At 70.3% G+C, this 56,341-nt stretch carries 56 protein-coding genes, 1 pseudogene and 1 riboswitch (1 of these 58 only partly in view); of the genes and pseudogenes, 41 read left to right on the forward strand and 16 right to left on the reverse strand.

Features of this window, described 5'->3' with window-relative positions; genetic code table 11:
• The 14 genes from rimM to ACFWPQ_RS17185 all read left to right on the forward strand — a co-directional run.
• Positions 1–163, forward strand: partial view of a ribosome maturation factor RimM gene (gene rimM / locus ACFWPQ_RS17120; protein WP_384034623.1) — the 3' portion only. 383 nt of this gene lie to the left of the window's left edge; the window shows 163 of its 546 coding nt (coding positions 384–546); its start codon lies off the left edge, out of view; the stop codon is at positions 161–163.
• Positions 160–993 carry a tRNA (guanosine(37)-N1)-methyltransferase TrmD gene (trmD, locus tag ACFWPQ_RS17125; protein WP_350780345.1) on the forward strand — a complete coding sequence of 278 codons (834 nt, stop codon included), beginning with the start codon at positions 160–162 and terminating at the stop codon, positions 991–993. The genes rimM and trmD overlap by 4 nt, the downstream gene beginning before the upstream one ends.
• 136 nt (positions 994–1,129) lie before the next feature.
• Entirely contained in the window at positions 1,130–1,480 is a 351-nt protein-coding gene (gene rplS, locus ACFWPQ_RS17130; RefSeq protein ID WP_351932042.1) for a 50S ribosomal protein L19, read from the forward strand.
• 83 nt (positions 1,481–1,563) lie between these two features.
• Positions 1,564–2,259 (forward strand): signal peptidase I, encoded by a 696-nt coding sequence (lepB, locus tag ACFWPQ_RS17135; protein WP_361289609.1) that lies wholly within the window; start codon positions 1,564–1,566, stop codon positions 2,257–2,259.
• On the forward strand, positions 2,252–3,394 hold the full coding sequence (gene lepB, locus ACFWPQ_RS17140) for a signal peptidase I (RefSeq protein ID WP_384034628.1): 1,143 nt from the start codon (positions 2,252–2,254) through the stop codon (positions 3,392–3,394). Before lepB (ACFWPQ_RS17135) ends, lepB (ACFWPQ_RS17140) begins: the two co-directional genes overlap by 8 nt.
• Positions 3,369–4,256 carry a signal peptidase I gene (gene lepB, locus ACFWPQ_RS17145; protein ID WP_384034631.1) on the forward strand — a complete coding sequence of 296 codons (888 nt, stop codon included), beginning with the start codon at positions 3,369–3,371 and terminating at the stop codon, positions 4,254–4,256. Before lepB (ACFWPQ_RS17140) ends, lepB (ACFWPQ_RS17145) begins: the two co-directional genes overlap by 26 nt.
• Positions 4,257–4,371: 115 nt before the next feature.
• A complete protein-coding gene (lepB, locus tag ACFWPQ_RS17150) occupies positions 4,372–5,157 on the forward strand; it encodes a signal peptidase I (protein WP_384034634.1) in 786 nt (261 codons plus the stop codon).
• Entirely contained in the window at positions 5,147–5,662 is a 516-nt protein-coding gene (locus ACFWPQ_RS17155; RefSeq protein ID WP_384034637.1) for an NUDIX hydrolase, read from the forward strand. Before lepB (ACFWPQ_RS17150) ends, ACFWPQ_RS17155 begins: the two co-directional genes overlap by 11 nt.
• A 56-nt stretch (positions 5,663–5,718) precedes the next feature.
• Complete coding sequence (locus ACFWPQ_RS17160; RefSeq protein ID WP_008745401.1) at positions 5,719–6,027, forward strand: DUF2469 domain-containing protein; 309 nt, start codon at positions 5,719–5,721, stop codon at positions 6,025–6,027.
• Between the two features lie 106 nt (positions 6,028–6,133).
• Complete coding sequence (locus ACFWPQ_RS17165; protein WP_384034640.1) at positions 6,134–6,580, forward strand: YraN family protein; 447 nt, start codon at positions 6,134–6,136, stop codon at positions 6,578–6,580.
• 1 nt (position 6,581) lies between these two features.
• Positions 6,582–8,192 (forward strand): YifB family Mg chelatase-like AAA ATPase, encoded by a 1,611-nt coding sequence (locus ACFWPQ_RS17170; RefSeq protein ID WP_384034643.1) that lies wholly within the window; start codon positions 6,582–6,584, stop codon positions 8,190–8,192.
• Positions 8,189–9,334 (forward strand): DNA-processing protein DprA, encoded by a 1,146-nt coding sequence (gene dprA, locus ACFWPQ_RS17175; RefSeq protein ID WP_384034645.1) that lies wholly within the window; start codon positions 8,189–8,191, stop codon positions 9,332–9,334. The genes ACFWPQ_RS17170 and dprA overlap by 4 nt, the downstream gene beginning before the upstream one ends.
• A gap of 322 nt (positions 9,335–9,656) precedes the next feature.
• Positions 9,657–10,499 carry an RNA polymerase sigma factor WhiG gene (gene whiG, locus ACFWPQ_RS17180; protein WP_384034647.1) on the forward strand — a complete coding sequence of 281 codons (843 nt, stop codon included), beginning with the start codon at positions 9,657–9,659 and terminating at the stop codon, positions 10,497–10,499.
• Positions 10,500–10,627: 128 nt separating this feature from the next.
• Positions 10,628–11,185 (forward strand): TetR/AcrR family transcriptional regulator, encoded by a 558-nt coding sequence (locus ACFWPQ_RS17185; RefSeq protein WP_384034949.1) that lies wholly within the window; start codon positions 10,628–10,630, stop codon positions 11,183–11,185.
• 197 nt (positions 11,186–11,382) lie between these two features.
• Here ACFWPQ_RS17185 and ACFWPQ_RS17190 read toward each other — a convergent pair whose 3' ends face one another.
• Positions 11,383–11,970 carry a murein hydrolase activator EnvC family protein gene (locus ACFWPQ_RS17190; protein ID WP_384034650.1) on the reverse strand — a complete coding sequence of 196 codons (588 nt, stop codon included), beginning with the start codon at positions 11,968–11,970 and terminating at the stop codon, positions 11,383–11,385.
• Positions 11,971–12,250: 280 nt separating this feature from the next.
• Here ACFWPQ_RS17190 and rpsB point away from each other — a divergent pair, with 280 nt between their 5' ends.
• The 11 genes from rpsB to ACFWPQ_RS17245 all read left to right on the forward strand — a co-directional run bounded on the left by rpsB (position 12,251) and on the right by ACFWPQ_RS17245 (position 24,890).
• On the forward strand, positions 12,251–13,213 hold the full coding sequence (gene rpsB / locus ACFWPQ_RS17195; RefSeq protein ID WP_089098489.1) for a 30S ribosomal protein S2: 963 nt from the start codon (positions 12,251–12,253) through the stop codon (positions 13,211–13,213).
• 190 nt (positions 13,214–13,403) lie between these two features.
• Positions 13,404–14,240 carry a translation elongation factor Ts gene (tsf, locus tag ACFWPQ_RS17200; RefSeq protein WP_361289578.1) on the forward strand — a complete coding sequence of 279 codons (837 nt, stop codon included), beginning with the start codon at positions 13,404–13,406 and terminating at the stop codon, positions 14,238–14,240.
• A 214-nt stretch (positions 14,241–14,454) separates the two neighbouring features.
• On the forward strand, positions 14,455–15,213 hold the full coding sequence (gene pyrH / locus ACFWPQ_RS17205) for a UMP kinase (protein ID WP_384034654.1): 759 nt from the start codon (positions 14,455–14,457) through the stop codon (positions 15,211–15,213).
• Between the two features lie 146 nt (positions 15,214–15,359).
• The gene (frr, locus tag ACFWPQ_RS17210; RefSeq protein WP_089098486.1) at positions 15,360–15,917 is read left to right on the forward strand and encodes a ribosome recycling factor; all 558 of its coding nucleotides are present in this window, start codon (positions 15,360–15,362) and stop codon (positions 15,915–15,917) included.
• Between the two features lie 320 nt (positions 15,918–16,237).
• On the forward strand, positions 16,238–17,257 hold the full coding sequence (locus ACFWPQ_RS17215; RefSeq protein WP_384034657.1) for a phosphatidate cytidylyltransferase: 1,020 nt from the start codon (positions 16,238–16,240) through the stop codon (positions 17,255–17,257).
• A 377-nt stretch (positions 17,258–17,634) separates the two neighbouring features.
• The gene (locus tag ACFWPQ_RS17220) at positions 17,635–18,879 is read left to right on the forward strand and encodes a cytochrome P450 (protein ID WP_361289572.1); all 1,245 of its coding nucleotides are present in this window, start codon (positions 17,635–17,637) and stop codon (positions 18,877–18,879) included.
• A 37-nt stretch (positions 18,880–18,916) separates the two neighbouring features.
• Positions 18,917–19,705, forward strand: a complete 789-nt coding sequence (locus ACFWPQ_RS17225) for a VOC family protein (RefSeq protein ID WP_384034661.1) — start codon at positions 18,917–18,919, stop codon at positions 19,703–19,705.
• A 68-nt stretch (positions 19,706–19,773) separates the two neighbouring features.
• Positions 19,774–20,880 carry a 23S rRNA (adenine(2503)-C(2))-methyltransferase RlmN gene (rlmN, locus tag ACFWPQ_RS17230; RefSeq protein ID WP_361289566.1) on the forward strand — a complete coding sequence of 369 codons (1,107 nt, stop codon included), beginning with the start codon at positions 19,774–19,776 and terminating at the stop codon, positions 20,878–20,880.
• A 43-nt stretch (positions 20,881–20,923) separates the two neighbouring features.
• A riboswitch (TPP riboswitch) is annotated at positions 20,924–21,031 on the forward strand.
• Positions 21,032–21,103: 72 nt separating this feature from the next.
• Complete coding sequence (locus ACFWPQ_RS17235) at positions 21,104–22,222, forward strand: thiamine ABC transporter substrate binding subunit (RefSeq protein WP_384034664.1); 1,119 nt, start codon at positions 21,104–21,106, stop codon at positions 22,220–22,222.
• A 44-nt stretch (positions 22,223–22,266) separates the two neighbouring features.
• Positions 22,267–23,865 (forward strand): ABC transporter permease, encoded by a 1,599-nt coding sequence (locus ACFWPQ_RS17240; RefSeq protein WP_384034952.1) that lies wholly within the window; start codon positions 22,267–22,269, stop codon positions 23,863–23,865.
• Complete coding sequence (locus ACFWPQ_RS17245) at positions 23,865–24,890, forward strand: ABC transporter ATP-binding protein (RefSeq protein WP_384034667.1); 1,026 nt, start codon at positions 23,865–23,867, stop codon at positions 24,888–24,890. Before ACFWPQ_RS17240 ends, ACFWPQ_RS17245 begins: the two co-directional genes overlap by 1 nt.
• 77 nt (positions 24,891–24,967) lie before the next feature.
• On the opposite strand, the gene ACFWPQ_RS17250 is transcribed toward ACFWPQ_RS17245, so the two are convergent.
• From ACFWPQ_RS17250 to ACFWPQ_RS17280, 7 genes are all read right to left on the reverse strand, one after another.
• The gene (locus tag ACFWPQ_RS17250) at positions 24,968–25,678 is read right to left on the reverse strand and encodes an LAETG motif-containing sortase-dependent surface protein (RefSeq protein ID WP_384034671.1); all 711 of its coding nucleotides are present in this window, start codon (positions 25,676–25,678) and stop codon (positions 24,968–24,970) included.
• A 160-nt stretch (positions 25,679–25,838) separates the two neighbouring features.
• Entirely contained in the window at positions 25,839–27,005 is a 1,167-nt protein-coding gene (locus ACFWPQ_RS17255) for an LOG family protein (protein ID WP_384034674.1), read from the reverse strand.
• Positions 27,006–27,021: 16 nt separating this feature from the next.
• Positions 27,022–27,429, reverse strand: coding sequence for a VOC family protein (locus ACFWPQ_RS17260; protein WP_384034677.1), 408 nt, complete (start codon positions 27,427–27,429; stop codon positions 27,022–27,024).
• A 96-nt stretch (positions 27,430–27,525) separates the two neighbouring features.
• The gene (locus tag ACFWPQ_RS17265) at positions 27,526–28,986 is read right to left on the reverse strand and encodes a hypothetical protein (RefSeq protein WP_384034679.1); all 1,461 of its coding nucleotides are present in this window, start codon (positions 28,984–28,986) and stop codon (positions 27,526–27,528) included.
• The gene (locus ACFWPQ_RS17270) at positions 28,968–29,708 is read right to left on the reverse strand and encodes an ABC transporter ATP-binding protein (protein ID WP_384034682.1); all 741 of its coding nucleotides are present in this window, start codon (positions 29,706–29,708) and stop codon (positions 28,968–28,970) included. Before ACFWPQ_RS17270 ends, ACFWPQ_RS17265 begins: the two co-directional genes overlap by 19 nt.
• 209 nt (positions 29,709–29,917) lie before the next feature.
• On the reverse strand, positions 29,918–31,300 hold the full coding sequence (locus ACFWPQ_RS17275; RefSeq protein WP_384034685.1) for an aspartate aminotransferase family protein: 1,383 nt from the start codon (positions 31,298–31,300) through the stop codon (positions 29,918–29,920).
• Complete coding sequence (locus tag ACFWPQ_RS17280) at positions 31,285–31,803, reverse strand: Lrp/AsnC family transcriptional regulator (RefSeq protein WP_089098474.1); 519 nt, start codon at positions 31,801–31,803, stop codon at positions 31,285–31,287. Before ACFWPQ_RS17280 ends, ACFWPQ_RS17275 begins: the two co-directional genes overlap by 16 nt.
• 165 nt (positions 31,804–31,968) lie before the next feature.
• Here ACFWPQ_RS17280 and ACFWPQ_RS17285 point away from each other — a divergent pair, with 165 nt between their 5' ends.
• Complete coding sequence (locus ACFWPQ_RS17285) at positions 31,969–33,417, forward strand: gamma-aminobutyraldehyde dehydrogenase (RefSeq protein WP_384034688.1); 1,449 nt, start codon at positions 31,969–31,971, stop codon at positions 33,415–33,417.
• 81 nt (positions 33,418–33,498) lie between these two features.
• Here ACFWPQ_RS17285 and ACFWPQ_RS17290 read toward each other — a convergent pair whose 3' ends face one another.
• Positions 33,499–33,939, reverse strand: coding sequence for a hypothetical protein (locus ACFWPQ_RS17290; protein ID WP_384034691.1), 441 nt, complete (start codon positions 33,937–33,939; stop codon positions 33,499–33,501).
• A 130-nt stretch (positions 33,940–34,069) separates the two neighbouring features.
• On the opposite strand from ACFWPQ_RS17290, the gene ACFWPQ_RS17295 reads away from it, so the two are divergent.
• The 4 genes from ACFWPQ_RS17295 (at position 34,070) to ACFWPQ_RS17310 (ending at position 38,065) form a co-directional block, all read left to right on the forward strand.
• Positions 34,070–34,726 carry a response regulator transcription factor gene (locus ACFWPQ_RS17295; protein WP_384034694.1) on the forward strand — a complete coding sequence of 219 codons (657 nt, stop codon included), beginning with the start codon at positions 34,070–34,072 and terminating at the stop codon, positions 34,724–34,726.
• The gene (locus ACFWPQ_RS17300; RefSeq protein WP_384034696.1) at positions 34,723–35,940 is read left to right on the forward strand and encodes a sensor histidine kinase; all 1,218 of its coding nucleotides are present in this window, start codon (positions 34,723–34,725) and stop codon (positions 35,938–35,940) included. Before ACFWPQ_RS17295 ends, ACFWPQ_RS17300 begins: the two co-directional genes overlap by 4 nt.
• Positions 35,941–36,031: 91 nt before the next feature.
• Positions 36,032–37,225 carry a PotD/PotF family extracellular solute-binding protein gene (locus tag ACFWPQ_RS17305; RefSeq protein WP_384034699.1) on the forward strand — a complete coding sequence of 398 codons (1,194 nt, stop codon included), beginning with the start codon at positions 36,032–36,034 and terminating at the stop codon, positions 37,223–37,225.
• 291 nt (positions 37,226–37,516) lie between these two features.
• The gene (locus ACFWPQ_RS17310) at positions 37,517–38,065 is read left to right on the forward strand and encodes a DUF4262 domain-containing protein (RefSeq protein ID WP_384034702.1); all 549 of its coding nucleotides are present in this window, start codon (positions 37,517–37,519) and stop codon (positions 38,063–38,065) included.
• Here the strand turns inward: ACFWPQ_RS17310 and ACFWPQ_RS17315 are convergent.
• The 7 genes and pseudogenes from ACFWPQ_RS17315 to ACFWPQ_RS17345 all read right to left on the reverse strand — a co-directional run bounded on the left by ACFWPQ_RS17315 (position 38,008) and on the right by ACFWPQ_RS17345 (position 44,707).
• Entirely contained in the window at positions 38,008–39,717 is a 1,710-nt protein-coding gene (locus tag ACFWPQ_RS17315; RefSeq protein WP_384034704.1) for an ISL3 family transposase, read from the reverse strand. The genes ACFWPQ_RS17310 and ACFWPQ_RS17315 overlap by 58 nt on opposite strands.
• Complete coding sequence (locus ACFWPQ_RS17320; protein ID WP_384034955.1) at positions 39,642–40,121, reverse strand: efflux RND transporter permease subunit; 480 nt, start codon at positions 40,119–40,121, stop codon at positions 39,642–39,644. The genes ACFWPQ_RS17315 and ACFWPQ_RS17320 overlap by 76 nt, the downstream gene beginning before the upstream one ends.
• Before the next feature lie 105 nt (positions 40,122–40,226).
• Positions 40,227–41,159 (reverse strand): MFS transporter, encoded by a 933-nt coding sequence (locus tag ACFWPQ_RS17325; protein WP_384034708.1) that lies wholly within the window; start codon positions 41,157–41,159, stop codon positions 40,227–40,229.
• 42 nt (positions 41,160–41,201) lie between these two features.
• Positions 41,202–41,432, reverse strand: a complete 231-nt coding sequence (locus ACFWPQ_RS17330; RefSeq protein ID WP_384034711.1) for a hypothetical protein — start codon at positions 41,430–41,432, stop codon at positions 41,202–41,204.
• Between the two features lie 253 nt (positions 41,433–41,685).
• Positions 41,686–41,808: pseudogene (locus ACFWPQ_RS17335) on the reverse strand (TetR/AcrR family transcriptional regulator); the annotation flags it as partial.
• A gap of 299 nt (positions 41,809–42,107) precedes the next feature.
• A complete protein-coding gene (locus ACFWPQ_RS17340; protein ID WP_384034714.1) occupies positions 42,108–43,598 on the reverse strand; it encodes an MFS transporter in 1,491 nt (496 codons plus the stop codon).
• A 122-nt stretch (positions 43,599–43,720) separates the two neighbouring features.
• Complete coding sequence (locus ACFWPQ_RS17345; RefSeq protein WP_384034716.1) at positions 43,721–44,707, reverse strand: AraC family transcriptional regulator; 987 nt, start codon at positions 44,705–44,707, stop codon at positions 43,721–43,723.
• 208 nt (positions 44,708–44,915) lie between these two features.
• Here ACFWPQ_RS17345 and ACFWPQ_RS17350 point away from each other — a divergent pair, with 208 nt between their 5' ends.
• The 11 genes from ACFWPQ_RS17350 (at position 44,916) to ACFWPQ_RS17400 (ending at position 56,339) form a co-directional block, all read left to right on the forward strand.
• Complete coding sequence (locus tag ACFWPQ_RS17350) at positions 44,916–45,647, forward strand: FadR/GntR family transcriptional regulator (protein ID WP_384034719.1); 732 nt, start codon at positions 44,916–44,918, stop codon at positions 45,645–45,647.
• Between the two features lie 51 nt (positions 45,648–45,698).
• Positions 45,699–46,292, forward strand: coding sequence for a flavin reductase family protein (locus ACFWPQ_RS17355; protein ID WP_384034722.1), 594 nt, complete (start codon positions 45,699–45,701; stop codon positions 46,290–46,292).
• A gap of 88 nt (positions 46,293–46,380) precedes the next feature.
• On the forward strand, positions 46,381–47,631 hold the full coding sequence (locus ACFWPQ_RS17360; protein ID WP_384034725.1) for an acyl-CoA dehydrogenase family protein: 1,251 nt from the start codon (positions 46,381–46,383) through the stop codon (positions 47,629–47,631).
• A gap of 197 nt (positions 47,632–47,828) precedes the next feature.
• Positions 47,829–48,317 (forward strand): SRPBCC domain-containing protein, encoded by a 489-nt coding sequence (locus ACFWPQ_RS17365; RefSeq protein WP_384034728.1) that lies wholly within the window; start codon positions 47,829–47,831, stop codon positions 48,315–48,317.
• Positions 48,318–48,619: 302 nt separating this feature from the next.
• Entirely contained in the window at positions 48,620–50,098 is a 1,479-nt protein-coding gene (locus tag ACFWPQ_RS17370; protein WP_384034730.1) for a serine/threonine-protein kinase, read from the forward strand.
• Positions 50,099–50,377: 279 nt separating this feature from the next.
• The gene (locus tag ACFWPQ_RS17375) at positions 50,378–51,460 is read left to right on the forward strand and encodes a maleylacetate reductase (RefSeq protein ID WP_384034733.1); all 1,083 of its coding nucleotides are present in this window, start codon (positions 50,378–50,380) and stop codon (positions 51,458–51,460) included.
• 225 nt (positions 51,461–51,685) lie between these two features.
• A complete protein-coding gene (locus ACFWPQ_RS17380; RefSeq protein WP_384034736.1) occupies positions 51,686–52,570 on the forward strand; it encodes an AAA family ATPase in 885 nt (294 codons plus the stop codon).
• A 10-nt stretch (positions 52,571–52,580) separates the two neighbouring features.
• A complete protein-coding gene (locus ACFWPQ_RS17385; RefSeq protein ID WP_384034739.1) occupies positions 52,581–53,978 on the forward strand; it encodes a VWA domain-containing protein in 1,398 nt (465 codons plus the stop codon).
• Between the two features lie 25 nt (positions 53,979–54,003).
• On the forward strand, positions 54,004–54,621 hold the full coding sequence (locus ACFWPQ_RS17390) for a hypothetical protein (RefSeq protein ID WP_384034742.1): 618 nt from the start codon (positions 54,004–54,006) through the stop codon (positions 54,619–54,621).
• Positions 54,622–54,763: 142 nt separating this feature from the next.
• Entirely contained in the window at positions 54,764–55,312 is a 549-nt protein-coding gene (locus tag ACFWPQ_RS17395; RefSeq protein ID WP_384034745.1) for a hypothetical protein, read from the forward strand.
• A gap of 43 nt (positions 55,313–55,355) precedes the next feature.
• Positions 55,356–56,339 (forward strand): hypothetical protein, encoded by a 984-nt coding sequence (locus tag ACFWPQ_RS17400; protein ID WP_384034748.1) that lies wholly within the window; start codon positions 55,356–55,358, stop codon positions 56,337–56,339.
• The last annotated feature ends 2 nt before the right edge of the window (positions 56,340–56,341 follow it).

Here is a 56,341-nt window from a genome sequence, read left to right on the forward strand (position 1 = left end):
CTTCATCGTGGAGCGGCCCGACGGCAGCGAGGTCATGATCCCCTTCGTCGAGGAGATCGTCGTCGAGATCGACCTGGAGGAGCAGCGGGCCGTCGTCGCGCCGCCGCCCGGCCTGATCGACGACCGCGCGGAGATCGACTCGTCCGGGGACGACGACGCATGAGGCTCGACGTCGTCACGATCTTCCCCGAGTACCTCGAACCCCTGAACGTCTCGCTCGTCGGCAAGGCACGCGCGCGTGGGCAGCTCGGCGTCCACGTCCACGATCTGCGCGCCTGGACGTACGACCGGCACAACACGGTCGACGACACGCCGTACGGCGGCGGGCCCGGCATGGTCATGAAGACCGAGCCCTGGGGCGACGCACTCGACTCCGCGCTCGCCGACGGCTACGAGACCGGCTCGCACGCCCCCGCGCTGATCGTGCCCACCCCGAGCGGCCGCCCCTTCACCCAGGAACTCGCCGTCGAACTCTCCGAGCGGCCCTGGCTGATCTTCACGCCGGCCCGCTACGAGGGCATCGACCGGCGCGTCATGGACGAGTACGCCACCCGGATGCCGGTCTACGAGGTCTCCATCGGCGACTACGTCCTCGCCGGCGGCGAGGCGGCCGTACTGGTCATCACGGAGGCCGTGGCCAGGCTCCTGCCCGGCGTCCTCGGCAACGCCGAGTCGCACCGGGACGACTCCTTCGCACCCGGCGCGATGGCGAACCTCCTGGAGGGCCCCGTCTACACCAAGCCGCCGGTGTGGCGCGGCCGGGACATCCCGGACGTGCTGCTCAGCGGCCACCACGGCAAGATCGCCCGCTGGCGCCGCGACGAGGCCCTGAAACGGACCACCGCGCACCGGCCCGACCTGATCGAGCGCTGCGACCCCAAGGCCTTCGACAAGAAGGACCGCGAGATGCTGTCCATCCTGGGCTGGGCCCCGGACCCGGAGGGCGAACCCCACGGCCGATTTTGGCGCAGGCCAGAGGGCGTGGAAGAATAGACCGCTGTTGTGCGTCCGTCCGGCGTGCGCCCCTGCCGCAGGGGGACACGACGCCCGCCCCGACCCGCACGGCAGTCCTCATGGCACACCTAGTTTCCGCTGATGACCTGTGGCATCCGCGAGGAAAGCAGACGAAATGTCTCACCTGCTCGACACCGTCGACTCCGCGTCGCTGCGCAGCGACGTCCCGGCCTTCCGCCCGGGTGACACCGTCAACGTCCACGTCCGCGTCATCGAGGGCAACCGCTCCCGTGTGCAGCAGTTCAAGGGCGTTGTGATCCGCCGCCAGGGCAGCGGTGTCCGCGAGACCTTCACGGTCCGCAAGGTCTCCTTCTCCGTCGGCGTCGAGCGCACCTTCCCGGTGCACACCCCGATCGTCGAGAAGATCGAGCTCGTCACCCGCGGTGACGTGCGTCGCGCCAAGCTGTACTACCTGCGTGAGCTGCGTGGTAAGGCCGCGAAGATCAAGGAGAAGCGCGACAACTGATGTCGCGTGCCGGCACCCGGAAGCCGTAGGCGGACGAGCCGGTAAGAAGGAGTCACATCAGGGCCGGATAGCATCTGGCCCCGATGGACACCGAAGCACAGCAGACGGAGCGCGACCGCTCCTCCCGCCCCGAACCAGAGGCCGCGGAGGACCGGTCGCGTTTCGCGTTGGTGGCGCGGGTCACCGACTGGCTGCCGGGTGGCTGGATCACCCTCACCCTCTTCGCCTGCCTGGCGTTTTTGCTCGTCCTCAACACTTTCGTGGCGCAACCATTCCAGATTCCCAGCGGATCCATGGAACAGGGATTGAGGATCGGGGACCGCGTTCTCGTAAATAAGTTGGCGTACCGTTTCGGTGCCGGGCCGCGCCGGGGAGATGTCGTGGTGTTCGACGGCTCCGGATACTTCGGGGACGCCGACTACATCAAACGCGTCGTCGGTGTGGGAGGAGACCATGTGGTCTGCTGCGACAAGAAGGGGAGGATCGAAGTGAACGGCCGGTCGGTCGACGAGACCGCGATCCTCTATCCCGGGGACACCCCCTCCACCGTGCCCTTCAACGTCGACGTCCCCGACGGCACGCTCTTCGTGCTCGGCGACCACCGCGGCGACTCCAGCGACTCCCGCGACCACCTCGGCTCGCCCGGCGGCGGCATGATCCCCGTCGGCAGGGTCATCGGCCGGGCCGACTGGATCGTCTGGCCGTACGCCCACTGGACCCGCCTCACCCGTCCCGCCGCCTACGCGCGCGTGCCGTCGGCCGGAGCGTCCCATGGGTAACCGGGGCAAGCCGCGCGGCGTCCCGGTCGACGCGGCCGCCAACCTGCTGCCCACCGGGGCCCGGCGCACCTCCGGCTCGTCCGGCGGCCGTTCCCGCGCGGAGCGGCGCAAGCTGCAGCGCAAGGTCAAGCGCAAGCGCCGGCGCGGAGCGGTACGGGAGATACCGCTGCTGGTCGGCGTGGCCGTCCTGATAGCGCTCGTGCTGAAGACGTTCCTCGTCCAGGCCTTCGTGATCCCGTCGGGCTCCATGGAGCAGACGATCCGGATCGGGGACCGCGTCCTGGTCGACAAGTTCACCCCGTGGTTCGGGTGGAAGCCGCACCGCGGGGACGTCGTCGTCTTCCACGACCCGGGCGGCTGGCTGGCGGACGAGCAGACCACCCAGGCGAACGACCCGATCGTGGTCAAGCAGGTCAAGGAAGGGCTCACCTTCATCGGCCTGCTGCCCTCCGCCAACGAGAAGGACCTCATCAAACGGGTCATCGGCGTCGGCGGCGACCGCGTCAAGTGCTGTGACGCACAGGGCCGCGTGACCGTCAACGGCGTACCGCTGACCGAGGGCGACTACCTGTACCCAGGGAACGCCCCCTCCACCCAGGAGTTCGACATCACCGTGCCGGAGGGACGGCTGTGGGTGATGGGCGACCACCGGGGCAACTCGGCCGACTCCAGGGCGCACCAGGACACCGACTACGGCGGCACGGTCGCCGTCACCTCGGTGGTGGGCCGGGCCATGATGATCGGCTGGCCCGTCGGCCACTGGACCAAGCTCGACGAACCTAAAACCTTCGCAAGCGTTTCTGACTCCGGGTCGGGGTCGACCGCGGCCCCCCAGCTGTCGCATAGGGTTGCCTCCGACGATCCGAACGGATACATCCAACTCCCGAGCCCTGCGGAACTCCCGCTCGTTATGGGAGTGGTGGGCCTGCGCCGGGGATGGCGCGGGCGGCGGCACGGAGTAAGGAGTTGGCGTGGGGGATGTGGCGGTTGGCGCGCGGTCGGGCCACGACGGCGAGGAGCACAGCGGGCGCCCTGTGGAGAATGTCCCCCCCGCAGACGGAGCCTCGACCTCCGGGAACGGTACCGGGCCCGGCGGGGACGGCACCCCGATGGACGGTCCGCACTCCGGCGGTGACGGCGGGGGTACCGACGGGGACCCGGGCGAATCGGCGGCGCCCGCACCGAAGAAGCCACGCTCCTTCTGGAAGGAGCTGCCGATCCTGGTCGTCATCGCGCTGGTACTGGCGCTGCTGATCAAGACGTTCCTGGTGCAGGCGTTCTCGATCCCGTCGGACTCGATGCAGAACACCCTCCAGCAGGGTGACCGCGTCCTGGTCGACAAGCTCACCCCGTGGTTCGGCTCCGAGCCGGAGCGCGGCGAGGTCGTCGTGTTCCACGACCCGGACGACTGGCTGGCGGGCGAGCCCACCGCCCAGCCGAACGCGATCCAGACCTTCCTCAGCTGGATCGGTCTGATGCCGTCCGCCGAGGAGCGGGACCTGATCAAGCGGGTCGTCGGTGTCGGCGGCGACACCGTGTCCTGCAAGGGCAGCGGCCCGCTCATGGTCAACGGCCACCCGCTGAACGAGCCTTATGTGTACCCGGGCAACACCCCGTGCAGCGTCGACGACCAGGGCGGCCAGTTCACGGTGAAGGTGCCCAAGGGCTACATCTGGGTGATGGGCGACCACCGCCAGAACTCCCGCGACTCGCGCTACAACCAGTCCGACAAGCACCACGGCATGGTCCCGGTGAAGGACGTCGTCGGCCGCGCCATCGTCAAGGCCTGGCCGATCAACCGCTGGGGCACGCTGCCGGTCCCGAGCACCTTCGACCAGAGCGGCATCAACACGCAGTCGTCCGCCGCTGCCTCCCTCGCGGTGGCACCGCAGGGCGTGGCCGTCGCCGCCGTCCTGCCCGTCGTGGTGTGGCGCCGCCGCCGGGGCGACCGCATCGAGCGGAAGTTCGACCAGCGAGCGGCCGCCGGCAAGCGCTGACCGCCTCCCGCACGCCTCTCCTGACCGACCCATGTGAAGCCCTTGGGGAGCTTGTGACCAGGGCCGCCGAAGAAGGGCTGCCCCTGCCCGGTACCGCCGGGTAGGGTGCGGCCTCATGGGCGACAGCACGATACGTACGGCCCCGCGCAGCGGCGGAGCCACCAGCACGAGTGCGGCACAGGCCGGCAGCAGGCTCGGACAGCGGTTGTCCGGGATCGCCGTCGCGCTGGGCATCGTGCTGTTCCTCGGAGGATTCGGCTGGGGAGCGGTGGTCTACCGGCCGTACACCGTGCCCACCACCTCGATGACGCCGACGATCGACGCCGGGGACCGGGTCCTCGGCCAGCGCATCGACGGCAGTGAGGTGCGCCGGGGCGACGTCGTCGTCTTCAAGGACAAGAGCTGGGTCACCAACGCGGACGTCGTCAAGCGCGTGGTCGCGGTCGGCGGGGACACGGTCGCCTGCTGCACCGACGGCAAGCTGACCGTCAACGGCAAGCAGATCGACGAGCCGTATCTGCCGTCGGGCAGTGCGGCCGAGCTCCAGGGCTTCCCGACCGTCACCGTCCCGAAGGGCCGGCTCTTCCTTCTCGGCGACGAGCGACAGGGCTCCCTGGACTCCACCGCCCACCTCACGGACGCGGCGCAGGGCACGGTCGCGCGCAGCGCCGTCACCGCCCGGGTGGACTCCGTGATCTGGCCGATGAAGGGCCTGCTCAAGCGCCCGACCGGCTTCGAGACCCTGGGCGCCCTCTCCCAGCCGGGTCCGCTGCGCGTCATCGAGTTCATGATCGTGGCAGGTGGTGTGCTGGTCCTCGCGGGCGGCGCCTACGGCCCGGTCGCGAGCCTGCTGGGCCGCTTCCGCACCCGTGCCCGTACGGAGCCCGCCGGTGCCCGCTGAGGCGCTGGAGGAGGTGTCGGAGGACGGCCTGCGCAAGGTGGCCCGGGTGGTCCTGCTCGACCCCGAGGACCGCATCCTGCTCCTGCACGGCCACGAGCCCGACGATCCGGCCGACGACTGGTGGTTCACACCCGGCGGCGGACTGGAGGGCGAGGAGACCCGTGAGCAGGCCGCGCTGCGGGAACTCGCGGAGGAGACCGGCATCACGGACGTCGAGCTCGGCCCGGTGCTGTGGCGGCGGACGTGCTCCTTCCCGTTCGCCGGCCGCCGCTGGGACCAGGACGAGTGGTACTACCTGGCCCGTACGACGCAGACGGCCATCGATGTCACGGGCCTGACGGAGCTGGAGCGGCGCAGTGTGGCCGGAGCACGTTGGTGGACGTGCCGGGAACTGACCCGGTCACATGAGACGGTGTATCCGACCAGACTCGCCGAGCTGTTCCGTAGGCTGCTCGACGAAGGTCCCCCCGCCGGGCCCGTCACCCTTGACACGGAAATCGTCTAGGGGCGCGCGGGACTGGCGCACAATGGTGGGATCGCACGGCTGAAGGGGAACATGCCATGAGCGCCGAGGACCTCGAAAAGTACGAGACCGAGATGGAGCTGAAGCTCTACCGGGAGTACCGCGATGTCGTCGGTCTGTTCAAATACGTGATCGAGACCGAGCGGCGCTTCTACCTCACCAACGACTACGAGATGCAGGTGCACTCGGTCCAGGGTGAGGTGTTCTTCGAGGTGTCCATGGCGGACGCCTGGGTCTGGGACATGTACCGGCCGGCCCGTTTCGTGAAGCAGGTCCGTGTCCTCACGTTCAAGGACGTGAATATCGAGGAGCTGAACAAGACCGACCTGGAGCTTCCGGGCGGCTGAGGTGTCTCATGTGGGTGACGAAGTTGTCCACAACCGCTGAGTAACTCACCAAGATCAACTTCTTGGCGGGGGATGCGTGACCGTTGGCGCCGGAGGTGGTGCCGACATGAACACGAATCAGGCACGCACGGATCAGGCACGCACGAATCAGACGCGCACGAATCAGACGCGTACGCATCGGGCACGCACGAATCAGGCACGCAGTGCACTCGGCAGGTACGGCGAGACGCTGGCCGCACGACGGCTGACCGAGGCCGGTCTGACGGTCCTGGAGCGCAACTGGCGCTGCGGCAGGACGGGCGAGATCGACATCGTGGCGCGGGACGGGGACGTCCTGGTCGTCTGCGAGGTCAAGACCCGGCGGGCGGGTGTCTTCGAGCACCCCATGGCCGCGGTCTCCCCGGAGAAGGCGCAGCGCCTGCGGGGCCTCGCCGAGCACTGGATCCACGCACACGGAGGGGCACCGCCGGGCGGCGTCCGCATCGACGTGGTCGGCGTGCTCCTGCCGCAGCGCGGGGCGCCCGTGGTCGAGCACGCCCGGGGGGTGGCGTGAGATGGGGTTCGCGCGTACCTGCTCGGTGGCGCTGGTGGGCGTCGAGGGAGTGGTGGTCGAGGTCCAGGCCGACCTGGAGCCCGGGGTGGCGGCCTTCACCCTGGTGGGGCTGCCGGACAAGAGCCTGACGGAGAGCCGGGACCGGGTCCGGGCCGCGGTGGTGAACTCGGGCGCCTCCTGGCCCTCGAAGAAGCTCACCGTCGGGCTGAGCCCGGCGTCCGTGCCGAAGAGCGGCAGCGGCTTCGACCTGGCGGTCGCCGCCGCCGTGCTCGGGGCGGCCGAGCGGATCGATCCCCGGGTGCTCGCCGAGATCGTGATGATCGGGGAACTGGGGCTGGACGGCCGGGTCCGGCCGGTCCGGGGCATCCTGCCCGCCGTGCTGGCCGCCGCCGACGCCGGGTACGAGCAGGTGGTGGTGCCGGAGAGCGCGGTGCCGGAGGCCTCGCTGGTGCCGGGGGTGTCCGTGCTGGGCGTCCGCAGTCTGCGCCAGCTGATCGCGGTCCTCACCGACGAACCGGTGCCCGACGAGGAGCCCGTCCCCGGCGAGATCCGCCCGGACCCGTTCCTGGCCGGGCTCGCCCTCCCCGGCATGGGACTCGGCACCGGCCTCGCCACCGGCGACCACGCACCCGACCTCGCGGACGTCGCCGGCCAGCACGTGGCCCGGGCCGCCCTGGAGGTGGCCGCGGCCGGACGCCATCACGTCTTCTTCAAGGGCCCGCCCGGCGCCGGCAAGACCATGCTCGCCGAGCGGCTGCCGGGGCTGCTGCCCGAGCTGGGCCGGCAGGAGTCCCTGGAGGTCACCGCCGTCCACTCGGTCGCCGGGATGCTGCCACCGGGCCACCCCCTGGTCGACCGGCCGCCCTACTGCTCCCCGCACCACTCGGCCACCATGGCCTCCCTGGTCGGCGGCGGAACCGGCCTGCCGCGCCCCGGGGCCGTGTCCCTGGCCCATAACGGCGTACTTTTCCTGGACGAGGCCGCCGAGTTCCACGCCAGCGTCCTGGACGCCCTGCGCCAGCCCCTGGAGTCGGGCCACGTCGTCATCGCCCGGGCCGCCGGGATACTGCGGATGCCCGCCAGGTTCCTCATGGTCCTGGCCGCCAACCCCTGCCCCTGCGGACGGCACGGCACCCCCGGCGACGTCTGCGAGTGCCGGCCCTCCTCGATCAAGCGGTACCGGGCCCGGCTCTCCGGCCCCCTGATGGACCGTGTGGACCTCCGGGTGACCGTCGAACCGGTCGCGCGGGAGGAGCTGCTGCGGCTGCACACCGGCGCCGAGCCCTCCGCCGCCGTGGCCGACCGGGTGCGCACGGCCCGGGAGCGGGCCGCCCACCGCTACGAAGGGCTGCCCTGGCGGACCAACAGCGAGGTCCCCGGCCACGAGCTCCGGACCCGCTGGCACGTCCGGCCGGGCGCGCTGCTGAAGGCCGAGCTGGACCTCGACCGGGGCCTGCTCACCGCCCGCGGCCTGGACCGGGTGCTCCGGGTCGCCTGGACCCTCGCCGACCTGGCGGGCCGCGACCGGCCCTCGGTCAACGACGTCAACCTGGCCCTGGAGCTGCGCACCGGCGTCCGGCGCGGCGCGGTCCTGGAAGGGATCGCCCCATGAGCGACGCCGAGCTGCTCGCCCGGGTCTTTCTGGCCCGGGTCGTCGAGCCCGGCGACGAGGCCGCCGGACGCTGGGTGCGGGAGCGGGGCGTGCACGAGGTGGCGGACCGGCTGCGCGGCGGCGGGCAGGCCCTGCCGGGCGTCGGCGCCAAGCGGTGGGCGGGGCTGCTGGCCCGGGCGGCGCAGGCCGATCCCCGGGCGGACCTCGCCGTGGCCCGGGCGGCGGGTGCGCGGTTCGTGTGTCCCGGCGACGCCGAGTGGCCCAGCCAGCTCGACGACCTCGGCGACGGCCGCCCGCTCGGCCTGTGGGTGCGCGGCCGGCCCAGTCTGCGGATGTGGGCGCTCCGGGCCGTCGCCGTCGTCGGGGCCCGCGCCTGCACCGAGTACGGCGCCCACATGGCGGCCGTCCTCGCCGCGGGGCTCGCCGAGCGCGGCTGGGTGGTGGTGTCCGGCGGCGCCTACGGAGTCGACGGCGCCGCCCACCGCGGAGCCCTCGGCGCCGGCGGGGCCACCGTCGCCGTGCTGGCCTGCGGGGTCGACCGGCCCTACCCCAGGGGCCACACCGAGTTGATCAACAGGATCGCCGAACAGGGGCTGGTGGTGGGGGAGTTGCCGCCCGGCGAGCACCCGACGCCGAGCAGGTTCGTGCTCCGCAACCGCGTCATCGCGGCCCTCACCACCGGCACCGTCGTCGTGGAGGCCGCCCACCGCAGCGGCTCGCTGGTCACCGCGCGGGCGGCACAGCGGCTCGGCCGGTTCACCATGGGCGTGCCCGGACCGGCCACCAGCGGCCTCTCGGCCGGGGTGCACGAGCTGCTCCGCGGAGAGGCCGTGCTGGTCACCGACGCCGCGGAGGTCGTCGAACTCGTGGGCGACATGGGCGAGCTGGCCCCGGCCAGACGCGGCCCCGTCCTCCCGCGTGACCTGCTGGAACCCGCGGCCCGGCAGATCCTGGCCGCCCTGCCCGGGAACCGGCCGGCCTCACCCGAAGAGGTGGCACGCGGCGCGCAGACGTCCGAGGACGAGGCCGTCGCCAGGCTGTACGAACTCCGAGCACTTGGTTACGTCGAACGACACGGCGACGGCTGGAAGTTGACACGCCAGGCGATGATCTCGGTCCGGGCCGGTCGGAGCCGGTGCTGACCGAGCGTGTTCGGCCGTCCGGGGGAACCCCCGACGCCCTTGGGAATTCCCGGAGTTGACGCTTCCGGCCGATCACACAGAGCGACGCGCCGAGCGCGGTGGGGCGCGCCGTGCAGGGGGTTCGCGCAGGGGTGGAGCCTCGCTGTTCGCGCACCGCGACTCCTCAGTCACGCTACGCTCACGAAAGGCCTGGCGCAGAACGCGCCAACCGGCATGAGAACGACACCCCGCCCAACCATCGCTTTCACTCCACGCTCACCGCAGTTCACGGCACATCACGGCACTTCCTGGCACTTCACGGCAGAACGGCACAAGGCGACGAATGCCCCAGCACACCTCCGGGTCCGACCGGGCGGCGATCCCCCCAGCCGCCCGTGACGGTGGCAGCGTGCGGCCGCCCGCTCCCTCGACGCTCGACGAGCTGTGGCGGTCGTACAAGGCGACGGGGGACGACCGGCTGCGGGAACAGCTGATCCTGCACTACTCGCCGCTGGTCAAGTACGTGGCCGGGCGGGTGAGCGTGGGTCTGCCGCCCAACGTGGAGCAGGCCGACTTCGTCTCCTCCGGGGTGTTCGGGCTCATCGACGCGATCGAGAAGTTCGACGTCGACCGCGAGATCAAGTTCGAGACGTACGCGATCACCCGGATCCGGGGCGCGATGATCGACGAGCTGCGGGCGCTGGACTGGATCCCGCGCTCGGTCCGGCAGAAGGCACGGAACGTGGAGCGGGCCTACGCCACGCTGGAGGCGCGGTTGCGGCGCACTCCCTCGGAGGGCGAGGTGGCCGCCGAGCTCGGTATCGAGGTGGAGGAACTCCACGCCGTCTTCAGTCAGCTGTCGCTGGCCAACGTGGTGGCGCTGGAGGAGCTGCTGCACGTCGGGGGTGAGGGCGGCGACGGGCTGACCATGATGGACACGCTGGAGGACACCGCCGCGGACAACCCCGTGGAGGTGGCCGAGGACCGGGAGCTGCGGCGGTTCCTGGCGCGGGCGATCAACACGCTGCCGGAGCGCGAGAAGACCGTGGTGACCCTCTACTACTACGAGGGGCTCACGCTCGCCGAGATCGGGAACGTGCTCGGGGTCACCGAGAGCCGGGTGAGTCAGATCCACACCAAGTCGGTGCTGCAGCTGCGGGCGAAGCTGGCGAGTTTCGGCCGTTGAGGGCGGTTCCGGCGGAGGTTTTCGGCCGTCGGCCGCGGCCGGGCGGGCCGTGTCCTGGTCGTGCTGCCTCCCGTCGGGCCCGGCGCGTCCGTAGAGTGGTCGACGTGCCAAGGATTCGAGCGGCCTCCGTGGCCGAGCACCGGTCGATGCAGCGAGCCGCCCTGCTGGACGCGGCGCGGTCCCTCCTGTCCGAGGGAGGGACGGAGGCACTGACGTTCCCCGCGCTCGCCGAGCGCACGGGGCTCGCGCGGTCGTCCGTCTACGAGTACTTCCGTTCCCGGGCCGCCGTGGTCGAGGAGCTGTGCGAGGCCGACTTCCCCGTGTGGGCCGCGGAGGTCGAGGCGGCGATGGAGCGGGCGGCTTCCGCCGAGGGCAAGGTCGAGGCGTATGTGCGGCAGCAGCTGGCCCTGGTCGGGGACCGGCGGCACCGCGCGGTGGTCGCGATCTCGGCGAGCGAACTGGACGCGGGGGCGCGGGAGAAGATCCGGGCCGCGCACGGCGGGCTGGTCGCGATGATCGTGGAGGCGCTGGGGGAGCTGGGGCACGGGCAGCCGCGGCTCGCGGCGATGCTGGTGCAGGGGGTTGTGGATGCCGCGGTCCGGCGGATCGAGCTGGGGGCGGCGGAGGACCCGGTGGTGATCACGGACGCGGCCGTGGCGATGGCGCTGCGGGGTGTGCGGGGCTGAGCGGGGGCTGAGGCCGGGGGGTGGGGACGCTTACCGGCGCTGGCAGGGTGCCTCCCCCAGCCTTCGGCCGGGGGGACCCCAGCGCCCACCCGTGCCGCCCTGCGGCTATGCAGCTGACGTGACTGCAGCGCCCCATAGGGGCGCGGGGAACTGCGCGAGCAACCCCCACGTACCCGCAGTCGCGCAACCTTCCGCAGTCACCCCCTTGGCAGCGGAACCCCCAGCACCGGCAACAGTCTCGACGGCCCCCGCTCCAGCAGCCACGGCGGCAACAGCAGCAACGGGTCCAGGTACACGTCCCCCCTGAGCAGCCCCCAGTGCACACACGAGCGAGCAGCGCAGTGCGCGCCCCCCGCTTCCACCGTGCCCACCACCTCCCCGGCCGCCACCACCTGCCCCTTCTGCACCGTCGCCGTCACCGGCTCGTACGTCGTGCGGAGATCCGTGCCCGTCAGCAGCACCGACACCACACCCCTCCCCGCCACCCGCCCCGCGTAGGAGACCCGGCCCGCCGCCACCGCCCGTACCGGCTCCCCGGCGGACGCCCCCACGTCGACCCCCCGGTGCCCGGGGCCGTACACCGTCGCCGGTGGTTCCCAGCCGCGCAGGACCGGGGGTCGTACCCCCACCGGCCAGGCACGGGCGATCGCCGGCACGGGCGGTTCGGCAGGGGGCGGCGGACCCTCCGCCCCGACCCAGGCCCGGGCCGCAGTCGCCCCCAGGATCAGCGGCAACGCCGTCGCCGCCCACGCCCATCGCATCGCGCTTCGCATCGCGCTTCGCATGACCAACATGGTCAAACCGTCCCGCGCCCCGGCCGATCATGGCCGGTACCTGTGGATTACTCCCGAGTTGTGGACAGCGGCGTCACCCGGTACCCCGTCGGTCCCGTACACTTCTGTTGGCGATCCGGGTCACCGGGTCGACTTCGCACGCCCCGACATCTGGCCATCACAAGCAGGTGTCAGCGCTTCTCGGTCCTTCGCGGCACAGCGCACCCGGGCGTCAGGCGCGGGAGCCGTCCGGCACTCGCGGCACAACCGAGAAATTCAAGGAGATACGGCCATGGCCGTCGTCACGATGCGGGAGCTGCTGGAGAGCGGCGTCCACTTCGGTCACCAGACCCGTCGCTGGAACCCGAAGATGAAGCGCTTCATCTTCACCGAGCGCAACGGCATCTACATCATCGACCTGCTCCAGTCGCTGTCGTACATCGACCGCGCCTACGAGTTCGTCAAGGAGACCGTCGCCCACGGCGGCACGGTCATGTTCGTCGGCACGAAGAAGCAGGCGCAGGAGGCCATCGCCGAGCAGGCCACCCGCGTCGGCATGCCCTTCGTCAACCAGCGCTGGCTGGGCGGCATGCTCACCAACTTCTCGACCGTCTACAAGCGTCTGCAGCGCCTCAAGGAGCTCGAGCAGATCGACTTCGAGGACGTCGCCGCGTCCGGTCTGACCAAGAAGGAGCTTCTCGTGCTGTCGCGCGAGAAGGCCAAGCTGGAGAAGACCCTCGGTGGTATCCGCGAGATGTCCAAGGTGCCCAGCGCCGTCTGGATCGTGGACACCAAGAAGGAGCACATCGCGGTCGGTGAGGCCCGGAAGCTCAACATCCCGGTCGTCGCGATCCTCGACACCAACTGCGACCCCGACGAGGTCGACTACAAGATCCCGGGCAACGACGACGCGATCCGCTCCGTCACCCTGCTCACCCGCGTGATCGCCGACGCGGTCGCCGAGGGCCTCATCTCCCGTTCCCGTGTCGCCACCGGTGACAAGGGCGAGAAGGCCGCCGGCGAGCCGCTCGCCGAGTGGGAGCGCGACCTGCTCGAGGGCGAGAAGAAGGCGGACGACGCCGAGGTCCAGACCTCCGCCGAGACCGAGAAGGTCGCCGACGCCGAGCAGGCCGAGGCTCCGGCCGCCGCCGAGGCCGCTGTCGAGGCCCCGGCTGCCGCCGAGGCCGTTGTCGAGGCTCCGGCCGCCGCCGAGGCCGTTGTCGAGGCTCCGGCCGCGGACGCCGAGCAGGCCTGACCTCTCTGCTGAAGCGTTGACGGTGGGGGCGGCGGCAGGAACTCCGCCCCCACCGTTCATCCGTAGGTCAGCCAACGGTCCGCGATCCACCCCTGCAGGTGGAATCCGCACATGGAATCCATGGAATTCATGTGGATCGCAGACGCGCAGATCTTCGATCTTCCAGACTTCGAGAAAGACTTACAGACTCATGGCGAACTACACCGCCGCTGACGTCAAGAAGCTCCGCGAGCTCTCCGGCGCCGGCATGATGGACTGCAAGAAGGCCCTGGACGAGGCCGAGGGCGACGTCGACAAGGCTGTCGAGGCGCTCCGCATCAAGGGCCAGAAGGGCGTCGCCAAGCGCGAGGGCCGCTCCGCCGAGAACGGCGCCGTGGTCTCGATCATCGCCGACGACAACTCCTCCGGCGTCCTCGTCGAGCTGAAGTGCGAGACGGACTTCGTCGCCAAGGGTGACCGGTTCCAGGCCGTCGCCAACACCATCGCCGAGCACGTCGCGAAGTCCGCTCCGGCCGACCTGGAGGCGCTGCTCGCCTCCGAGATCGAGCCCGGCAAGACCGTCCAGGCGTTCGTCGACGAGGCCAACGCCAACCTCGGCGAGAAGATCGTCCTGGACCGCTTCGCGCAGTACGCCGACGGTTACGTGACGGCCTACATGCACCGCACGATGCCCGACCTGCCGCCGCAGATCGGTGTCCTCGTCGAGCTGGACAAGCCGAACGCCGAGATCGCCAAGGGCGTCGCCCAGCACATCGCCGCCTTCGCGCCGAAGTACCTGGCCAAGGAGGACGTGCCGGCCGACGTCGTCGAGTCCGAGCGCCGCATCGCCGAGGAGACCACCCGCGCCGAGGGCAAGCCCGAGGCCGCGATCGCCAAGATCGTCGAGGGTCGTCTGAACGGCTTCTTCAAGGACGCCACGCTGCTCGGCCAGCCGTACGCGCTCGACAACAAGAAGTCGGTCCAGAAGGTTCTGGACGAGGCCGGTGTCACCCTGAAGCGCTTCACGCGCATCAAGGTCGGCATCTGAGTCCGTACCGCGATCGACGCGCGACCCACGGGGAAATCCCGATAGGGTCGGTCGACAGCAGTCGTCCGTACACACCGCCACACCCAGGGACGTGACGGACGGCGGCAGATCTGACGAGGAGGCCATTGCCGCGCATGGGCAGCGAAAAGCGACCCCACCGGCAATGGCCTTCTTCGTATGCGTATGTGCAACACGTGAAAGAGGCGGGATCTCCATGACCACCAAGGCCCAGAAGAGCGACGACGGCAAAGTACACGGCCGGTTTCTGCTGAAGCTGTCCGGAGAGGCCTTCTCCGGTGGCGGGGGCCTGGGCGTGGACCCGGACGTGGTGCACAAGATCGCCCGCGAGATCGCGGCCGTCGTCCGCGACGGCGCGCAGGTCGCCGTCGTCATCGGCGGCGGCAACTTCTTCCGCGGCGCCGAACTCCAGCAGCGCGGCATGGACCGGGCCCGCTCCGACTACATGGGCATGCTCGGCACCGTGATGAACTGCCTCGCCCTCCAGGACTTCCTGGAGAAGGAGGGCATCGACAGCCGGGTGCAGACCGCGATCACCATGGGACAGGTCGCCGAGCCCTACATCCCGCTGCGCGCCGTGCGCCACCTGGAGAAGGGCCGTGTGGTCATCTTCGGCGCCGGTATGGGCATGCCGTACTTCTCCACCGACACCACCGCCGCCCAGCGCGCCCTGGAGATCGACGCCGAGGCGCTGCTCATGGGCAAGAACGGCGTGGACGGGGTCTACGACTCCGACCCCAAGACCAACCCCGACGCCGTCAAGTTCGACTCCCTCGGCTACGGCGAGGTCATCACCCGCGAGCTCAAGGTCGCCGACGCCACCGCGATCACGCTCTGCCGTGACAACAAGCTGCCGATCCTGGTGTTCGAGCTGGTGACGGAGGGCAATATCGCGCGCGCCGTCAAGGGTGAGAAGATCGGCACGCTGGTGGGTGACCAGGGCAGCCGGGACTGACCGGCACCGCCTGACGCACCCTGACCGGGGGATGGACAATGTCCTGCCGGTCGGGAACCGTCAGGGAAAGAAGACGCGACGCAGCCGGCCGCCGCCCCGCAACGGAACCGCAGCCGGGCCTTACTCAAGACACGCAGGAGCAAGTGGTGATCGAAGAGACCCTCCTCGAAGCCGAGGAGAAGATGGAGAAGGCCGTCGTGGTCGCCAAGGAGGACTTCGCCGCGATCCGCACCGGCCGTGCGCACCCGGCGATGTTCAACAAGATCGTGGCCGACTACTACGGCGCGCCGACGCCGATCAACCAGCTGGCCTCGTTCTCCGTGCCGGAACCGCGCATGGCGGTCGTGACCCCGTTCGACAAGACGGCCCTGCGCAACATCGAGCAGGCGATCCGCGACTCGGACCTGGGCGTCAACCCGAGCAACGACGGCAACATCATCCGTGTGGTGTTCCCGGAGCTCACCGAGGAGCGCCGCCGCGACTACATCAAGGTCGCCAAGGGCAAGGCGGAGGACTCCAAGGTCTCCATCCGCTCCGTGCGCCGCAAGGCCAAGGACGCCATCGACAAGCTGATCAAGGACGGCGAGGTCGGCGAGGACGAGGGCCGCCGCGCCGAGAAGGAGCTCGACGACACCACCGCGAAGTACGTCGCGCAGGTGGACGAGCTCCTCAAGCACAAGGAAGCGGAGCTTCTCGAAGTCTGATGAACGACTCATCCTGGGGAGCCCCGCCGCACGCCGGGCCGCAGGCCGGGCAGGCGGGCTCACCCGCCGGGCAGGCCGGATCACCGGCCGGGTACTGGGGACCGAACGATCAGGGCACCGGCCAGGGCTACGACCACGGCCACGGGCCGGCCTCCGGCGAGGGGTACGGTGCTGGTCAGGGCTATGGTCCCGGCCAGGGGTACGGTCCTGGCCAGGGGTACGACCTCGGCCCTGGCCACGGCTATGACCAGGGGCATGTCCAGGGAGCCGTCCCGGCGGGTCCCGCATACGATGCGCAGAACGCGCCTCAGACTCGCCCCATGCCCATCGTGCCCGACGACGTACCCGCGTACGGCTCAGACCAGGACGACGATCGGGGGGCCGCTCGGCTGAGCGGCCCCTTGTTCCGAGACGAGACGTTCCGCAACGACACCCCGTCGGCGCAGCCTCTGCCTCACGCGGCGGCGCCGCAGAATCCGGAGCCCATGCCCGACGCCCCACAGCCGGCGCCCGTGCCGCAGAAGAAGAGCGCGGGACGCGACCTGGGTGCGGCCATAGGTGTCGGCGTCGGACTGGGCGTCGTGATCGTGGCGTCCCTGTTCGTCGTCAAGGCCGTCTTCGTCGGCGTCGTGGCGGTCGCGGTCGTGGTCGGCCTGTGGGAACTGACCAGCCGGCTCCAGGAGCGCAAGGGCATCAAGGCGCCCCTGGTCCCGTTGGCGCTCGGCGGCGCCGCGATGGTGGTGGCCGGCTACGCCCGGGGCGCGGAGGGTGCCTGGGTGGCCCTGGCGCTCACCGGTCTGGCCATCCTGGTCTGGCGGATGACGGAACCGCCGGAGGGCTATCTCAAGGATGTCACGGCGGGTCTCTTCGCGGCGTTCTACGTCCCGTTCCTGGCCACGTTCGTCGCGATGATGCTCACCGCCGACGACGGCCCCTTCCGGGTCATGACCTTCCTGCTCCTCACGGTGGTCAGCGACACCGGCGCCTACGCGGTCGGCTGGCGCTTCGGCACCCACAAGCTCGCTCCGCGCATCAGCCCCGGCAAGACCCGCGAGGGCCTGGTCGGCGCGGTGCTGTTCGCGATGGTCGCGGGCGCGCTGTGCATGCAGTTCCTGATCGACGACGGCACCTGGTGGCAGGGCCTGCTGCTCGGCCTCGCGGTCGCCGCCAGCGCCACGCTCGGCGACCTCGGCGAGTCCATGATCAAGCGGGACCTCGGCATCAAGGACATGGGCACGCTGCTCCCGGGCCACGGCGGCATCATGGACCGACTGGACTCGCTGCTGCCGACGGCGCCGGTGGTGTGGTTGTTGATGGTCTTGTTCGTCGGGAGTGGGTGACGGTGGGCCACGGCGCCACGCCGCGGTAGCGGCAAGTCGACACAGCATGGACCGACTGGACTCGCTGCTGCCGACGGCGCCGGTGGTGTGGTTGTTGATGGTGCTGTTCGTCGGCAGCGGCTGATCCGCTTCGCCGGCCGCGGCCGATCTCCTTCGTCGGCGGCGGCCGATCTACAGACACGTCGGCAGTGGCTGCCGTACAGCTGTCGTAGGCGAGCCCCCGTCCTTCACAGGGCGGGGGCTCGGCGGTATCTCGGCCCCGGATGACGCAGCAGAAATCGCATGGTCATGTCGGTCGGAGGCAAACTCCCTGTGAGGACGCTGTGTCTTCAGACGTGCAGGGAGTGCGCGTCTTCAGGCGTGCAGGGAGTGTGCCCATGCCCCTCGACCCGGCCCCGGCCTCCACCCCGTCCCCGACCCCGCCTCCTCCGCCGGTGCGGTTCTGGCCCGTCGACGATCTGCCCGCGCTCGACCCGGACCCGTTCCTGGACGAGTTGCTGCGCGACGAGCCGGTCACCCGGATCAGGCTCGCGCACGGCGAGGGGGACGCCTGGCTGGTCACCCGGTACGAGGACGTCCGCTTCGTCACCTCCGACCCGCGTTTCTCCCGGGAGGCGGTCGTCGGCCGCGACATCACCAGCATGCGCCCGGCTCCCGTGGCCTCCCAGACAGCGGGCCTCCAGTACATCGACCCGCCCCGGCACAACCGGCTGCGCCGGGTCGTCGCCCGGGCCTTCACCGGGCGGGCCATGCAGCGGCTGCGGCCGATGGCGGAGCGCCGGGCCGGTGAACTCCTCGACACGATGGAGGCCGCGGGCCCGCCGGCCGACCTCATGGAGCATCTGCACGGCCCCTTCCCGATCGCCGTGATCCGTGACTTCCTCGGCGTCGACGAGAAGGACTGGCACCGCTGGGCGGCCACCGGCGAGGCCCTGCTCTCCGCGGGCCCCGACGCCGAGGCGCGCGCCCGGGAGGCCGCCCGCACCACCCGGGCCCGGATCTCCGAGCTGCTGCAGAGCCGCCGCGAGGAGCCCCGCGAGGACCTCGCCGGGGTGCTGGCCCAGGCCACCGCGGACGGCGAGATCACCGGCGACGAGGCGATCTCCCTGGCCACCGCCATCCAGGTCAGCGGTGGTCACGCGGTCCGCAACAACAGCGGCTCGATGATGTACGCGCTGCTCACCCACCCCAAGCACCTGGACCGGCTGCGCCGTGAGCCGGAGCTGCTCCCCAAGGCCGTGGACGAGCTGTTCCGCTACGTCCCGCACCGCAACGGCGTCGGCATCCCGCGCGTCGCCGTCGAGGACGTCGAGGTCGGCGGCCAGCTGATCCGGGCCGGCGAGGTCGTCTACAACGCCTATGTCGCCGCCAACCGCGACCCCGCGGTCTTCACCGACCCCGACGACCTGGACTTCGACCGCACCAACGGCCCCCACCTGGCCTTCGGCCACGGTCCCCACCACTGCATGGCCGCGATCATGGCCCGCATGGAGGCCGAGACCATGATCGGCTCGGTCCTCGCCCGCTTCCCGGACATCCGCCTGGCGGTACCTCCCGAGGAGGTCGAGTTCCAGCGCCAGGGCCTGATCCGGGGACCGCGTACGCTGCCCGTGACCTGGTGAGCGAAGACGGCCGCGGACGGCCGAGGAGGACCCCGCCATGCTGACGACCCAGTACGTTCCCGGCGCCCCGAACTGGCTCGACGTGGGCACCCCCGACACTGGCGCGAGCGCCGCCTTCTACTCCGCCGTCTTCGGCTGGCAGCACCGGTCGGCCGGACCGGAGGCCGGCGGCTACGGCTTCTTCGAGCAGGACGGCAGGACGGTCGCCGGGATCGGCCCGCTCACCGAGGAGGGCGCGAGCGCGTCCTGGCGGGTGTACTTCCACACCCCGGACGCCGACGCCACCGCCAAGGCCGTGGAGCAGGCGGGCGGCAGCGTCCGGATCGCCCCGGCGGACGTCTTCGCCTTCGGGCGGGCGGCCGCCTTCGTCGACCCCACCGGCGCGGACTTCGCGGTCTGGCAGCCGGGCGAGACCAAGGGCCTGGACGTCGTCGCGGTCCCCGGCAGCCTCGCCAGAACGGAGCTGTACACCACCGACGCGAGCGCGGCGAAGGCCTTCTACGAGTCGGTCTTCTCCTGGCAGACCCGCGACGTGCCGATGGGCCCGGGGCTGACCTACACGATCCTCACCCCGGCCGGCGCCGGCCCGGCGGCGGCCCACGGCGGGCTGATGCAGCTGCCCCAGGCCAACCTCGACGCCGGATCGACCCCGGAATGGCACCCGTACTTCGAGGTGACCGACTGCGACGCCACGCTGGCCAGGGCCACCGAGGCCGGAGCCACCGTCCTCATCCCGGTCACCGAAGCCCCGGGCATCGGCCGCTTCGCCATGTTCCTCGACCCCCTCGGCGCCCTCCTCGCCATCATCACCACCGCCGGGCGCTGAGCCCCCGGCCCCCCGCCGAAACCCACGGTCGCGGGCCACCACAGTTGATCTGCGACACTGGTTGGGTTATGCCTAAGCCCGGAGAACTCACTTTCGTCGCGCCGCGCGGAGCCAAGAAGCCGCCGCGGCATCTCGCCGATCTCTCGCCCGCCGAGCGCAAGGACGCGGTGGCCGAGGTCGGGGAGAAGCCGTTTCGTGCCAAGCAGCTCTCGCAGCACTACTTCGCGCGGTACGCGCACGACCCCGAGCAGTGGACGGACATCCCGGCCGGCTCGCGGGACAAGCTGCGGGAGGCGCTGTTCCCCGAGCTGATGACCGTCGTGCGGCATCTGTCGACCGACGAGGGGACGACCCGCAAGACGCTGTGGAAGCTCTTCGACGGGACGCTCGTCGAGTCGGTGCTGATGCGCTACCCGGACCGGGTGACCATGTGCATCAGCTCGCAGGCCGGCTGCGGGATGAACTGCCCGTTCTGCGCGACCGGGCAGGCGGGGCTCGACCGGAACCTGTCCACCGCCGAGATCGTGCACCAGATCGTCGACGGGATGCGGGCGCTCCGGGACGGCGAGGTGCCCGGCGGGCCCGCGCGGCTGTCCAACATCGTCTTCATGGGGATGGGGGAGCCGCTCGCCAACTACAAGCGGGTGGTCGGCGCCATCCGGGCGCTCACCGATCCCGCGCCGGACGGACTGGGGCTCTCGCAGCGCGGGATCACCGTCTCGACCGTCGGACTCGTCCCGGCCATCCACCGGTTCGCCGACGAGGGCTTCAAGTGCCGGCTCGCGATCTCGCTGCACGCCCCCGACGACGAACTGCGCGACACCCTCGTCCCCGTGAACACGCGGTGGAAGGTGCGCGAGGTCCTCGACGCCGGGTTCGAGTACGTCGAGAAGAGCGGGCGGCGGCTCAGCATCGAGTACGCGCTCATCCGCGACATCAACGACCAGGCCTGGCGGGGGGACCGGCTGGGGCGCCTGCTCAAGGGCAAGCCCGTGCACGTCAACCTCATCCCGCTGAACCCGACGCCGGGTTCGAAGTGGACCGCGTCGCGGCCGGAGGACGAGAAGGCGTTCGTCGAGGCGATCGAGGCGCACGGGGTGCCGGTCACCGTCCGGGACACCCGGGGCCAGGAGATCGACGGGGCCTGTGGTCAGCTCGCGGCCACCGAGAGGTAACCGCCCTGGACACCGAGCGGTAGGATCTGGCCAACACATCTTCATAATCCGACAGGGGAGCGCCACAGCGCTGAGAGTGCGGCAACCGGGCCGCAGACCCTCTGAACCTCGCCCAGGTCATTCTGGGTAGGAAGTTCGGTCATCACTCAAGCTGTTGCGCCCTGCCCGCACACCGCGGGCAGGGCCGCGTCTCTTCCTGGTCAACTCCAGGAGGAATGAACCAGTGCACATCAGGCACACCAGAACCATCGTGGCCGCGGCGGTCGGGCTCGGGCTCGTGACGCTGTCCGCGTGCTCGTCGTCGGACAGCGGGTCCGACTCCGACTCCAAGACCGTCACCCTCGTCAGCCACGACTCGTGGGCCGTCTCCAAGAACGTGCTCCAGGACTTCGAGAAGCAGTCCGGCTACAAGGTCAGGGTCCTCAAGGACGGCGACGCCGGACAGGCCGTCAACAAGGCGATCCTGACCAAGGACAACCCGCAGGGCGACGTCTTCTTCGGCGTCGACAACACCCTGCTCTCCAGGGCCCTCGACAACGGTCTCTTCCAGCCGTACGAGGCGAAGGGGCTCGACACGGTCGGTACGGCGTACCAGCTCGACGCGGCCGAGCACCGGGTCACGCCCATCGACTACGGCGACATCTGCGTCAACTACGACAAGGCGTACTTCAGCAAGCACAAGCTGACCCCGCCGACGTCGTACGCCGACCTCGTCAAGCCCCAGTACAAGAACCTCCTCGTCACCGAGAACGCGTCCACCTCCTCGCCGGGGCTCGGCTTCCTGCTCGGGTCCGCGGCGCAGTACGGGGATGGGGGCACCTCCCGCTCGAGCGAAGCCGAGAGTGGGGGAGGCTGGCAGGGCTACTGGAAGCAGCTCAAGGCCAACGGCGTCAAGGTCGTCGACGGCTGGGAGCAGGCCTACAACGAGGAGTTCTCCGGCTCGGCCGGCGGGAAGAAGGCGGGCGGCGACCGGCCGCTCGTCGTGTCGTACGCTTCCTCGCCGCCCGCCGAGGTCATCTACGCCGATCCGAAGCCGAGCACCGCGCCCACCGGCGTCGCGACCGGCACCTGTTTCCGGCAGATCGAGTTCGCGGGACTGCTGAGCAACGCCGGGAACACCAAGGGCGGCAAGGCGCTCATCGACTTCCTGGTCTCCAGGGAGTTCCAGGAGGACATGCCGCTGAACATGTTCGTGTACCCGGTGGTGAAGGGCGCGAGCGTGCCCGCCGAGTTCACGGAGTACGGGCCCGCCGCCCAGGATCCCGAGACCATGGCGCCCGACAAGATCGCCGCCAACCGTGACCAGTGGGTCAAGACGTGGACGTCACTCGTACTGAAGTAGCCCCGCACAAGGGCCGTTCGGGGAGCGCGGCGCGGCTCGGGCTGATGGCCCTGCCCGTCGCGTTCTTCGCCGTCTTCTTCGCCTGGCCGGTCGCGGCGATCGTCACGCGCGGCCTGAAGGTCGACGGGGTCTGGCGGTTCGGCCGGATCGCCGACGTCCTCGGCCAGTCCGACATCCGGCACGTGCTCTGGTTCACCACCTGGCAGGCGCTCGCCTCCACCGCGCTCACCCTGCTGGCCGCGCTGCCCGCCGCCCATGTCTTCGCCCGCCTCGACTTCCCCGGCAAGCAGGTGCTGCGGGCGGTGGTGACGGTTCCCTTCGTGCTGCCGACGGTCGTGGTGGGGACCGCCTTCCTCGCGCTCGTCGGGCGGGGCGGGCTGCTGGACGAGTGGTGGGGGGTACGGCTCGACACCACTGTCTGGGCGATCCTGCTGGCGCACGTCTTCTTCAACTACGCGGTCGTCGTACGGACCGTGGGCGGGCTCTGGGCCCAGCTGGACCCCCGGCAGGAGGAGGCCGCCCGGATGCTCGGCGCCTCCCCGCTGGGCGCCTGGCGGAAGGTCACCCTGCCCGCGCTCGCGCCCGCCGTGGCCGCCGCCGCGCTGATGGTGTTCCTGTTCACCTTCACCTCCTTCGGCGTGGTGCAGATCCTCGGCGGGCCCACCTTCTCCACCCTCGAAGTGGAGATCTACCGGCAGACCTCCGAGATCTTCGACCTCTCCACGGCCGCCGTCCTGACGATCGTGCAGTTCGCCGCGGTCGGCGCGATCCTCGCCGTGCACGCGTGGACGGTACGGCGGCGGGAGAGCGCGCTGCGGCTGGTGGACCCGTCGGTGACGGCACGCCGGCCGCGCGGGGCCGGGCAGTGGGCGCTGCTCGCCGGGGTCCTGGCCACCATCGCCGTGCTGCTCGTGCTGCCGCTGGCCGTGCTGGTGCGGCGGTCGCTGGACGGGGGGTTCGGGTACTACCGGGCTCTGGGCGACTCGGACGGCGGGACCTTCCTGGTCGCGCCGATCGAGTCGGTGGTCAATTCCCTGGAGTACGCGGTCGCGGCCACCGCCATCGCGGTGGTGATCGGCGGACTCGCGGCCGCCGCGCTGGCCCGGCGGGACGCGGGGCGGCTGGTGCGGGGGTTCGACGCGCTGCTGATGCTGCCGCTCGGGGTGTCCGCGGTGACCGTCGGCTTCGGCTTCCTGATCGCGCTCGACAAGCCGCCGCTGGATCTGCGCCAGTCCTGGATCCTCGTCCCGCTCGCCCAGGCGCTGGTCGGCGTCCCGTTCGTCGTACGGACCATGCTGCCCGTGCTCCGGGCCGTGGACGAGCGGCTGCGGGAGGCGGCGGCCGTGCTCGGGGCCGCACCGTGGCGGGTGTGGCGGGAGGTCGACCTGCCGATGGTGCGGCGGGCGCTGCTGATCGCGGCGGGGTTCGGGTTCGCGGTGTCGCTGGGGGAGTTCGGCGCGACGGTGTTCATCGCGCGGCCGGACAACCCGACCCTGCCGGTCGCCGTGGCCCGGCTGCTGTCCCGCCCCGGTGATCTCAACTACGGCCAGGCGATGGCCCTTTCCACGATTCTGATGGTGGTGTGCGCGGTGGCGTTGCTGGTCCTGGAGCGGCTGCGGACCGACCGGACGGGGGAGTTCTGATGCTGCTGACTCTCGACGCGGCCACCGTGCGGTTCGGCGCGCGGGCCGTGCTGGACGCCGTCGATCTCGAAGTCGCCGAGCAGGAGGTGGTGTGCGTGCTCGGGCCGAGCGGAAGCGGCAAGTCGACGCTGCTGCGGGCGGTGGCCGGGCTGCAACCCATGGACTCCGGGCGGGTGTTGCTCGACGGGCACGACCAGGCCCGGGTGCCCGCGCATCGGCGGGGGGTCGGGCTGATGTTCCAGGACCACCAGCTGTTCCCGCAGCGGGACGTGGGCGGGAACGTGTCCTTCGGGCTCCGGATGCGCGGCGAGGGGAAAGCACAACAGGCCGAGCGGGTCGGTGAGTTGCTGGAGCTAGTGGGGCTGCCGGGTGCGGCCCGCCGGGCTGTCGCCGGGCTCTCCGGCGGGGAGCAGCAGCGGGTGGCGCTCGCCCGGGCGCTGGCGCCCCGGCCCCGGCTGCTGATGCTCGACGAACCCCTCGGGCAGCTCGACCGCTCGCTGCGGGAGCGGCTCGTGGTCGAACTCCGGGAGCTGTTCGGGCGGTTGGGTACCACCGTGCTCGCCGTCACGCACGACCAGGGCGAGGCGTTCGCGCTGGCCGACCGGGTGGTGGTGATGCGGGACGGGCGGATCGCCCAGTCCGGTACGCCCCTCGACGTCTGGCAGCGGCCCGCGGACGAGTTCGTGGCCCGCTTCCTCGGCTTCGACAACGTGGTCCCGGCGACCGTCGAGGGAACGGTCGCGGTGACGCCGTGGGGGAAGGTGCCGGTGCCCGAGGGCTCCGGGCAGGGGACGCGGACGCTGCTCGTACGGCCGGCCGGCGTACGGCTGGTCGGCGTCGACGCGGGGCTGTCCTGCACGGTGGCCGCCCGCACCTTCCAGGGCACCCATGTCACCGTCCACCTCCAGCCCCGGGACGGCGGCGCCCCCCGTCTGGCGGCGGCCTGCGCGCTGCGGGAGGCACCGGAGGCCGGGGACGCGGTGGGCGTCGAGTTCGACGCGGCGGAGACCGTCGTACTGGACTGACCGGGCGCGGGTACGGCCAAGGCCCGTCCCCCGGGGATACGGGGACGGGCCTCGACGATGTACGAGCGTGAGGTGCGTCAGTTGGCGCTGTGCGCGCCACGACGGCGCATGCCGAACCAGACCGCGCCACCGCCGACCGCCACGAGCGCGGCGGCGATACCGGCGATCAGGCCGGTGTTGGAGTTGGCACCGGTCTCGGCGAGGTTCGACTCACCGACGGCCGGGGACGGGGCGTTGTCCGACGTGGACGCCGGGGCGGTGCTGCTGCTGTCCGTGGCCGACGGGGTCGGGGAGTCCGACTCGGCCGGGGTGGACTCGGACTCCGACGGCGACGGGGTGGCCGACTCCGACGGGGAGGGGCTGGCGCTGTCGTCGGACTTGCACGCCGTCGACGGGGTCGTCAGGTTCGGCGTGATGTCCGTGTCGATCTGGGTCTTGCCACTGTCGACCTTGACGTGGACGCGGTACGTCGCGTCGGGCGCCCAGTCCTCGGAGAAGGTGACCTGCGTACCCTTCGCGGAGCCCTTGACGGTCTGCTCGTCGCCGACCTGCTTGGCGTCGGCGCCGTTGGTCTCCAGGAAGACAGTGATGGTGGCCGGCGTACCAGTGGCGTCCTGATCGGTCACCGTGATGACACCGTTGGAGCCGTCGCAGGTGGCTTCGGCGGAGAACTCTTTGATGTTGCACGCGAGAGCGCTGCTGGAGAAGCTCAGAACCAGCGCGGCCGACGCGGAGGCAACACCCAGGATGCGCACGGAACGGCGCGCGCTGCGGCGGGATATGGACACGTTTGTCCTTACTGAGTGCATAACTGCGGGGGGTAGTGGGGGGAGTTGACGCAACGGTGAGGTGAGGCATCAGCATCCCCGGGAGGCTCACAGGTCTATAAGCGCTCCATAAGTAGTGTCAATGCATATGCGGTCCACGTGCGTTGACTTTGCCCGCTTATTAATCACCGAGGCGTTTCAGTGCCTGTGAAGCTTGCTCGATCCGGTCAACGAGGGCGATACGGGACGCCATCGCGCGCTCCCCGGCGAGCGAGGTCAGCAGCTGCCAGGCCGGCAGCTTCTCGCTCCAGTGCGCCTCGTTCACGAGCACCATCGGGGTCGGCTCGCCCCGTGACTCGTAGTAGTTGGGCGTCGCGTTGTCGAAGATCTCCTGTACGGTCCCGGCGGCACCCGGCAGGAACACCACACCGGCGTTGGAGCGGGCCAGCAGGCCGTCCTCGCGGGTGGCGTTGGCGAAGTACTTCGCGATGTGCGCGGCGAAGGCGTTCGGTGGTTCGTGGCCGTAGAACCAGGTGGGGATGCCGACCGACGGGCCGCCGTCCGGCCAGCGGTCGCGGACCTCGACGGCGGCGCGCGCCCAGTCGGTGACCGACGGCCGGAACGACGGTGCCTTGGCGAGGAGTTCCAGGGCCTCGTCGAGCATCACGTCGTCGAAGGGCGCCGCGTACGCGCCGAGGTTCGCCGCCTCCATCGCGCCCGGCCCGCCGCCGGTCGCCACCGTGAAGCCGGCCCGCGCCAGCTCCCGGCCGAGCCGGGCGGCACCGGCGTACTCCGCCGTGCCGCGCGCCATCGCGTGCCCGCCCATCACGCCCACCACCCGGGCGCCGACGAGGAGTTCGTCCAGCGCGTCGGAGACCGCGTCGTCGTGGATCGAGCGCAGCATCGAGCCGAATATGTCGCCGTCCGCCTTGGTCTGCTCGAACCAGGCGTACGAACGGGCGTCCGGGGTCGCCTCGTAGCCCGCGTCGAGCGACTCGAACAGCTCGCCGGGCGTGTAGACGAAGGCGCGGTAGGGGTCGAAGGGGAGGTCCGGGACCGGCGGGAACACCAGGGCGCCGGACGCGCCGACCCGGGCGGCGGCCTCGGCGGACATCGGGCAGCCGAGGAAGACGGCACCGGTGGTGTCGGTGGCCAGCAGGGCGTCCGTACGGTCCGTCAGATCGACGGCCTGGAGCCGGTACCGGGCAAGCGTCCCGTGCGCGGCGACGACCTCGTCGAACTCGGCGAGGGACTCGATCTCCCGGTCACGGGCGGCGCGGTGCGGCTGCGCGGGCCGGGACTGGGCGGGATGCGGCGGGGCGGGGCGCTGGGCGGGTGTCGGAGGCACCCGCCCACTCTAGGCGTCAGCCCTGGACCGCCGCCGGGTCCATCCACACGATCTCCCAGGAGTGGCCGTCGAGGTCCTCGAAGGAACGGCCGTACATGAAACCCTGGTCCTGGACGTCGTCGTTCGCCGTGCCGCCGGCCGCGACCGCCTTCGCCACCAGCTCGTCGACCTTCTCGCGGCTCTCCGCGCTCAGGCAGAGCAGTACCTCGCTGGTCTTCGTCGAGTCGGCGATCTCCTTCTTCGTGAAGTCGGCGTAGCGCTGCTTGCTGAGCAGCATCGCGATGATCGTGTCGCTGATCACGACACAGGAGCAGTCGTCGCCGCTGAACTGGGGGTTGATCGAATAGCCCAGCTCCGTGAAGAACTTCCGGGACGCGGCGACGTCGTCGGTGGCCAGGTTCACGAAGATCATCTGCTGGTACATGTGGGGTCTCTCCCTCGGGTGTCGTGCCGTTCGCGGGGATAGACCGGGGGACCCGGCGAAAGTCATCGCCGGGTCCGGATCTGTTCGTACGGCCTTTCAGCGTGCGAGCGGGAGTGCGGCGAGCTCGGCGATCAGGAGGGTGAGGGGGCCGAAGAAGGTGAGCAGGGCGCCGGCGCGCAGGGCCGCCGCGCTGCGCAGCATGGTCGCCGGGGCGCCCAGGCGGACCAGGGCCGCGGTGGTGTCGGCGCGGGACTCGCGGGCCTCCACGGCGGCGGTGAGGAGGGTGGCGACCGTGCAGCCCGTCACCAGCAGGCCGCCGAGAGCCGTGAGGGGGCCGAAGGCGGGGGCGCTGCCGTCGTCGCCGGAGAGGGCGATGGCCGCGAAGGCCGCCGACGCCACCGCGCAGACCACGCCGAGGGGGCGGCCGAGGCGGGTGGCCTCCGTCATCAGGACGCGGCCGGCGAGGAGGCGGCGGGCACCGGGGCGGACGGACTGGAGGAGGCGGCCGCAGAGGTGGGTGAGGCCGGGGGCGGCGAGGATCAGGCCGAGGGCGGTGAGGGACCAGCCGGCGAGGACGCCGACGGGGCCTACGGCGAGGCCGCCGGGGAGGGCGGTGCGGGGGGTGGTCTCGGTGAGGCCGGCGTAGGACTCCACGGCGAGGCCTGCGGCGAGGACGGCGACGCCCCAGGGGAGGCCTGGGGGTGGGGTGGCGGGGAGGTCGGGTGCCTGGGTGCCGTGTGCTGGGGCCGGGGTGGGCGGGGTGTCGCTTGCCGGCGCTGGCAGGGTGCCTCCCCCAGAGGGGGGACCCCCAGTGCCCACCCGTACCACCCCAGCGGCACGACTGCCCGCGGGTTGCGAGGGTGGTGGGGCGTCGTCCGCGGGCTGGACGGGGGGCTCGGTGTCGTCCGCGGGCTGGGTGTGGGGAGCAGGGCCGCGGAAGAAGCGGGCGCCGAAGCGGCCGTAGGTGCCGAAGGATTCGGGCTTCGCTGTTCTGTTGTAGGCGCCGAAGCGGCCGTAGATGCGGGAGCGGGTGGCGGGGTGGGGCAGGTCGCGGGGGCGGAGGGTCAGTGCGACCGTCGTGGAGGCGAGGAGCGGGGGGATGGTCAGGAGGGTCAGGGCCGCGGGGACGGGCAGGGACCTGTTCGCCGCCAGGAAGTCCTTCGCCGCGCCGTCGAACGGCATGCCCGTGAGGTCGCCGCGCAGGTGGAGGAAGACCAGGAGGGCCAGCAGGGAGCCCAGGGTGCAGGCGAGGGCCGTGTTGAGGGCGGCGATCGCCATCAGGCGGGCCGGGCCCAGGCCGAAGGCCGACAGTCCGGTGCGCGGCCTGGCGCCGGGGTCGGTGCGGGCCACCGCGACCGCGAGGTACACCGTGGTGGCGAGCGGGATCGCGCACCAGGACAGGCGCAGGAGCGCCGCCGTGGAGTGGCTCGGGTGGGTCAGCGCGTAGCCGAGGGCGGAGAGGAGGAGGAAGCCCGTGCCCGCCGCCGCCGCGGCCACCAGGAGGCGGCGCAGGTGGACGGCCGGGCGGGCGGCGCGGGTCAGACGGAGAGCGAGCACTCGGCCCGGCCTTCCGCTTCGGGGACCGGCGGGAGGTGGACCGTGTGCACCCGGCGGCCGTCGAGGAGCGCGACCTTGCGGTCGGCGAGGGCCGCCGTCTCCGCGTCGTGCGTGGCGAGGACCACCGTGATGCCGTGCGAGCGGGCCGCCGTGGTGAGCGTGCGCAGCACGTGGGCGCGGTCGGCGCGGTGCAGTGGTGCCGTCGGCTCGTCCGCGAAGAGGACCGTGGGCGCGGGGGCGAGGGCGCGGGCGATGGAGACGCGCTGGCGTTCGGCCTGCTGGAGCTCGGCCGGGTGCTTGCGGGCCTTGTCGCCGACGTCGAGGCGCTCCAGCCACTCCAGCGCGGCCACCTTGGCCCGGCGCCTGCTGGTGCCGCGCAGCATCAGGGGCAGCGCGGTGTTCTCCCAGACGTTCAGCTCGGGGACGAGCGTCGGGGCCGGGTCGATCCAGCCGAAGCGGTCGCGACGCAGCCGTTCACGGGCGAACGGGCCCATCCGGTGCACGGCCTTGCTGTTGAACCAGACCTCGCCGCCCTGCGCCGGGACCAGGCCGGCCAGGCATCTCAGCAGCGTCGTCTTGCCGCTGCCGCGCGGACCGCTCACGGCGAGGATCTCACCCTCCCGCACACCGAGCGAGATGCCCGTGATCCCGGGTGAGCCGTCCTGGTGGCGGAAGTGCAGGGAGCGTGCCCACAGCACGTCGTTGTCCGGCGGGGCCTCCATGGGCGTACACCTCGGTTCTGATCCGTTTTGCCGTGCCTTCCCACGTCCGGGGGAACGAAGGCTGGGCCGATCGGTCACGTGCACGCTAGGCAGGTCGGGGGCGGAGCCCGGACAGCACACGGCCCCGGGCCGTCGTTCTCACTCGAACGGACGGCGCCGGGGCCGGATCAGACCGCTGGGCAGGTGATCTGATGCTGATCAGGGTTTGATCAGAGCTTCGTCCACGCCTCCGAGAGGGTGGCGCGCAGGATCTGCTCGATCTCGTCGAAGGTCTCCTGGTTGGAGATCAGCGGCGGGGCGAGCTGGACGACCGGGTCGCCGCGGTCGTCGGCACGGCAGTACAGGCCGTTCTCGAACAGGGCCTTGGAGAGGTAGCCGTACAGGACGCGCTCGGTCTCCTCGTCGTTGAAGGACTCCTTGGTGGCCTTGTCCTTGACGAGCTCGATGCCGTAGAAGAAGCCGTTGCCGCGGACGTCGCCGACGATCGGCAGGTCGTGCAGCTTCTGCAGGGTGGAGAGGAAGGCGCCCTCGTTGTCCAGGACGTGCTGGTTGAGGTTCTCGCGCTCGAACAGGTCGAGGTTGGCGAGGCCGACCGCCGCGGAGACCGGGTGGCCGCCGAAGGTGTAGCCGTGCAGGAAGGTGTTGTCGCCCTTGTAGAACGGCTCGGCGAGCTTGTCGGAGATGATGCAGGCGCCGATCGGGGAGTAGCCCGAGGTCATGCCCTTGGCGCAGGTGATCATGTCCGGGACGTAGCCGAACTTGTCGCAGGCGAACATCGTGCCCAGGCGGCCGAAGGCGCAGATGACCTCGTCGGAGACGAGCAGCACGTCGTACTGGTCGCAGATCTCGCGGACCCGCTGGAAGTAGCCGGGCGGGGGCGGGAAGCAGCCGCCCGCGTTCTGGACCGGCTCCAGGAAGACCGCGGCGACGGTGTCGGGGCCCTCGAAGAGGATCTGCTGCTCGATCTGGTCGGCGGCCCAGCGGCCGAAGGCCTCCGGGTCGTCGCCGAAGAGCGGGGCGCGGTAGATGTTGGTGTTCGGCACCTTGTGCGCGCCGGGGACCAGCGGCTCGAAGGGGGCCTTGAGGCCCGGCAGGCCGGTGATGGACAGGGCGCCCTGCGGGGTGCCGTGGTAGGCGACCGCGCGGGAGATGACCTTGTACTTGGTGGGCTTGCCGACCAGCTTGAAGTACTGCTTGGCGAGCTTCCAGGCGGTCTCTACGGCCTCGCCGCCGCCGGTGGTGAAGAAGACCTTGTTCAGGTCGCCCGGGGCGTGGTCGGCGAGGCGCTCGGCCAGCTCGACGGCCTTCGGGTGGGCGTACGACCACACCGGGAAGAACGCCAGCTCCTGGGCCTGCTTGAAGGCGGTCTCGGCGAGCTCCGTGCGGCCGTGACCGGCCTGGACCACGAACAGACCGGCGAGACCGTCGAGGTAGCGCTTGCCCTTGTCGTCGTAGATGTAGGTGCCCTCGCCCCGGACGATGGTCGGGACGGGGGAGTTCTCGTACGAGGACATGCGGGTGAAGTGCATCCACAGGTGGTCGTACGCGGTGCGGCTGAGGTCCTTCTGGGTCACGGTTATCGGGTTCCCCACATGTAGGTCTGCTTCTTCAGCTTCAGATAGACGAAGCTTTCGGTGGAGCGCACGCCGGGCAGCGCCCGGATGCGTTTGTTGATGACGTCCAGCAGGTGGTCGTCGTCCTCGCAGACGATCTCCGCGAGGATGTCGAACGAGCCCGCGGTCATCACCACGTACTCGACTTCCGACATGGCCGTCAGCGCGTCGGCTATCGACTCGACATCACCCTCGACGTTGACGCCGACCATCGCCTGCCGGCGGAAGCCCACGGTGAGCGGGTCCGTGACGGCGACGATCTGCATCACGCCCTGGTCCAGCAGCTTCTGGACGCGCTGGCGCACGGCCGCCTCGGACAGGCCCACGGCCTTGCCGATCGCGGCGTACGGACGGCGGCCGTCCTCCTGGAGCTGCTGGATGATGGCGAGGGAAACGGCGTCCAACTGGGGGGTGCCGTTCCTGGACTCGCGGGACGAGTCCCTCTGGTCTGCGCTTCGACTGGCCACGACCTCACTGTGCACGACGTCTCGACGGTTCCGCAAGGCCGTATCGATGAAATTCGTTGTTTGAGGTGTCGTGGATTGCGGATTTCGCAGACGTGGCGGCCGTGGGGGTGTTGAAAACGTGGGATCTCGGATTACTGTGGGTGTCTCAGTGATTGGACACCCGAACTTGGAGGGCCGGCAGTGAGTACCGAGCTGGGTCGGCTGCGCAAACTACAGAACTACATCGCCGGTGAGTTCCGGGACGCCGCCGACGGACGGACCACCGAGGTGGTCAACCCCGCGACCGGCGAGGCGTACGCGACGGCCCCGCTGTCCGGGGCGGCCGACGTCGACGCCGCGATGGCGGCCGCGGCCGCGGCCTTCCCGGGCTGGCGCGACACCACGCCCGCCGAGCGGCAGAAGGCCCTGCTGAAGATCGCGGACGCGTTCGAGGAGCGGGCCGAGGAACTCATCGCGGCGGAGGTGGAGAACACCGGCAAGCCGACCGGGCTCACCCGCTCCGAGGAGATCCCGCCGATGGTCGACCAGATCCGGTTCTTCGCGGGCGCGGCCCGGATGCTGGAGGGCCGGTCGGCCGGCGAGTACATGGAGGGGATGACCTCCATCATCCGCCGCGAGCCGGTCGGTGTCTGCGCGCAGGTCGCGCCGTGGAACTACCCGATGATGATGGCCGTGTGGAAGTTCGCCCCGGCGATCGCCGCGGGCAACACGGTGGTCCTGAAGCCGTCGGACACCACCCCGGCGTCGACCGTCCTGATCGCGGACATCGTCGGCGGGATCCTGCCGAAGGGCGTCTTCAACGTCGTCACCGGCGACCGCGAGACCGGCCGGCGGATGGTCGAGCACCCGACCCCGGCGATGGCCTCCATCACCGGTTCCGTGCGGGCCGGCATCTCGGTCGCCGAGTCCGCGGCCAAGGACGTCAAGCGGGTCCACCTGGAGCTGGGCGGCAAGGCGCCGGTCGTCGTCTTCGAGGACACGGACATCGCCAAGGCCGTCGAGGACATCTCCGTCGCGGGCTTCTTCAACGCCGGGCAGGACTGTACGGCGGCGACGCGGGTGCTGGTGCAGGAGTCGATCCACGACGAGTTCGTCGCGGCGCTCGCGAAGGCCGCCGCCGAGACGAAGACGGGCCAGCCGGACGACGAGGACGTGCTGTACGGGCCGCTGAACAACCCGAACCAGCTCAAGCAGGTCGCCGGCTTCATCGAGCGGCTTCCCGCCCACGCCAAGGTCGAGACCGGCGGGCAGCGGGTCGGTGACAAGGGGTACTTCTACGCGCCGACCGTCGTCTCCGGCCTCAAGCAGGACGACGAGATCATCCAGAACGAGGTCTTCGGACCGGTCATCACCGTCCAGTCCTTCACGGACGAGGACCAGGCCGTGGAGTGGGCCAACGGCGTCGAGTACGCCCTCGCGTCCTCGGTGTGGACCAAGGACCACGGGCGCGCCATGCGGATGTCCAAGCGGCTGGACTTCGGCTGCGTGTGGATCAACACGCACATTCCGCTGGTCGCGGAGATGCCGCACGGCGGGTTCAAGAAGTCCGGGTACGGCAAGGACCTGTCGGCGTACGGGTTCGACGACTACACGCGGATCAAGCACGTGATGACGTCGCTGGACGCGTAGTTCCCACGGCATGCGACGCGGCCCCGGGCGGATCGAGTTCCGTCCGGGGCCGCGTCGTTCCCCCTCGGTGCCCTCGCCGGGCTACGGCAGCGCCGGCGGTTCGTCGACGTCGGTCGAGAGGGTGATGCCGACGTCCTTGAGGGTCGGCGCGCAGGACCTGAGGGCCTTCTGGAACGACTTCGGGTTCGGGGTGGCCCCGTTCTTGTCGGGTCCCCCCTGCACCTCCAGGGTCACCTTGCCGGCGGCGTTCCTGGTGGCGTGGAAGACGGGGACCGCCGGCTCACCGTGCGCGCGCATGCAGCTGGCGAAGTCGTCGTTGACCGCGTTCACGTCGGCGGGGGCGTTCTCGGTGGGCCGGTAGGAGACGGCGAGGGAGGCTCCTCCCCTGCCCGGGTGGCCGCCGCCCGAGTGGCCGGGGGTGGGCGACTGCGCGGCCGACGCGCTGACCGTGCCGAGCGCGGCGGCCGATACGACGGCGATGCCGATGACGATCCGTCGCGGCCGGGTTGCCGGTGCACGCATGGGTTCCTCCGTGGTTGTCGTGGTGTTCGCACTGTTGTGCTGACGGACTCCAGGCAACCGGCGGGACGGTTACGGCGCGGGAACGGCCGGGCTTATCGCGTTGTAACCGCAGACCGGCCACACTGACCGCATGCGTGTGCTGGTGGCCGAGGACCACGAGGAGCTCGCCGAGACCGTGGCTGCCGGGTTGCGCCGCGAGGGCATGGCGGTCGACCTGGCCTTCGACGGTCCGACCGCGCTGGAGCGGGCCGAGATCAACGGTTACGACGTCGTCGTACTGGATCGCGATCTGCCCGGGTTGCACGGCGACCAGGTGTGCCGGACCCTCACCGAGGGGCGCAGCCGGGCGCGGGTGCTGATGCTGACGGCGTCCGGGACGGTGGCCGACCGGGTCGCGGGGCTCGGGCTCGGCGCCGACGACTATCTGCCCAAGCCGTTCGCGTTCGCCGAACTCGTGGCCCGCATACGGGCGTTGGCTCGGCGTGCGCAGCCCGCGTTGCCGCCGGTTCTGGTTCGCGGCGAGCTACAGCTCGACCCGGCACGGCGGGAGGCGACCCGGGGCGGACTCCGACTGGCGCTCAGCCCCAAGGAGTTCGCCGTGCTCGAACTGCTGCTGGGCGCGCAGGGAACCGTCGTGTCGGCCGAGGAACTGCTGGAGCGGGCATGGGACGAGGCCGCCGATCCGTTCAGCCAGACCGTGAAGGTGACGGTCAGCAGGCTCAGGCGCAAGCTGGGGGCGCCGCCGTTGATCGAGACGGTGGAGCGGGCGGGGTACCGGATCCGATGAACGGCCGCATCCCGTGGGTCTCCTGGCGTCCGCGCGGCATCCGCTGGCGTCTCACCCTCCTCTACAGCGCCCTGTTCACGGTGGCCGGTGCGCTGCTGCTGGGGTTCACCTACTTCCTCGCCGCGAGCGCGGAGGGCGGCGAGACCTTTGCCTCCGGCGGGAGCGGCGACGGTCCGGTACTCGACGGGGACTCCTCGGCAACCGGCGCGCCGGCCGCGCCGTCCGTCAGCGCGTTCGCCGAGGCCGTCCGCGCGGACCAGATGCGGCAGCTCCTCATCGAGGCCGGTGTCGCGTTCGCCGTGATGGTCGTCCTGTCGGTCGCCCTGGGCTGGCTGATGGCCGGGCGGGTACTGGCGCCGCTGCGCACCATGACCGCCGCCGCCCGCCGGATCTCCGCCGACAACCTGCACGAACGGCTCGCGGTGACCGGACCGGGGGACGAGCTGAAGGCGATGGCGGACACCATCGACGGTGTACTCGCCCGGCTGGAGGGCGCGTTCGAGGCCCAGAAGCGGTTCGTCGCCAACGCCTCGCACGAGCTGCGCACCCCGCTCACGCTCCAGCAGGCGGTCGTCGACGTCACTCTCGCCGACCCCGCCGCCTCCGTGGACGCGTTGCGGGCCGCTCTGCTGCGGGTGCGGGCGGCCGGGCAGGAGCAGGAGCGGCTCATCGACGCGCTGCTGACCCTGGCCCGCAGTCAGCGCGGTCCGGAGCGGCGGGAGTTGGTCGACCTGGCGCAGGTCGTACAGGCGTGGCTCCCGCACGCCGGCGTACGGCTGGCGGCGCGGCTCGAACACGCGCCCGTGTACGGGGATCCGCAGCTCATCGAACGGCTCGTCGTCAACCTCACCGACAACGCCGTACGGCACAACCTCCCGGAGGGCGGCTGGGTGCGGGTGTGGACGGGGGTGGACGCGGCCGGGCGGCCGGGGCTGCGGATCGCCAACAGCGGGCCGGTGATCCCGGCGGACCGGGCGGCGGAGCTGTTCCAGCCGTTCCGGCGGCTCGGCGCGGAGGACCGGGTGCTCCCCCACGCTCGAACACGCTCGCGCGGGAGGGGCCCCCATCAGGACGGTCTCGGCCTCGGGATGTCCATCGCGGCGGCGGTCGTCGCGGCCCACGGCGGCCGGGTACGGGCGCACACGCACCCCACGGGAGGACTCACCGTCGAGCTGGCCCTACCGCCGGCGACCGCCCAGGTAACCCGCTGTTGACATGGGTCATCGACAAGGTGTCCGGTCCGCGTCAAGCGGCTCGACGCAGCGTCGATTGCCCGGCAACCGGCTGGCGCGACATCCTTCAGGTGTGCCCCAGACCTCTGCTCAGACGCCCGCGCTCTCCCGTCGCTCCCTGCTGCGCGCGCTCGGCGGCACCGCCGCGCTCGGCGCGCTGGCCGGCTGCGGGGTGCCCGCCGCCTACGTCAAGGCCGGCGACCGCGCCGTCACCGACGCGTCCGCCACGGACCACAGACTGGTCTTCGCGAACTGGCCGCTCTACATCGACGTGGACGACGACAACCCGAACAAGCGGCCCACCCTCGACGCCTTCGAGAAGCGCACCGGGATCTCCGTCGACTACATCGAGGAGATCAACGACAACGACGAGTTCTTCGGCAAGATCAGCCCCGCGCTGATGAACCACCAGTCCACCGGCCGGGACCTGATCGTCATCAGCGACTGGATGTGCGCCCGGTTCGTCCGCCTGGGCTGGGTCCAGAAGATGGACCGCGCCCAGCAGCCGAACGTGGCGAAGTACCTGGACCCGCTGCTCCGCTCGCCCGCCTTCGACCCGGGCCGCCTCTCCACCGTGCCGTGGCAGTCGGGCATCACCGGCATCGCGTACAACCGCAGGAAGCTCGGACGCGAGATCCGGCACGTCAAGGATCTGTGGTCGAGCGACCTCAAGGGCCGGGTGACCCTGCTCTCCGGCCTCGACGAGGCGTTCGCACTGCTCATGCAGGGCAACGGCGTGGACATCACCAAGTGGACGGCCGACGACTTCCACGACGTCTGCGACGAGGTGCAGCGGCAGGTCGACCGGGGCCAGATCCGCCGCTTCACCGGCAACGACTACACCAAGGACCTGGTCAGCGGGGATGTCCTGGCCTGCCAGGCCTACTCCGGCGACGTCATCCAGCTCCAGGCCGACAACCCCGACATCCGCTTCCTCGTCCCCGAGGAGGGCGCGGAACTCTGGTCGGACTCCCTGATGATCCCGGACCGGGCCGACCACAAGGCCAACGCCGAACGCCTCGTCGACTACTACTACGACCCCGAGGTGGCCGCCGAACTGGCCGCCTGGGTCAACTACGTCTGCCCCGTCCCGGCCGCCCAGCAGGTCCTCGCCGACTCCAAGGACAAGGACACCGCCGCCCTCGCCGACAACCCCCTGATCTTCCCGAACACGGCCATGCGCAAGCGCCTCGCCATCGCCCGCGACATCACGTCGACGGAACGGGTCGAGTTCGCCAAGCGGTGGAACCAGATCGTGGGGCTGTAGAGGGGGATGGTTGGTGTTGTGACGAGGATTTTTAGTTGGCACAAAAGAGGGATAGTTGACACCATGATCGGCTGCTGCTTTCAGAGTTGACGGCGCATCATGTCGAAACAGGCGGCCCGGGCGGCGTCTGATCGATCTTGCGGATACGGGCTGCCGAGGTTCATTCCGCTGTCGGTTGTGATCGGCGCCTCCTGCCAGGCGAGACTCATCTGCGCCCCGGCTTCTGCGCGGGCCTCGGGTGGTCACGAGCCCGGCTGTCCGACTCGAGCACTCACCTCGTAGCCTCCGCGTATGACTGCTGATCCGTTCCCATGCCGCTGCGTCCTCTGCCATGACTACGGCGACCGAGACAAAGCGGACCGCATGGATCTGACGATCATCGAGAACGTGCAGCGGCACGGATGGCATGTCGTGATGGTTCCTGAGGACGAGATCGGTCCCGGATTCGCCTACACGATCGGCCTGTCACACACTCACGGCGCACCTGAGCTCGCCATGTTCGGACTCGATATCCATGACATGCACCGCATGCTCAACAGGCTCGGAGCGAAATCCGCCGCGGGCGCTGTACTGGCTGGCGGTCAGAGCCATGCCGACATTGTCGACGGTCAGCAAGTCGCGTTCAGGCAGGTCGATCTCCGCTGGTACCGGACCTTCTTCGGGCGGGCCATCGGGTTCTACCGGCGGCCTCCTTTCCCTGTGCTGCAAGCCGTGTGGCCCGACGCGGATGACCGCTTTCACTGGGAAGAACAGGCTGGGGCGAGGCATCGGGACTCCCAGCCTCAGTTGTGGCTGCCCCCGAGTGAGCACCCTGTCGGGATCTGGACGACCGAACTCTGACCTCTAACGTGCCCACCAGTTCCGGCTCGGCCGTAGAGCTGCCTCTTGATCTTCTTGATGCGGTTCACGGCACCCTCGATGCTGCCCGAGTTCCAGTCCAGGGCGAGCCCGGCTGTCACGGCGTCGAAGTCTCGGTGCAGGTGCAGTGCGAAGCCGGTGAGGCCGGGCAGCTGGCTGGCGTCGACTGCGTCGATCCAGGTGAGGAGTGTGGAGCCGAGGCGGTCGGTGAGAATCTCGCCAAAGTCGCGGACGTGTCCGGCGGCCTGGTCCAGTTCGGGGCATCGGGCCAGGACCTCCTTCAGGCCGGCCCTGTCTTCCCCGTTCAGGGTTGTGGGGTGTCGGGTGAGCCAGCCGGTCACCTGCCGCACCGTCGGCGGTCGCGGTGCCGCGTCGGCCGGAGTCCTGCGGAGGGCCGCGATGTGGGCGCGGACCATCTGGTAGGTGACGGGCGCGTTGGCGGCAATGAGTTCGCCGTGCAGACGGGTGACGCTGGTGCATCCCTCGGCGAATCGCCGCTCCAGGTAGGGCTTGTAGGGGTTCAGTCTGCTGGGCCGGGGGCGGTTCTCGCGGATGGTGTCCTGCCAGCGTGCGGCGTTCGCGTACCGGAGGACGGTGTTGAGACCCCAGCCCAGGTGCCGGGCGATCGCCCGGCGTGGGTGGCCTTGGGCGAGGAGCTCATGGACCAGGGCATGTGCTGCCTTCTTTCGTTCGCCCCGCCGACCGACGGGCGCCGAGTCGTCCTGCGGCCGACTGGGGTCGGGACGGGTCGCGCCTGGCAGCGTGCCGGTGGGCGACGGGTTGCGCAGGCACTCGCGGTGGGCGGCGACGCAGGTCTCAACGGCTCGGCCGAGGCCCTGCCACAGATGGAACCGGTCTGCGACCTGCAGAGCGTCGGGGGCACCGCGGCGGGCGCCCTCGGCGTATGCGTCGGCTCGGTCCCGGCAAATGATCTCCACGCCTGGGTGCTGGATCAGCCAGGCGGCCAGTGGCCCGGCTTCGCGGGTCGGGAGCACATTGACCACGCGATGGTCTTCGACGCTGGTCAAGACGGTGGAGTAGGTCTGGCCGCGACGGATCGCGAAGTCGTCCACGCCCAGCACACGCGGCGTGCTGAACCGTGGATCGGGCAATGCCATGACCCTGCGTATCAAGGTCATCCGTCCCACGCCGAAGCCCAGCTGGGCAGCCAGCCGAGCGCCGGCCCGCCCGGCCAGCGCGAGCCCCACTCGCCCCAGGGCGTGGTTGAGCCGCGTGGTGAACCGTGCGTGCGGGGCGGCCAATCGGGAGAACGGCTCGGCGAACGTCCGGCGCGGGCAGTCCGCGGCCGAGAAGCGGCCACAGTCCGGACATGCCGCCCCACCTCGCGGCCTCTCGCCATCACCTCGACTGTGCCGAACGCGGCCGTAACCGCCTCGACGTCCACATCGTCGATCCCGGCGAACACCAGCGAGTCCCAGAACGGTGCATCTGTCTGCATGACCAGCACCATCACGGTCAACAATCGACCCCAGCAGCCGCCGGCAGATACCTGAAGGAGCGTCAATTCCGATCGTCGGACGACAAGGCGTACGCGGTCTCACGCGAACCGGTCTCCTCGCAATCGAACACTGAGGTGACGCTCTGCGACGACTTCCCAAGATCTGTGCCAGCACCCGGTTTTCGTGAACAGAGCCACGATGAGCAACAGCAGGCCGATGAGCGCGGCGACGCCGAGCGGCGTACCGGTCACCGCGCTCAGCAGGAACGCGCCGGTGAAGGCGAACGGCACGGACAGCGGCAGCACCAGTGCCTGCCGCATGCTGCGGAAGACCGCCACGAGCACCATGAAGACGAGCGCGATCGTCGCAACCATCGCCAGGATGAGTGCGGAGAAGGCACCGTCCTGGCTGGAGGTGACACCGCCCATGGAGTAGGTGACACCCGACGGCAGGTCGACCCTCTTCCCGGCGTCCTCGACTGCGGTGCTGGCCGCGCCCGTGTTGTCGCCTACGGGAGTGGCCGAGACGGTCACGGCCTGGCTGCCCTCGACACGGGTGCGCTTGACCGGGGCCTCGATGTCGGCGGCTCAGTAGGGTCGGGGGCCGGCTCGGTTTGTCACATCGGCTGCCGTCACGCGTTCCGGCACGCTTTCGGAGCGGTGAATGCTGACGCCGATGGTGTGTCAGTCGGCCGTCGGCACCTTCGGTCTGCGGTCTGCGGAGTGCGTGTCGGGGGCCTTGTGCTCGCCCTCGTTCCGCTCGTGGTCGGCGATGCGCTTCTCGGGAAGCACGAAGGCGAGTACCAGGCCGATAAGCAGCACCGGCACCAGGTACGCGAAAACCGGTGTGAGGGCATGCTGGTAGGCCGCGACCACCGCGTCATGGAGATGGTCCGGCAGGGAGTTGACGAGCGCCGGAGTGAGGGAATCGGCACCGCCGATCGACCTGAGGTCACTCGAGGTCAGGCGGGAGGCGAGTTGGTCGGCCAGTCGGCTGGTGAAGATCGCGCCGACGGTGGCGATGCCGAGGGTCGCGCCGATCTCCCGGAAGAAGTTGTTCGAGGAGGTCGCGGTGCCCACGTCACTGACCGGGAAGGCGTTCTGCACGGCGAGGACCAGCGTCTGGATCAGCAGGCCCAGGCCCAGTCCCAGCAGGAAGAGGTACCCGCACAGCACGGCTTCCGACGAACCGGCGTCGAGGGTCGACAGCAGCAGGAAGGTGACGGCCACGGTGGCTGAGCCGATGATCGGGTAGAGCTTGTAGCGGCCGTTGCGGCTCATCCACCGGCCGGAGGCGATGCTCGTACCCATCAGACCGAGCACCAGGGGCAGCAGCATCACGCCGGACACGGTGGCGCTGAGGCCGTAGACCATCTGCAGGTAGGTCGGCATGTAGCTGACGACCGCGAACATCCCGACGCCGACCGTGATCATGCCGATGAGGGTGGCGATGTTGAAGATCCGGCTGCGGAACAGGCGGAGCGGGATGATCGGTTCGGCGACGCGGCTCTGGGAGTAGAAGAACAGGGCCCAGGCGGCAAGCGCCACGGCGGCCAGTCCGAGGATGACCGGGCTGCTCCACGCGTACTCGGTGCCGCCCCAGTCGGCGACCAGCACGGTGGCGCGGGGGAGGCGAGCGTTCGTCGGGCCGCCGCGGCCTCAGGTGGTGAGGAAGGTCTGCAGGAGGGTGAGCGAGCGCTCCACGTAGGGAGTGGCCGACGCGTCCCGCTCGGGGGAGTCGTCGGCCGTCCAGCGCTCCAGGCCGACGCGCACCGCGGCCAGTCCCAGGGCGCCGATCAGGCTCGGTATCTCGTCGTCCGGGCGCTGGCCGAGACGCTGGGCGACCGCTTCGGCGACGGAGAGCTGGAAGCGGTCGAACCGCGTCAGCAACGCCGCCTGGATGGCCGTGTTCGCGCGAGAGCCGGAAGACGGCGCGGAACTCCTCGCGACTGGGGTGGGATTCGGCGATGTCTCGCGTCAGCAGGCGGATCAGGTCGGCCAGGACATCCCTCGGGTGCGCGGGACCGAGCGCCACGAAGTCGTCCACGATCGACTGCGGAAGGGCGGACGGGCCCTGGACGACGGCTTCCTCCTTGCTCGGGAAGTAGTTGAAGAACGTGCGAGGCGACACGCCGGCCCCGACGCTGATCATCTCCACGGTGATCTTGTCGAAGCCGTGCTCCTGGGCCAGGCGCAGTGCCGTCGAGTGGATCTCGGTCCGCGTCTCGCGACGCCGGCGCTCGCGGAGGGTCTCAGCGGGGCTCATGCTATATTCTTGCACACTCTGCAAGTTTTGCTTGATGAGCAAAAAGTGCCTGATGGGCAACAGATCGTAGGCCGAGGCCCTGGAAGGTTCGGCCCCGGCAGCGTCGGATCGGCCGAGTGCTGTGACGCTCGAATGTGGCCGGACCGGCGCCGGCTGAACACGCACGCGAGGAGCGGATGAGCGCGCCGGCCGCTGCGGGGGTGTGGCGGTTCCGGCAGCTCATCCGCTCCAGGGCTGGTCAGTACTTCAGTTCAACGCTCGCTCGGCGGATGTGTCCGTCTGACTCGCAAGTTCACAGGTCAGGCACCGGCTGTCGCCCGCAGCGGGCCTTCCGCCCCGGTCGCGGGCTCGGCCTGCTTCTGGGGCTTCGGAACCAGCGTGGCGATGGCCAGGCCGATGAGGCCGGCGACGGCGCCGACACCGAAGGTCAGGACCCACCCGCTGGTGCTGTAGACCAGCGGTCCCGGACCGGCGCCCGGAGTCGCACGCACGTGGTTGCTCAGCACCAGCCCGGCCACCTGGAGGACGGTACTGCCGATCACGCCCTGGATCGCGGCCAGCATGCCGGCGGACACTCCACGGCTCTTCTCCGGCGTCAGCTGCATCATGAGGCCGGCCCCGGCCACGTAGGACATCGACGCCACCCCGACGAGCCCGAATCCGAGGATGGGCATCCACGACTCGGTGTGCAGGAACGCCAGCACCAGCGAGGCGGCGATGATGAAGACACCCGACAGCAGCAGGAAGGGACGGAACCCGTAACGCCTGGAGGCCACGCCGACACCTACGCCGACGGCCACGGTGGCGATGCCGCCGAGGATGCAGTAGACGGCCACGCCTGTCGCGTCGAGACCGAACCCGTAGTCGCCCCCGAGGCTACGAGGCGTCTGCAGCATCGTCGGCAGGTAGCTCGTGGCGACCACCATGCCCGAGCAGATGAGGCTGTAGCCCAGGATGACGGTCCACATCGGGCGGCTGCTCAGGAGCCGGGGATCGATGAACGGCTCCGCGGCGCGCAGCTCCCACATCCACCAGGCGACGAGGACGACGAGGCCGCCGCCGACGAAGGTCAGCGAGCGCGCGCTCAGGACGCCCCATGCGGTCAGGTTGGTGATTCCGTACATGAGGGCGAGCAGGCCGACCGCGAGGCTGATGATGCCGGGTACGTCGAAGGCCGACCGGTTGCGGGTCTCGCTCTCGGGAACTATGAGGATGGTCCCGACCGCGCCCGCCAGGGAGAGAGCCGCCATGAACCAGAAGACGGCCTCGGGGGCGATCTGGTCGATGAGGAAGCCGGCCAGGAAGGGGCCGAGGATCGTGACCACGCCCGCGCCGTTGGTGGCGATGCCGATACTCAGGTTCCGGTACTTCTCAGGGAAGACGTCACGCACCAGTGAGTAGGTCAGCGGCAGGAACGCGGCCGCGCTGCCCATCAGCGCACGCCCCATCAGCACGGTTCCGTAGTTCGAGGCCAGCGCACAGATGACGGACCCCGCGGTACCCACCAGGGCGGTGATCACCAGGACCCGCTTCTTGCCGACCCGGTCGCCGATCTTGCCGAGCAGGGGTGTGAGGACCGCACCGGCGAGCATGAAGATCGTGATCATCCACGCGATCTGCGTGGTGTGGTACTTCGTCGCGAGTTGGCCGAGTGCCGGGGCTATGAGGGACAGTCCCAGTGCGGTCTGCTCGGTGAGCAGGACGAGCACCGCGATGGCGGCGAACCACTGCCTCGGGCTGCCTTCGAGTTCGCTGGACCCGCCGGTGTGGATGGGTTGATTGAGAGACATGGACCGCTCCTTCGAGGACCTGGATGCCGTGGCACTGAGGCCGCGGTGTCGCTCACGTCGTGAGCTCAGAGAGTCATGGAGCGCACCCCGAGATCCAAGCGACCTGACCTGTTTGGCGGATTTCAGAAGCCGTCGCCGTCACGGCCGGTGAGCGGTGTGCAGCGGGTGTCGGCAGCGTGGTTACCGTGCGCCGAACGCCGGACCTCCCCGGCGGTCATGCCGAAGCGCCTCTGGAAGGTCTGACTGAAGTACGGGAACGAACGGAACCCGCAATGTGCCGAAGTCTCCGCAGTTGTGAATCCTGGTCGAGCCTTCAACAACGCGTAGGCGACGTCAAGACGGCGATCCAGTATTTGCTGCGGCACGCTCGCACCGCCGACTGCAAAGACGCGTGACAGTGTCCGCTCGCTGACGCCGACCGCGGCGGCCACCCTGACCGCGGACAGCGAGGGATCGTGGAGGTGCTCCGCGATGTAGGCGCGAGCGGCCGCCCTGTGGCGGAGGGCCTGGCCGGCCCGGTCGCCGATGGCGAGCACGCAGACGAGCTCGACCAGGGCCTGCTCGTCAGGTGGCACAGGCATCCTGCCCCCTACCGCACTGCCCACCAGGCGTACCAGCGCCCGGGCGTAGCCGTCGGTGCGGGCATCCATGACAAGGGGTTCGCCGAGCGAGTCCAGGCCGCAGACGGTGCGGATGACGTCCTTCGGGACTCTGACCGCCAGTTCCTCCAAGCCGTGGCCGAAGCCCCGGACGAGCGGCCGGTCGGCATCGCAGACCAGGATCTCGCCGGGATGGAGGACTCGCTTGCGGCCCGCGTACTCCAGCACGGCCTCGCCGCGCAGCGTCGCGTACACGGCCAGCGCGTCGACCGGATCGGACTCGATCAGGTTCTCGGTACGGCTCACCATGTGTCTGGTCCCGCTGACGCGGGCGATGTGAGAACCGCCCAGCTCCATGTTGACCTCGGCAGCGTCGAAGTCGGTCCCGTGCGGCGCTTCGCATCGCAACGCGATCAGCTGAGCCGCGTTGTGCGCCTCCCAGGCTCCGACGCGGTCAGGGCCCGCCGAGTCGGTCGTGAATACCTTCGGCCGAGGAACACTGACTGTCATACGTCAGACATATCATCGTCATCGGGGTATGTCTAGCAATAGCGTTCGCGGTGACCGAGCGTCCATGGCGCCGGTCCCGGAGTCGTCCGTCGGCTACCCGGAGGCAGGCTCGGGCAGGCGCTTGGCGCCCGGACGAGTGTGTAGTTCACCGGGACATGACAGATATGGTCTGGAACGAACAGTCAGTCGTGACTGCTAGATTTTGTTCATGGCGTTTAAAGCTGAACCGATCAGCCGTCCTCGCGAGCAGGTCGAGCAGCAGCTGCGCGAGGCGATCATGTCGTCCGTCCTCAAGCCCGGGCAGAGGCTGCCCAGTGAGACGCAGCTGGCCACCGAGTTCAAGGTCAGCAGGGCCACGATCCGCGAGGCGCTGCGCTCGCTCGCGGCGGACGGCCTCATCTCGAAGCAGCAGGGCTCGGCCGGCGGAAGCTTCGTCCAGAAGGTCGACCATGAGTCGCTGGCCGCCGACCTGTCCGTCTCGATGGACACGATCCTCCGGCTCGGCAGGATCACCCTGACGGAAATCGAGTACGTGCGCCAGATCCTCGAGGTGCCGGCCGCCAGGCTGGCAGCCGAGAACCGCACCCGCGACCAGCTCGCCGAGCTGGAGCGACTGCTCCAGGTGGAACCCGAACTCGATCCGGACGATCCCAGCTTCGCCGCCTTCGACCTGGAGTTCCACGGCCGGGTCGCGGCCGCCGGCGGGAACCGTGTGCTCCTTGCACTCTTCACCGGGCTCGCGCGCGCCCAGCGCGGAAGCGCACCCACGGCTCCCGTCAAGTACGTCGACAGCGGAGCGGACGCGCTGGCTGCCATTCATGACCAGCACCGGGCGCTGGTGGCCGCGATCGCCGCCGGTGACCCGGACGCCGCCGGCCGGATCATGGCCGCGCACATCTCCTACTTCGGGGAAACGGTGGAGGGCGACCCGGTCTCCTGACGGGCGCGCGGAGGCTCCGCAGTCACAGTCGGACCCTTGGTGGGTTTTCAAATGTCTGACATTGACAGTGCTGGCAATCGTCTGATTCTGTTTCATCAGACGGCAACAAAGGCAGTTGCAGACAAGGAGCCGACGATGCTCGATCGAGGCATGCCACCGACCCAGACCGCACCCGCGATCTCCGCCGAGGTATTCCGCACTGTTCTCGGGCACCTGCCCACCGGAGTCACGATCGTGACGGCGTACGGAGAGACCGGGCCGGTCGGCATGGCGATGAACTCGGTGACGTCCGTTTCGCTCGACCCGCCGCTCATCCTTGTGTGCCCGGCCCGGTCCTCGTCGACGTGGCCGGACCTGCGGAAGTCGGGACGCTTCTGCGTGAACGTCATGGCCGACCACCACGAGCAGACCTGCCGCCAGTTCGCGGGCAGGATGGCGGACCGGTTCCGCGATGTCTCCTGGCACCGGCGGGTCGGCGGCCCCGGCATCGACGACGCGGTCGCATGGATCGATGTGCAGATCGAAGAGGAACACGACGCCGGCGACCACACCATCGTCGTGGCCAGGGTCCTTGACATCGAAGCCAGGACGGACAGCGCCCCGCTCGTGTTCTTCCAGGGCAAGTACGGGCGGTTCGCCGCCTAGGCGGACACCTCCAGGGCGGTCACCGTCGGCCGCCGCGCCCGCAAGAAACCCCCACCCGCACCACCCCTCAGGACGAAGGGAACATCCCGTGACCACTACCCCCGACACCTTCATCAAGCCGCCCGAGACCGATGTCACGGTGGAGGACCTGATAGCCCGTGCCATCGAGCTCCGCCCGCGGCTCCGTGAGGAGCAGGCCGCCGTGGAGGAACGGGGTACGTACTCCCCGGAGATGCACGAGCTCTTCAAGCAGGCCGGTTTCTACCGGATCATGCAGCCTAAGCGCTGGGGCGGCTTCGAGCTCGGCGTCAAGGACTTCCTCCGTGTGATGATCGAGATCGCGCGGGGCTGCCCGGGCACCGGCTGGTGTCTCACGCTGGCGGCCGGACACCAGATGCACATCTCCGGCTTCTTCGGTGAGGAGGCCCAGATCGCCGCCTTCGGTGAGGACGGGCACTTCGCCGCGCCGTACCGTCCGATGCCGGAAGGCACGGCCGAGCGGGTCCCCGGCGGCTGGAAAGTCAACGGCAAGTGGAACTACTGCTCCGGCGCCCCCTACTCGACCCACGCCATCCTCGGCGCGCGCCTCCTCGCCGACGACGCGCCGCACCCGGTGGGCCAGTTCGTCATCGCGCGGGACCAGTGGGAGCTGCTGCCCGGCTGGGCCGACAGCGTCCTGGGCATGAGGGGCAGCGGATCGAACAGCATCCGCATCGTCGACGGCTTCGTCCCCGACCACTCGATGATCTTCGGCGCCGGCATGAACGAACTGCCGAAGGGTGCCACCTCGCCCGGCTACGTCCTGCACGGCAACCCCACCCTCGCCTGCATCCCCCGCGGATACGGCGGCATGGAACTCGCCGCGGTCCTCACGGGTGCGGCCCTGGCCGCGCAGGACGAGTACGAGGACCTGCTGATCAACAAGAAGACGTTCGGCCCCAAGCCGCAGCCCCGGGTCATGGCACCCGAGTACCAGAAGGCGTACTGCAAGGCGATCGCCAAGATCGAGGCCGCGCACGCCACCCTGCTGAGCGGGGCCGAGCGCTACCAGTCGGCCTGCCAGGACGCCATCGCCGAGGGCGAGAGCGGCGCTTGGTCGACCGAGATCGCCAAGCTCGACCTGATCACCCACGAGGTGACCTTCGACCTGCTCTGGGAGGCGGTCGAGCTCCTCTTCAGCACCTCCGGAAGCAGCGAGGGCGCGCGCAACGGCTCGCGCATCCAGCGCTACTACCGCGACATGTCGATGGCGCGCACCAACGTCTACACCAAGACGCCGCTCTCCGAGGGCGCCTACCTGGCGGCTCGCTTCAACATCCCCGAGCTGGCGGCGATCTGAGCACCACTTACGGCAGGAGGCAGCCTGCCCCGGTGAGTGGCCAGGCGTCGCCGGGGGCCGAGGTCCTGAACGGCAGCCCCCGGCGACGCCTTCGGTGTTTCGCGCACTCACTCCTAGACACCGACGTCATCCCACGCCACCGCGGCGACGTGTGGTGTGCGACGTCACCCGATACGACTAACACTGGAGAGAACGCCATGTCGGCATCCGCGGAAAAGATCCGTCTGGAGCGCACCTACCCCACGTCCGCCGAACGCATCTGGGAGCTGCTGACCACCGGCGAGGGCCTCGCGCAGTGGTGGGCGATGGACGGCTTCACCCTTGAGGTGCAGGAGCTCGATCTGCGTGTGGGCGGTGAGCTCCGCTACACGATGACCGTGACCGACCCGAAGGAACTGGAGTTCGCGAAGGCGAACAACCTGCCACTGGTCATCGAGTCCCGCAAGACATACACCGAGGTCGTGCCGACCACTCGGCTCGCCTACTCCGCGTCGTCCACCTTCGTGCACGACCCCGCGGTCGAGCCGTACGACTTCGTCACCGTGGTCGAGCTTCGGCCGACCGACGACGGCGTGCGCGTGGTGCTGACCGCTGACACCATGCACAGCGACGAGTGGACGCAGCGCGTCACCAAGAGCCGGGAGACCGAGCTGGACAGGCTCACCGGCATCGTCAGCGCGTCCTGACGACGGTCGGGCGGCGCCCGTCGGCACCCACCCTCGGCAGATGTCGAGCCGGTGGACCAAAGGTGCGGAGTGGCGGGCGTTTGCCCCGGCAAGGGTGGACCCGCTGGTCACTGAACTCCTCGGCGGCAGTGGTGCCTGCGGGGGCGGCCCGATGCCCGGGTGCCGGGGTTCGCGGTGGTGGTTCGCGATGAAAGCCGTTGGACCGACCGACCGAACGCCGCGGCGGCCGTCGACTTGCCCGGGGCGTGCGAGGAATGCGGATGCCGGCAGCTGCATGTCCACGGCGATGAAGGGTGCGAGGGGTGCGACTCGATCTGCTGGAAGAACGCTACGTCCTGGGACGGCTCTTGGGCACTGGCGGCATGGGGCAGGTCTGGGAAGCACAAGACGAGACCCTGGGCCGCCGCGTGGCGGTGAAGGTCCTGGCAGCTCCGGCCGCGGACGCCACCGCGGCTGAGCGATTCATCCGGGAGGCGCGGGCGGCCGCCCGGTTGTCCCACCCGGGCATCGTGGCGGTCTTCGATGTCGGGCAGGAGTCCGACGGCCGGCTGTTCATGGTCATGGAACTGGTGGAGGGCCGGAGCCTCGACGAGCTGTTGCGCGAGCACGGGCCGCTGCCGGCGGAGCGGGTCGCGGGCATCGGGGCCAGGACCGCCCACGCGTTGGCCGCCGCCCATGCCGCCGGGGTGATCCACCGCGACGTCAAGCCCGCCAACCTGCTGCTGGCCGCAGACAGCGGCACGGTCAAGGTCGCCGACTTCGGCATAGCCGTCCTGGCCGATGACACGGCCACCGCTCTGACCAGCACCAGCGCCCTGATAGGGACGGTCCCCTACATCGCGCCTGAGCGGGCCTTGGGACGCCCGGCCACTCCGGCAAGCGACCTGTATGCACTCGGCTGTGTGCTCTATGAGGCGTTGGCCGGGCACCCTCCCTTCCGGGCCGACAACGTCGCCCGGACCCTGTTCCAGCACTGCTACCAGCCACCCGAACCCATCACGGACGTCAACCCCGAGACCGACCCGCAGCTTGCGGAGGTCGTGCACGCCCTCCTGGCCAAGGACCCTGCCGATCGCCCGGCCGACGCCGAGCACACCGCCGCACTCCTGGCGCGCTGTGCCAGCCAACGGACGAGTCCCACCGAGCCGTTGGCTGTCACAGGGGCCCTGTCGGACACCCGGCCGCCACCGGGCACCCGGCCTCTGGGCCCGCCTCCGAAGGCCTTCGTGCAGCGATTGCGCCACGTGTACCTGCGCTGGAGAGAACGCGGACGGTGGAGCCTGGCCGCGGTCGGCGCGCTCACGCTGGCCGCCTCCGCGGGCGGACTCGCCGTCATCATGGACGGCACCGCCTCATCCCGGTCCGACACGACCCATTCGTCAGCCACGGCATCTGCCTCCGCTGCGGCCTCCGCACAAGCGACACCGACCACGACGGCGACGGGGCTGTCGGAGCTGGTCGACGAGATCACCGACCGGCTGGAGGGCCCGGCCGCGCCCACCGAACCGGGGTTGGCCGCGGAGGTGCGGCACCGGCTGTCCGACATCAGCGACCGGATCGACGCGGACGGTCTCGACGAGGCCGCCGACATGGTGCGAGGTCTGCGCGCACGACTCGCCACCTCCCGCACTCAAGGCATCTGGGACGGCGATGCGCGCACCGAGCAGCTGCTCAGCCGACTCGCTGCCCAACTCCCGACCGTGTCCTCTCCGGACGCGTCCTCTGCCGAATCGGGGCAGGGGCAAGGTCCGGGGCACGCGCAGGGACCTGGTGGCCAATGACATCCACTCAGGCGATCCGGTCGCGGCCTTCGCTCGGCGGACCCCCGCGATCGCTCCTCCGGACCGTTCGCCAGAGTCGGCATCGTGGCCGGCTTGATCACCGTCGGCTCCGCCGACCAGTTCGCCTCTGGTCGGCCATGTGCTCGGTCCGAGGTTTACCTGTCGATCCCGTCGCCCGGCTTGGCAAGCGGGTGACGGCCGTCGCACGACGAGTTCGCATTTCTGCCATCAACCACCCGTGGCCTTGGTGAGGCCCTGCACGATTGTGAGACTCGCCGTATGCACTTCGTCCATGAGTTGTTGCCCCAGCGCGTGCGGTTCGCCACCGGCGACGCCGCCGGTGGCGTCAAGGCCGAGGTCGAGTTGCTCGGCGCCCAGCGGGTGATGGTGATCGCGGCGCACGCCGGGGAAGCGGTCGACCAGATCGCCTCCGGGTTGCCGACGGCCCTGCGGTTCGACGAAGTCGTCATGCACGTGCCCGTCGAGGTCGCCGAGCGGGCCCGCGCCGCAGCCCTCGCCCATCAGGCCGACGCGGTCGTCTCCGTAGGGGGCGGGTCGGCCACCGGCCTGGCCAAAGCCGTGGCGTTGACGACCGGCCTGCCGACCGTGGCCGTACCGACGACGTACGCCGGCAGCGAGGCCACCGCCGTCTGGGGGCTGACGGAAGCCGGCCGGAAGACGACCGGCGTCGACCCCAGGGTGCTGCCGCGCGCGATCGTGTACGACGCGACGCTCCTGCGCACGCTGTCCGCCGCGATGTCCGTCTCGAGCGGACTCAACGCGCTCGCCCACTGCGTGGACTCCTTGTGGGCGCCGAGGGCCGACCCGATCAACGCCGTCTACGCGACCGAGGGCGCGCGGGCCCTCAATGAGGGTCTGCCCAGGGTGGCGCGGGATCCGGGTGACCTCGCCGGGATCGAGAACGCGCTCTACGGCGCCTACCTCGCCGCCACGGCGTTCGCCTCGGCCGGGTCCGGCCTCCACCACAAGATCTGCCACGTCCTCGGTGGTAAGTACAACCTCCCGCATGCCCAGACGCATGCCACGGTGCTGCCGTACGTGCTCGCCCTCAACGCGCCCAGCGCTCCCCAGGCCGAAGCCCGGCTGGCCAACGCGTTCGGGACAGCGACGGCGCTCGAAGGCCTGCAACACCTGCGCCAGACGCTCGGTGCCCCCCGCGCGCTGCGCGACTACGGCATGCAGTGGAGCGACATCCCAGCCGCAGTCGAGGAAATCACCGCCGTCGTCCCGCCCTCGAACCCGGAGCCGGTCACGGCCGTCGACATCGCCGCGCTCCTGTACGCGGCCTGGGCGGGGAGGCGCCCTGATGACCCAGACCTCGTCCGGGCAGGCGGCCGGTGAGGGCCACATCTTCGAGTGCGAAGACGTGCTGCTGAGCTCCGGCGTCGGCGTTCGGAGGCAAGAGCTCCATGGTCCGTGACCTCGAACGTCAGCGGGTCGGCACCACCCTCACGACGAACGGGCGGGTCATCGACGACACCCGGTCTCAAACGGCCTCCGGCATCGTGCCGGCGCCCGCCGACCACTGAGCACCCGGACCGACACGTCCCGAAAGAGAGACACCCCATGGCCTTCTTCTCCTCCGTCGAGCACGCGCGCGACTCCTTGGCGAGCACCGGTTATCTCGTGGACGAGGAGCTGGCGACGGTCGTCTTCCTCGGCGACGCCCTGGGCAAGCCACTGCTGCTCGAAGGCCCGGCAGGCACCGGCAAGACCGAACTGGCCAAGGCGGTCGCCGCCGGCACGGGTGCCGCGCTGGTGCGGTTGCAGTGCTACGAGGGGCTGGACGAGGCGCGGGCGCTGTACGAGTGGAACTACCGCAAGCAGCTTCTGCGCATCCAGTCGGCCCAGGCGGCCGATGACCAGGGCCAGGCCTGGGACGCACTGCATGACGACATATTCAGCGAGGAGTTCCTCCTGGAGCGGCCGCTGCTCGCGGCGATCCGGCACACGGGTCCGCTGGTGCTGCTGATCGACGAGACCGACAAGGCCGACGTCGAGGTCGAGGGGCTGCTCCTTGAGCTGCTCAGCGACTACCAGGTGAGCATCCCGGAACTGGGCACGATCACCGCCGTCCAGCGGCCGTTCGTCGTCCTCACCTCCAACGCCACCCGCGACTTGTCCGAGGCGCTGCGCCGCCGCTGCCTGCACGCTCAGGTGGAGTACCCGGACGCCAACCGCGAGCGAGCCATCGTACGCAGCCGGGTGCCGGAGGTCGCCGAGGATCTCGTGGGGCAGATCGTGAAAGCGGTGCGCGCGATGCGGGCGCTCGACCTCCGCAAGCCGCCCAGCGTCGCGGAGACCATCGACTGGGCGCGGGCGATTTCCGTCCTGGGCCACCACGAACTCGGCGACGCCGTGGCGCAGCAGACCCTCGGCGTCGTACTCAAGAACGACCAGGACAAGGTCACGGTCCGTGAGCGGCTCCACCTCGCCGCCCGCCCGGCCTGAGGACGTCCCAGTGACAACGGTGGAGACGCCCGTGCAGGGCGACGACGAACCGCGCCTGAGCGACGTGGGGCCGCTGCTGGTGATCGCCCTGGTGAGCCGATTGCGGGCCGGCGGCGTACCGGTGTCGACCAGCGAAGTACTCGACGCGGTGTCGGCCTTGGCAGTCACCGACCTGACCTCGCGCCCGAAGGTGCGCTCCGCGCTCCGCGCGACCCTGGTCAAGGACGTCTCGCACGACGTGCTGTTCCGGCGGGCGTTCGAGGCGGTTCTCCCGCCGTACCGCCCGCGCTCCGACGACCCGCCCGCCGCGCCGTCGGCCGCGTTGGGCAGCGCCGATGACGAGGAGGAGCAGCTGCTCGACTCCGTCGTGCGGGCGCTGCGGGAGGACGACCCCGACGGCATCGGCCACGCTCTCGACGAGGCGATCGACCGGTTCGGCGGCGACCACGACGACGGCCGGTCGGCGGGGCACCACGCCCAACGTGTGCTGCGTCGCATGAACGTGCCTGACCTCTACCGGCGTTACCTCGAGTCGGACCGTGACGGCACCGGGTTCGACCGGGGTGTCGGCGCCGCCGAGGCCCGGGCCGCGATGGAGCAGATGAGCCGACGGCTCACCGACATGCTGTCCGGGCGGCTGCGCGAGGGCGACGGCGTCGCGGCCCAGCAGCTGGAGGACCTTCAGGACCGGCCGCTGCTGCGCGCCGGCGCTGACGAACTGGCCGCCATGCGAATGGTGATGCGGCCGCTCGCCCGCCACCTCGCCGCGAAGCTCGGCGCGCTGCGCCGCCGCGGCGGTTCGGGGGTCGACATGCGCCGCACCATCCGCGCGTCGATGGGCTACGGCGGCGTACCGGCCGCCCCGGTACTCCGGCGCCGACGGCCGACCAAGCCGGACCTGGTGCTGCTGTGCGACGTGTCGGGCTCCACCGCCCAGTTCGCGCCGTTCACCCTCACGCTGCTGCATGCCCTGCACGAGGAGTTCCGCCGGGTCCGTTCCTTCGTGTTCATCGACGGCGTCGTCGAGATCACCGAGTTGCTTGAGGCGAGCCCCGGTGTGATCGACCCGCACCACCTGCTGGCCAAGCGAGGCCTCGTGGCGAAGGACGGCCGCAGCGACTACGCCCGCGCGCTGACCACGTTCCTGGCCACCTCGGGCTCCGCGGTCACCGCGAAGACCACCGTGATCGTCGCCGGTGACGCCCGCTCGCACGACCGTGAACCCGCCACCGCCGTCATCGCCGAGCTGCGCCACCGCGCTCGGCGGCTCTACTGGCTCAACCCAGAGCCCCGCGCCGAGTGGGACACCCTCGATTCCCGTGCCACGGAGTACGCGGCTCGCTGCACCGGCGCGTTCGAGGTCTCGACGATCCGGCAGCTGACGGCCGCGGTCGCCCAGATCCTGTGAACCACCCACACCACGAGGAGGACCCGTGACCCGACAACTGCTCAGCGTGGGGATCACGCTGCCGCCCGGCCTGCCCGCTGCCACCGCGACCAGTATCGCCACCATGGCCGGCCGACTTGGATTCGCCACCGTGCACCTGGCCGAGGTGCCGTCGTCGGAGCTGCTGGAGTGGCTCGTCCAGGCCGCCGCCCCGGCCCTCGTCGTGATCGACGCGCCCGGCGAGACGGCCGGTGTCGTACGGGTCAACGACCCCGCGTCGGTGACGGCGGCACGGGCGCGACTTGACGCCGAGGACGCCCCCCGGCCGGTACAGGTCGCCGTCCCGATCTCGATCGGCCGGACCATGAACGAGGCGGTCGCCCGCGCCGACCTCGAACCGCGCTTCGCCGGCGACCGGCACCCCCGGCTCGTCGGGATCTTCGGAACCTTCGAGCAGGCCCAGGAACAGGTGCTCGCGCTGGCCCGTGCCGGGGCCGACGACCTGGTACTCGACGTGCCGCTGGAGCGGGATGTCGCCGACGTCCTCGCGCAGATCCGTGCCCTGGTCGTCGGGGCCACCCCGGAACTGCTCGACGCCCCGCCGTCGACGGCCCGGACCGCGCCGCCGCCGACCGTCTTCTACGCCGGCTCAGAGCCCGGTTAGTCCCGACTTCGGATATCCGCCACATACGGCGCAGACGCTGTCGCGGGCCCGATCGCTCCTTGAAACTCGCAGTCGGAGCGCGGGAATTGCGGTCCGCCGCACGCCGGTCCACGGAGCACGAACAACGTGAGGAGCAGACGAGATGACCACAACCAGGCCCGCCCCCGGAGGTGCGGTCCAGCACGCCAGCTACCCGACGAAGTTCGCGTCGCTGTCGGCGTACGAGAAGGGCGGCGTCGAGCTCGTCGCCGATGACGCGCGCCACTACGCGTTCTCCAACATCTACGAGGTCGCCTCGAAGACGGCGGCCTGGGACCGCGTCGCGGTCGCCAAGAACTGGGAGTACGTCCTCGAAACCGTCCGCGCCGAGGGGACCTCACCCTGGTACACGGCCTCCCACGACGAGTTCGCCATCTGCATGGACGACGCCGGCGGCGAGGTCCTCGTGGAGCTGGTCAAGCTCGAGGCTCCGGTCGCGTCCGACGACGTCGAGGGCGCGATGCTCGTCGAGGGCGAGCCGGTCGGCCCCAAGATGGGCCGCATCCACCTCAAGCGCGGCCACCAGGCGCTGCTGCCGAAGGGCGCGGCGTACCGCTTCGTCAAGGACGGCGACCCCGGCGTGCTGCTGATGCAGACCATCGGCGGCGCGCTCACCCAGTACCGCTGGGCCGACATCTGCCAGACCGTCTGACCGTCCCCACCGACTTCAGCGACCCCAGCGAAAGGGCACAGCGATGACTGTTCAGATCGACGTCGACCGCTCCGCGGGCGTGAACGCCGACGGCTACCACGAGTTCAAGCTCGGTGAGTTCTCGTTCCGCCGGGACGAGTTCTTCGTCTACATCACCTGGCCGACCGGCAGCCACATCATGAGCGCCGACGCGTTCCTGCGCGCGCTGCAGCGCGACGTGGCGTGGGACTTCTTCTACGGCATCGTCAACTTCGACGGCGTCTTCGGCACCGTGAACCACTACGGCCGTGTCGACATCTTCGCCGGCCGCTACAACGACTCCTACCGCAAGGCCGAACTCGACTACAGCGAGAACATCGAGACGCCGGTCATCCGTGAGACGTTCACCGCCATACTCTCGGACTGGACGAACCAGTCGTTCGATCCCTTCGCGTCGCCGCACGAGACCGGCTCGGCGTTCGGCGTCAAGAACGGCGACAACGAGGCCGCCGTCACCCGGCAGCGGGTCACGGCCGAGCGCATGGTGGGGGTGCCGGGCGACCAGCAGCCCCGCACCGACGAGTCGGGCTACCCGGTCAACCGGATGTTCGCCGACGTCGACCAGTCCGAGCCGGTCGTCGAGGCCGAGCCCGGCTTCGAGGACCAGGTCGCCGCGTTCAGCCTGTTCGCCTACCTGTCCCGCTCCGACGTGACGTGGAACCCGTCGGTGGTCAGCGTCTGCAAGGACTCCCTGGCCTGCCCGACCACCGAGGAGTACATCCTCCCGATCATCCACGGCAACGACCGGGTCGAGTGGTTCGTCCAGCTCTCGGACCAGATCACCTGGGAGGTCGAGGACCGCGACACCGGCGCCGTGCGCTCCCGCGTGGTCATGAAGGCCGGCGACGTCTCCGCGATGCCCGCCGACATCCGCCACCAGGGCTACTCGCCGAAGCGGTCGATGCTGCTGGTCTGGGAGAACAACTCCTCCAAGATCCCGGAGGCCATCGCCTCGGGACAGGCACCGACCTACCCGGTCGACTTCTGATC

Source organism: Streptomyces sp. NPDC058464 (assembly GCF_042721035.1).
Lineage (GTDB): Bacteria > Actinomycetota > Actinomycetes > Streptomycetales > Streptomycetaceae > Streptomyces.

Excerpts from the sequence above, each read along its gene's own strand:
- ACFWPQ_RS17300 (WP_384034696.1), top strand. The coding sequence starts at position 34,723 with ATGAACGGCCGCATCCCGTGGGTCTCCTGGCGTCCGCGCGGCATCCGC.
- ACFWPQ_RS17295 (WP_384034694.1), top strand. The coding sequence starts at position 34,070 with ATGCGTGTGCTGGTGGCCGAGGACCACGAGGAGCTCGCCGAGACCGTG.
- rplS (WP_351932042.1), top strand. The coding sequence starts at position 1,130 with ATGTCTCACCTGCTCGACACCGTCGACTCCGCGTCGCTGCGCAGCGAC.
- rlmN (WP_361289566.1), top strand. The coding sequence starts at position 19,774 with ATGCCTAAGCCCGGAGAACTCACTTTCGTCGCGCCGCGCGGAGCCAAG.
- whiG (WP_384034647.1), top strand. The coding sequence starts at position 9,657 with ATGCCCCAGCACACCTCCGGGTCCGACCGGGCGGCGATCCCCCCAGCC.
- ACFWPQ_RS17365 (WP_384034728.1), top strand. The coding sequence starts at position 47,829 with ATGTCGGCATCCGCGGAAAAGATCCGTCTGGAGCGCACCTACCCCACG.
- rpsB (WP_089098489.1), top strand. The coding sequence starts at position 12,251 with ATGGCCGTCGTCACGATGCGGGAGCTGCTGGAGAGCGGCGTCCACTTC.
- ACFWPQ_RS17355 (WP_384034722.1), top strand. The coding sequence starts at position 45,699 with ATGTCTGACATTGACAGTGCTGGCAATCGTCTGATTCTGTTTCATCAG.
- lepB (WP_384034628.1), top strand. The coding sequence starts at position 2,252 with ATGGGTAACCGGGGCAAGCCGCGCGGCGTCCCGGTCGACGCGGCCGCC.
- ACFWPQ_RS17225 (WP_384034661.1), top strand. The coding sequence starts at position 18,917 with ATGCTGACGACCCAGTACGTTCCCGGCGCCCCGAACTGGCTCGACGTG.
- dprA (WP_384034645.1), top strand. The coding sequence starts at position 8,189 with ATGAGCGACGCCGAGCTGCTCGCCCGGGTCTTTCTGGCCCGGGTCGTC.
- ACFWPQ_RS17290 (WP_384034691.1), bottom strand. The coding sequence starts at position 33,939 with ATGCGTGCACCGGCAACCCGGCCGCGACGGATCGTCATCGGCATCGCC.
- pyrH (WP_384034654.1), top strand. The coding sequence starts at position 14,455 with ATGACCACCAAGGCCCAGAAGAGCGACGACGGCAAAGTACACGGCCGG.
- ACFWPQ_RS17310 (WP_384034702.1), top strand. The coding sequence starts at position 37,517 with ATGACTGCTGATCCGTTCCCATGCCGCTGCGTCCTCTGCCATGACTAC.
- tsf (WP_361289578.1), top strand. The coding sequence starts at position 13,404 with ATGGCGAACTACACCGCCGCTGACGTCAAGAAGCTCCGCGAGCTCTCC.
- trmD (WP_350780345.1), top strand. The coding sequence starts at position 160 with ATGAGGCTCGACGTCGTCACGATCTTCCCCGAGTACCTCGAACCCCTG.
- lepB (WP_384034631.1), top strand. The coding sequence starts at position 3,369 with ATGGACGGTCCGCACTCCGGCGGTGACGGCGGGGGTACCGACGGGGAC.
- ACFWPQ_RS17380 (WP_384034736.1), top strand. The coding sequence starts at position 51,686 with ATGGCCTTCTTCTCCTCCGTCGAGCACGCGCGCGACTCCTTGGCGAGC.
- ACFWPQ_RS17375 (WP_384034733.1), top strand. The coding sequence starts at position 50,378 with ATGCACTTCGTCCATGAGTTGTTGCCCCAGCGCGTGCGGTTCGCCACC.
- ACFWPQ_RS17165 (WP_384034640.1), top strand. The coding sequence starts at position 6,134 with ATGAACACGAATCAGGCACGCACGGATCAGGCACGCACGAATCAGACG.
- ACFWPQ_RS17190 (WP_384034650.1), bottom strand. The coding sequence starts at position 11,970 with ATGCGAAGCGCGATGCGAAGCGCGATGCGATGGGCGTGGGCGGCGACG.
- ACFWPQ_RS17170 (WP_384034643.1), top strand. The coding sequence starts at position 6,582 with ATGGGGTTCGCGCGTACCTGCTCGGTGGCGCTGGTGGGCGTCGAGGGA.
- ACFWPQ_RS17245 (WP_384034667.1), top strand. The coding sequence starts at position 23,865 with ATGCTGCTGACTCTCGACGCGGCCACCGTGCGGTTCGGCGCGCGGGCC.
- ACFWPQ_RS17260 (WP_384034677.1), bottom strand. The coding sequence starts at position 27,429 with ATGTACCAGCAGATGATCTTCGTGAACCTGGCCACCGACGACGTCGCC.
- ACFWPQ_RS17270 (WP_384034682.1), bottom strand. The coding sequence starts at position 29,708 with ATGGAGGCCCCGCCGGACAACGACGTGCTGTGGGCACGCTCCCTGCAC.
- ACFWPQ_RS17215 (WP_384034657.1), top strand. The coding sequence starts at position 16,238 with ATGCCCATCGTGCCCGACGACGTACCCGCGTACGGCTCAGACCAGGAC.
- ACFWPQ_RS17240 (WP_384034952.1), top strand. The coding sequence starts at position 22,267 with ATGGCCCTGCCCGTCGCGTTCTTCGCCGTCTTCTTCGCCTGGCCGGTC.
- ACFWPQ_RS17160 (WP_008745401.1), top strand. The coding sequence starts at position 5,719 with ATGAGCGCCGAGGACCTCGAAAAGTACGAGACCGAGATGGAGCTGAAG.
- lepB (WP_384034634.1), top strand. The coding sequence starts at position 4,372 with ATGGGCGACAGCACGATACGTACGGCCCCGCGCAGCGGCGGAGCCACC.
- ACFWPQ_RS17400 (WP_384034748.1), top strand. The coding sequence starts at position 55,356 with ATGACTGTTCAGATCGACGTCGACCGCTCCGCGGGCGTGAACGCCGAC.
- ACFWPQ_RS17345 (WP_384034716.1), bottom strand. The coding sequence starts at position 44,707 with ATGACAGTCAGTGTTCCTCGGCCGAAGGTATTCACGACCGACTCGGCG.
- ACFWPQ_RS17350 (WP_384034719.1), top strand. The coding sequence starts at position 44,916 with ATGGCGTTTAAAGCTGAACCGATCAGCCGTCCTCGCGAGCAGGTCGAG.
- ACFWPQ_RS17395 (WP_384034745.1), top strand. The coding sequence starts at position 54,764 with ATGACCACAACCAGGCCCGCCCCCGGAGGTGCGGTCCAGCACGCCAGC.
- ACFWPQ_RS17340 (WP_384034714.1), bottom strand. The coding sequence starts at position 43,598 with ATGTCTCTCAATCAACCCATCCACACCGGCGGGTCCAGCGAACTCGAA.
- ACFWPQ_RS17220 (WP_361289572.1), top strand. The coding sequence starts at position 17,635 with ATGCCCCTCGACCCGGCCCCGGCCTCCACCCCGTCCCCGACCCCGCCT.
- lepB (WP_361289609.1), top strand. The coding sequence starts at position 1,564 with ATGGACACCGAAGCACAGCAGACGGAGCGCGACCGCTCCTCCCGCCCC.